Source organism: Arthrobacter sp. P1_B3 (assembly GCF_056406615.1).
Genome location: NZ_JBFTZV010000013.1, coordinates 1 through 57,671 on the forward strand (window position 1 = coordinate 1; position 57,671 = coordinate 57,671).

At 67.7% G+C, this 57,671-nt stretch carries 45 protein-coding genes, 1 tRNA gene and 2 rRNA genes (1 of these 48 running past the window's edge); 23 read left to right on the top strand and 25 right to left on the bottom strand.

Annotation, left to right across the window (positions count from 1 at the left end; translation table 11 throughout):
• From AC1D2F_RS14280 to AC1D2F_RS14300, 5 genes are all read left to right on the top strand, one after another.
• A 23S ribosomal RNA gene (locus tag AC1D2F_RS14280) occupies positions 1 to 144 on the top strand; the annotation flags it as partial.
• Between the two features lie 206 nt (positions 145 to 350).
• Positions 351 to 467: ribosomal RNA gene (rrf, locus tag AC1D2F_RS14285) — 5S ribosomal RNA — on the top strand.
• Positions 468 to 839: 372 nt separating this feature from the next.
• A complete protein-coding gene (locus AC1D2F_RS14290; protein ID WP_011776355.1) occupies positions 840 to 1,127 on the top strand; it encodes an HU family DNA-binding protein in 288 nt (95 codons plus the stop codon).
• A gap of 165 nt (positions 1,128 to 1,292) precedes the next feature.
• On the top strand, positions 1,293 to 3,467 hold the full coding sequence (locus tag AC1D2F_RS14295) for a bifunctional copper resistance protein CopD/cytochrome c oxidase assembly protein (RefSeq protein WP_476966998.1): 2,175 nt from the start codon (positions 1,293 to 1,295) through the stop codon (positions 3,465 to 3,467).
• The gene (locus tag AC1D2F_RS14300; RefSeq protein WP_476966999.1) at positions 3,464 to 5,422 is read left to right on the top strand and encodes an NHL domain-containing thioredoxin family protein; all 1,959 of its coding nucleotides are present in this window, start codon (positions 3,464 to 3,466) and stop codon (positions 5,420 to 5,422) included. Before AC1D2F_RS14295 ends, AC1D2F_RS14300 begins: the two co-directional genes overlap by 4 nt.
• 182 nt (positions 5,423 to 5,604) lie before the next feature.
• Here the strand turns inward: AC1D2F_RS14300 and AC1D2F_RS14305 are convergent, their stop codons facing one another.
• Complete coding sequence (locus tag AC1D2F_RS14305; protein WP_476967000.1) at positions 5,605 to 6,597, bottom strand: hypothetical protein; 993 nt, start codon at positions 6,595 to 6,597, stop codon at positions 5,605 to 5,607.
• Between the two features lie 115 nt (positions 6,598 to 6,712).
• A complete protein-coding gene (locus AC1D2F_RS14310; protein ID WP_364748743.1) occupies positions 6,713 to 8,446 on the bottom strand; it encodes a helicase HerA-like domain-containing protein in 1,734 nt (577 codons plus the stop codon).
• A 172-nt stretch (positions 8,447 to 8,618) separates the two neighbouring features.
• Here AC1D2F_RS14310 and AC1D2F_RS14315 point away from each other — a divergent pair, with 172 nt between their 5' ends.
• Complete coding sequence (locus tag AC1D2F_RS14315) at positions 8,619 to 9,419, top strand: glycoside hydrolase family 25 domain-containing protein (protein WP_229995049.1); 801 nt, start codon at positions 8,619 to 8,621, stop codon at positions 9,417 to 9,419.
• A 241-nt stretch (positions 9,420 to 9,660) separates the two neighbouring features.
• Positions 9,661 to 10,650, top strand: a complete 990-nt coding sequence (locus AC1D2F_RS14320) for an LLM class flavin-dependent oxidoreductase (RefSeq protein ID WP_364748740.1) — start codon at positions 9,661 to 9,663, stop codon at positions 10,648 to 10,650.
• Between the two features lie 44 nt (positions 10,651 to 10,694).
• Here the strand turns inward: AC1D2F_RS14320 and galK are convergent, their stop codons facing one another.
• From galK to AC1D2F_RS14360, 8 genes are all read right to left on the bottom strand, one after another.
• Positions 10,695 to 11,885: a galactokinase gene (galK, locus tag AC1D2F_RS14325; RefSeq protein WP_364748738.1), complete on the bottom strand. Its 1,191-nt coding sequence runs from the start codon at positions 11,883 to 11,885 to the stop codon at positions 10,695 to 10,697.
• The gene (galT, locus tag AC1D2F_RS14330; RefSeq protein ID WP_476967001.1) at positions 11,882 to 13,063 is read right to left on the bottom strand and encodes a galactose-1-phosphate uridylyltransferase; all 1,182 of its coding nucleotides are present in this window, start codon (positions 13,061 to 13,063) and stop codon (positions 11,882 to 11,884) included. The genes galK and galT overlap by 4 nt, the downstream gene beginning before the upstream one ends.
• Before the next feature lie 2 nt (positions 13,064 to 13,065).
• The gene (locus AC1D2F_RS14335; RefSeq protein WP_476967022.1) at positions 13,066 to 15,342 is read right to left on the bottom strand and encodes an alpha-galactosidase; all 2,277 of its coding nucleotides are present in this window, start codon (positions 15,340 to 15,342) and stop codon (positions 13,066 to 13,068) included.
• A 119-nt stretch (positions 15,343 to 15,461) separates the two neighbouring features.
• Positions 15,462 to 16,283, bottom strand: coding sequence for a DeoR/GlpR family DNA-binding transcription regulator (locus tag AC1D2F_RS14340; RefSeq protein ID WP_476967002.1), 822 nt, complete (start codon positions 16,281 to 16,283; stop codon positions 15,462 to 15,464).
• Positions 16,284 to 16,292: 9 nt separating this feature from the next.
• Positions 16,293 to 18,407, bottom strand: coding sequence for a beta-galactosidase (locus tag AC1D2F_RS14345; protein ID WP_476967003.1), 2,115 nt, complete (start codon positions 18,405 to 18,407; stop codon positions 16,293 to 16,295).
• A gap of 2 nt (positions 18,408 to 18,409) precedes the next feature.
• Complete coding sequence (locus AC1D2F_RS14350) at positions 18,410 to 19,378, bottom strand: carbohydrate ABC transporter permease (RefSeq protein ID WP_229995043.1); 969 nt, start codon at positions 19,376 to 19,378, stop codon at positions 18,410 to 18,412.
• Positions 19,375 to 20,325, bottom strand: a complete 951-nt coding sequence (locus AC1D2F_RS14355) for a carbohydrate ABC transporter permease (RefSeq protein WP_364748731.1) — start codon at positions 20,323 to 20,325, stop codon at positions 19,375 to 19,377. Before AC1D2F_RS14355 ends, AC1D2F_RS14350 begins: the two co-directional genes overlap by 4 nt.
• 78 nt (positions 20,326 to 20,403) lie before the next feature.
• A complete protein-coding gene (locus tag AC1D2F_RS14360; protein WP_476967004.1) occupies positions 20,404 to 21,720 on the bottom strand; it encodes an ABC transporter substrate-binding protein in 1,317 nt (438 codons plus the stop codon).
• A 292-nt stretch (positions 21,721 to 22,012) separates the two neighbouring features.
• On the opposite strand from AC1D2F_RS14360, the gene AC1D2F_RS14365 reads away from it, so the two are divergent.
• The 3 genes from AC1D2F_RS14365 (at position 22,013) to AC1D2F_RS14375 (ending at position 26,522) form a co-directional block, all read left to right on the top strand.
• On the top strand, positions 22,013 to 23,338 hold the full coding sequence (locus tag AC1D2F_RS14365; protein ID WP_229995040.1) for a right-handed parallel beta-helix repeat-containing protein: 1,326 nt from the start codon (positions 22,013 to 22,015) through the stop codon (positions 23,336 to 23,338).
• A gap of 147 nt (positions 23,339 to 23,485) precedes the next feature.
• A complete protein-coding gene (locus AC1D2F_RS14370) occupies positions 23,486 to 23,737 on the top strand; it encodes a LacI family DNA-binding transcriptional regulator (RefSeq protein ID WP_229995039.1) in 252 nt (83 codons plus the stop codon).
• Positions 23,738 to 23,894: 157 nt separating this feature from the next.
• Entirely contained in the window at positions 23,895 to 26,522 is a 2,628-nt protein-coding gene (locus tag AC1D2F_RS14375; protein ID WP_476967005.1) for a trehalase-like domain-containing protein, read from the top strand.
• A gap of 37 nt (positions 26,523 to 26,559) precedes the next feature.
• Here the strand turns inward: AC1D2F_RS14375 and AC1D2F_RS14380 are convergent, their stop codons facing one another.
• The 5 genes from AC1D2F_RS14380 to AC1D2F_RS14400 form a co-directional block, all read right to left on the bottom strand.
• On the bottom strand, positions 26,560 to 27,657 hold the full coding sequence (locus AC1D2F_RS14380) for a GmrSD restriction endonuclease domain-containing protein (protein ID WP_476967006.1): 1,098 nt from the start codon (positions 27,655 to 27,657) through the stop codon (positions 26,560 to 26,562).
• Between the two features lie 88 nt (positions 27,658 to 27,745).
• Positions 27,746 to 28,873 carry an FAD-dependent oxidoreductase gene (locus tag AC1D2F_RS14385; RefSeq protein WP_364748722.1) on the bottom strand — a complete coding sequence of 376 codons (1,128 nt, stop codon included), beginning with the start codon at positions 28,871 to 28,873 and terminating at the stop codon, positions 27,746 to 27,748.
• A 56-nt stretch (positions 28,874 to 28,929) separates the two neighbouring features.
• Positions 28,930 to 29,856: an AEC family transporter gene (locus AC1D2F_RS14390; protein ID WP_229993086.1), complete on the bottom strand. Its 927-nt coding sequence runs from the start codon at positions 29,854 to 29,856 to the stop codon at positions 28,930 to 28,932.
• A gap of 160 nt (positions 29,857 to 30,016) precedes the next feature.
• Positions 30,017 to 30,445: an aspartate 1-decarboxylase gene (gene panD, locus AC1D2F_RS14395; RefSeq protein WP_229993087.1), complete on the bottom strand. Its 429-nt coding sequence runs from the start codon at positions 30,443 to 30,445 to the stop codon at positions 30,017 to 30,019.
• An 89-nt stretch (positions 30,446 to 30,534) separates the two neighbouring features.
• Positions 30,535 to 31,485, bottom strand: a complete 951-nt coding sequence (locus AC1D2F_RS14400) for a LysR family transcriptional regulator (RefSeq protein WP_229993088.1) — start codon at positions 31,483 to 31,485, stop codon at positions 30,535 to 30,537.
• A 142-nt stretch (positions 31,486 to 31,627) separates the two neighbouring features.
• Between AC1D2F_RS14400 and AC1D2F_RS14405 the strand changes: the two genes are divergently transcribed.
• Positions 31,628 to 33,091 (top strand): amino acid permease, encoded by a 1,464-nt coding sequence (locus tag AC1D2F_RS14405; protein WP_229993089.1) that lies wholly within the window; start codon positions 31,628 to 31,630, stop codon positions 33,089 to 33,091.
• Between the two features lie 250 nt (positions 33,092 to 33,341).
• Positions 33,342 to 36,896 (top strand): bifunctional proline dehydrogenase/L-glutamate gamma-semialdehyde dehydrogenase, encoded by a 3,555-nt coding sequence (locus AC1D2F_RS14410; protein WP_476967007.1) that lies wholly within the window; start codon positions 33,342 to 33,344, stop codon positions 36,894 to 36,896.
• Positions 36,897 to 37,083: 187 nt separating this feature from the next.
• Here the strand turns inward: AC1D2F_RS14410 and AC1D2F_RS14415 are convergent, their stop codons facing one another.
• Both AC1D2F_RS14415 and AC1D2F_RS14420 read right to left on the bottom strand, forming a co-directional pair.
• Positions 37,084 to 37,425: a hypothetical protein gene (locus tag AC1D2F_RS14415; RefSeq protein WP_229993091.1), complete on the bottom strand. Its 342-nt coding sequence runs from the start codon at positions 37,423 to 37,425 to the stop codon at positions 37,084 to 37,086.
• 279 nt (positions 37,426 to 37,704) lie between these two features.
• The gene (locus AC1D2F_RS14420; protein ID WP_229993092.1) at positions 37,705 to 38,559 is read right to left on the bottom strand and encodes a LysR substrate-binding domain-containing protein; all 855 of its coding nucleotides are present in this window, start codon (positions 38,557 to 38,559) and stop codon (positions 37,705 to 37,707) included.
• Between the two features lie 141 nt (positions 38,560 to 38,700).
• Here AC1D2F_RS14420 and AC1D2F_RS14425 point away from each other — a divergent pair, with 141 nt between their 5' ends.
• Positions 38,701 to 40,074 (top strand): MFS transporter, encoded by a 1,374-nt coding sequence (locus tag AC1D2F_RS14425; protein WP_476967008.1) that lies wholly within the window; start codon positions 38,701 to 38,703, stop codon positions 40,072 to 40,074.
• Between the two features lie 115 nt (positions 40,075 to 40,189).
• Here AC1D2F_RS14425 and AC1D2F_RS14430 read toward each other — a convergent pair whose 3' ends face one another.
• The 3 genes from AC1D2F_RS14430 to AC1D2F_RS14440 all read right to left on the bottom strand — a co-directional run bounded on the left by AC1D2F_RS14430 (position 40,190) and on the right by AC1D2F_RS14440 (position 41,670).
• Positions 40,190 to 41,350: a N(5)-(carboxyethyl)ornithine synthase gene (locus AC1D2F_RS14430; protein WP_476967009.1), complete on the bottom strand. Its 1,161-nt coding sequence runs from the start codon at positions 41,348 to 41,350 to the stop codon at positions 40,190 to 40,192.
• Entirely contained in the window at positions 41,347 to 41,496 is a 150-nt protein-coding gene (locus AC1D2F_RS14435) for a hypothetical protein (protein ID WP_229993095.1), read from the bottom strand. The genes AC1D2F_RS14430 and AC1D2F_RS14435 overlap by 4 nt, the downstream gene beginning before the upstream one ends.
• A gap of 100 nt (positions 41,497 to 41,596) precedes the next feature.
• Positions 41,597 to 41,670: transfer RNA gene (locus AC1D2F_RS14440), tRNA-Gly, on the bottom strand.
• A gap of 325 nt (positions 41,671 to 41,995) precedes the next feature.
• On the opposite strand from AC1D2F_RS14440, the gene AC1D2F_RS14445 reads away from it, so the two are divergent.
• Entirely contained in the window at positions 41,996 to 42,916 is a 921-nt protein-coding gene (locus tag AC1D2F_RS14445; protein WP_476967010.1) for a PaaX family transcriptional regulator, read from the top strand.
• 5 nt (positions 42,917 to 42,921) lie between these two features.
• On the opposite strand, the gene AC1D2F_RS14450 is transcribed toward AC1D2F_RS14445, so the two are convergent.
• Entirely contained in the window at positions 42,922 to 43,323 is a 402-nt protein-coding gene (locus AC1D2F_RS14450; RefSeq protein WP_476967011.1) for a RidA family protein, read from the bottom strand.
• Positions 43,324 to 43,583: 260 nt separating this feature from the next.
• Between AC1D2F_RS14450 and AC1D2F_RS14455 the strand changes: the two genes are divergently transcribed.
• From AC1D2F_RS14455 to AC1D2F_RS14475, 5 genes are all read left to right on the top strand, one after another.
• Positions 43,584 to 44,456 carry a fumarylacetoacetate hydrolase family protein gene (locus AC1D2F_RS14455; protein ID WP_229993098.1) on the top strand — a complete coding sequence of 291 codons (873 nt, stop codon included), beginning with the start codon at positions 43,584 to 43,586 and terminating at the stop codon, positions 44,454 to 44,456.
• Between the two features lie 74 nt (positions 44,457 to 44,530).
• Positions 44,531 to 44,980, top strand: a complete 450-nt coding sequence (locus tag AC1D2F_RS14460; protein WP_229993099.1) for a cupin domain-containing protein — start codon at positions 44,531 to 44,533, stop codon at positions 44,978 to 44,980.
• The gene (locus tag AC1D2F_RS14465; RefSeq protein ID WP_229993100.1) at positions 44,977 to 45,849 is read left to right on the top strand and encodes an acyl-CoA thioesterase; all 873 of its coding nucleotides are present in this window, start codon (positions 44,977 to 44,979) and stop codon (positions 45,847 to 45,849) included. Before AC1D2F_RS14460 ends, AC1D2F_RS14465 begins: the two co-directional genes overlap by 4 nt.
• A gap of 129 nt (positions 45,850 to 45,978) precedes the next feature.
• Positions 45,979 to 47,628, top strand: a complete 1,650-nt coding sequence (locus AC1D2F_RS14470; protein ID WP_229993101.1) for an AMP-binding protein — start codon at positions 45,979 to 45,981, stop codon at positions 47,626 to 47,628.
• Positions 47,629 to 47,638: 10 nt separating this feature from the next.
• Positions 47,639 to 50,020 (top strand): bifunctional salicylyl-CoA 5-hydroxylase/oxidoreductase, encoded by a 2,382-nt coding sequence (locus AC1D2F_RS14475; protein ID WP_229993102.1) that lies wholly within the window; start codon positions 47,639 to 47,641, stop codon positions 50,018 to 50,020.
• A gap of 76 nt (positions 50,021 to 50,096) precedes the next feature.
• Here the strand turns inward: AC1D2F_RS14475 and AC1D2F_RS14480 are convergent, their stop codons facing one another.
• Positions 50,097 to 50,546 carry an acyl-CoA thioesterase gene (locus tag AC1D2F_RS14480; protein WP_229993103.1) on the bottom strand — a complete coding sequence of 150 codons (450 nt, stop codon included), beginning with the start codon at positions 50,544 to 50,546 and terminating at the stop codon, positions 50,097 to 50,099.
• Positions 50,547 to 50,642: 96 nt separating this feature from the next.
• Here AC1D2F_RS14480 and AC1D2F_RS14485 point away from each other — a divergent pair, with 96 nt between their 5' ends.
• The 4 genes from AC1D2F_RS14485 (at position 50,643) to dcd (ending at position 55,209) form a co-directional block, all read left to right on the top strand.
• Positions 50,643 to 52,448, top strand: coding sequence for a thiamine pyrophosphate-binding protein (locus tag AC1D2F_RS14485; RefSeq protein WP_229993104.1), 1,806 nt, complete (start codon positions 50,643 to 50,645; stop codon positions 52,446 to 52,448).
• Between the two features lie 142 nt (positions 52,449 to 52,590).
• Positions 52,591 to 53,901 (top strand): MFS transporter, encoded by a 1,311-nt coding sequence (locus tag AC1D2F_RS14490; RefSeq protein WP_229993105.1) that lies wholly within the window; start codon positions 52,591 to 52,593, stop codon positions 53,899 to 53,901.
• Positions 53,902 to 54,094: 193 nt separating this feature from the next.
• The gene (locus AC1D2F_RS14495; RefSeq protein WP_229993106.1) at positions 54,095 to 54,541 is read left to right on the top strand and encodes an SRPBCC family protein; all 447 of its coding nucleotides are present in this window, start codon (positions 54,095 to 54,097) and stop codon (positions 54,539 to 54,541) included.
• A 92-nt stretch (positions 54,542 to 54,633) separates the two neighbouring features.
• On the top strand, positions 54,634 to 55,209 hold the full coding sequence (gene dcd, locus AC1D2F_RS14500) for a dCTP deaminase (RefSeq protein WP_090579904.1): 576 nt from the start codon (positions 54,634 to 54,636) through the stop codon (positions 55,207 to 55,209).
• Between the two features lie 63 nt (positions 55,210 to 55,272).
• Here the strand turns inward: dcd and AC1D2F_RS14505 are convergent, their stop codons facing one another.
• The 3 genes in view from AC1D2F_RS14505 to AC1D2F_RS14515 are tightly spaced (at most 38 nt apart) and all read right to left on the bottom strand, a layout consistent with a single transcriptional unit that may run on beyond the window.
• Complete coding sequence (locus tag AC1D2F_RS14505; RefSeq protein ID WP_229993107.1) at positions 55,273 to 56,469, bottom strand: cation:proton antiporter; 1,197 nt, start codon at positions 56,467 to 56,469, stop codon at positions 55,273 to 55,275.
• A gap of 5 nt (positions 56,470 to 56,474) precedes the next feature.
• Positions 56,475 to 56,957: a cation:proton antiporter regulatory subunit gene (locus AC1D2F_RS14510; protein WP_229993108.1), complete on the bottom strand. Its 483-nt coding sequence runs from the start codon at positions 56,955 to 56,957 to the stop codon at positions 56,475 to 56,477.
• Between the two features lie 38 nt (positions 56,958 to 56,995).
• Positions 56,996 to 57,671, bottom strand: partial view of an MFS transporter gene (locus AC1D2F_RS14515; RefSeq protein WP_229993109.1) — the 3' end only. The gene runs 725 nt beyond the window's last position; the window shows 676 of its 1,401 coding nt (coding positions 726-1,401); the start codon falls outside the window, past its right edge — the gene reads right to left on this strand; it ends in the stop codon at positions 56,996 to 56,998.

A 57,671-nucleotide genomic window follows, 5' to 3' on the forward strand; every position in this document is an offset into this window, starting at 1 on the left:
AAGCTCGCTTCGAGATGAGATTTCCATACACCTTGTGTGTGAGAGGCCCCCAGCCAGACCACTGGGTTGATAGGCCGGATGTGGAAGCGAGGACTAACGACTCGTGAAGCTGACCGGTACTAATAGGCCGATAACTTACACCACACACCCATCCCGTGAACGGATTCAAAAGACGTTCACACCCCGGGAAGGGTACAAAGAAACAAGACTGCTTGCGTCCACTATGTGGTTCCCAAACAACAAACCCGTTGCTTGAGAACCGACAACAAAATAACAACACCACAGATGTTGTAACCACCAGATTTCCCACCCCCACGCCACCAGGCGCCGGCGGGTACGGGACACAGGGTTACGGCGGTCATAGCGTGGGGGAAACGCCCGGTCCCATCCCGAACCCGGAAGCTAAGACCCACAGCGCCGATGGTACTGCACCCGGGAGGGTGTGGGAGAGTAGGTCACCGCCGGAACACCATTCACGGTCGAGGACCCCCAACCACAGGTTGGGGGTCCTCCCGCATTTAACCCCACAACACAAAACCAGCTGCCGGACCACCGGGCCAGGCCGCCTGTGAGGCCGCCCCGGCCCTCTGTTCAGACGGCGGAAAGTCCGCCGGCGAGGACCGCAGTGGATCTGCCTGAATCGGCCCCGGCGAAGGGGCGTCCGCTCTCGGCGCAATTTGGCCGCGATCGGCGTCGATTCCAGTGATTTTCCCCAAAAAACGCCGAAAACACGCGGAATTTGCCACCTCTGAGGCGCCAAGCTGGTAAGTTTTCGAACAGTGGTTTGTACGCATGCCGTGTGCAGGCTCCAAAAATCATGACCGTCCAGGAGGACATAAATGGCTAAGAACCGTAGTGAACTTGTTGCAGAGGTCGCAGGCAAGGCCGGCACCAGCCAGGCAGCAGTCAACTCCGTGCTCGACGCACTGTTCGAGGTCTTCGAGACCTCTGTCGCCGCGGGCGAAAAGATCACCATCCCGGGCTGGCTCGCAGTGGAGCGCACCGACCGTGCAGCTCGCACCGGCCGCAACCCGCAGACTGGCGAGACCATCCAGATTGCCGCTGGCCACAGCGTCAAGCTGACCGCCGGCTCCAAGCTGAAGGCTGCAGTCGCCAAGAAGAAGTAGTCTTCTTCGCAGGCTTGAAAGGAGCGGCAACCCTCGGGTCGCCGCTCCTTTTGGGTTCCCGGCCGTCTCCCGCCCCATCAGCGCCCGGTCGCCTGGACCGACCCCCAAGGCCGAACCGTTGGGGGCCGATTCGCTGAGCAGGACGGCGTAGCGGACAATGGAGGTGTGCCTTCCGCAGCAAATCCCACGCCCACAACCGCAGCGCCCGTTCCCCCCGGGGACACACGCGGCCCTGGCCAAGGTCCTGGCGGCATTGCCCGGCCGTGGCTGATAGCCGGCCTCAGCGCGTTGTTCGTGGGCCTGTCCGTGGCACTCATCTTTTCCGGCGCGGCAGCCGCCCGCGAGGTCTCGGATCCGGGTGCGCTGGTGCGCTGGGGGCTGCCGGTGACCAAAGCGGTCCACAACGTCGCCGTGGCCACCGTGATCGGCGGCCTGATCTTCGCCGTCGCGATCCTCCCGCGGAACCGGAGCGGCTCCCGGACCAAGGAGCAGGACGGCCCGGAACATCCGGCCTTCACCCGGGCGCTGGCCGTGGCCGCCGCGGCCGGCGCCGTCTGGACGCTCTCCGCGATCTCCGTGCTGGTCCTGGGCTATGCGGACATTGCAGGGCAGGGCATCTCCGGGGATCCGGAATTCACCCGCTCCCTCGTGTACTTCATGACGGACATCGAAACGGGACGTGCCTGGCTGGCTGTCGTGATCATCGCGGCCGTCGTCACCACAGCCCTTTTCGGCGTGCGATCCCGAGGCGGCCTGGCACTGACCCTGCTCCTTTCGCTGATCGGGCTGGTCCCCGCCGCCCTGATCGGGCACTCCTCAAGCTCCAGCGACCACGAGGGCGCCATCAACTCGCTCGGCCTGCACCTGGTGGGCGTATCGGCCTGGGTGGGCGGCATCATCATGCTGGCGATCCTTTCCGGCGTCCTGACCGGCACCGGCGCCGGCGGGCGCACCTCAGGTGCGTCCGCGCGCACCGCAGACATCACCGAGCCGACCCTGCGCCGGTTCTCGTCCCTTGCGGGTTTTGCCTTCGTTCTGGTCTTCGCCTCAGGGGTGATCAACGCCAGCATCCGCCTCACCACCTGGGCAGACCTCTTCGGGTCGGCCTACGGGCAACTGATTCTCGCCAAGACGGCGGCAGTCCTTGTGCTGGGCGGCATCGGGCTCATGCACCGCCGCTGGGTTATCCCGCAGCTGGGCAACCGAGGCATGGGCAGGTCCGCGCGCCAAGTGCTGTGGCAGCTGGTTATCGTCGAACTGATCATCATGGGAGCGACGTCCGGGATCGCCGTGGCGCTGGGACGCTCTGCCCCGCCGCAGCCCACCACCTTCGCCCCCGACGCGTCGCCGGCCTTCATCCTCTCCGGCTACGAGCTCCCGCCGCAACTGACCCCGGAACGATGGCTCACCGAGTGGCGGCTCGACTGGCTCTGGGTCGCCGTCGCGGCCTTTGCCCTGGTGTCCTACGCCCTCGGAGTCCGGAAGGTGCTGCAACGGGGCGACTCGTGGCCCTGGTTCCGGACGGTCAACTGGGTGATCGGACTCGTGGTCCTCACCTACGTGACCTCGGGGCCGCCGTCGGTCTACGGCAGGGTGCTGTTTTCCGCGCACATGGTGGACCACATGGCCCTGACCATGGTGGCCCCCATCTTCCTGGTCCTAGGCGCCCCGGTGACGCTGGCGCTCCGGGCGCTCACCCCGCGGCGCGACAGTTCGCGCGGACCGCGCGAGTGGCTGATGATCTTCATCCACTCCAAGTTCTCGCAACTGGTGACCCATCCGCTGTTCGCGGCCGCCAACTTCGCCGGCTCCATCGTGCTCTTTTACTACTCGGACGCGTTCGGCTACGCGATGCGGGACCACGTGGGCCACGAGCTCATGAACCTGCACTTCGCCCTCACCGGCTACATCTTCGTGCTCACCATGATCGGCACCGATCCGCTGCCGCGCCGCGCACCGTACCCCATGCGGCTGCTGCTCCTGCTGGCCACCATGGGCTTCCACGCGTTCTTCGGCGTCGCCATCATGGGAGGCACGGGGCTGCTGGCCGCGGACTACTTCGGCAACCTGGGGCGGACGTGGGGCCCCTCGGCCCTGCTGGACCAGCAGATGGGTGGCGCTGTGGCCTGGGGCATCGGCGAAGTGCCCACCCTGCTGGTGGCGATTGGCGTCGCCGTCATGTGGTCCCGTTCCGACGCGCGCGAGTCCAAACGCACCGACCGGGCGGCGGACAGGAATAACGACGCCGATCTCGCTGCTTACAACGATATGTTTGCCAAGCTGGCCGAGCGCGACGCCAGGCTTGCCGAACGCAATTCAAAGCTGGAAGGACGCTCATGACCGAAACCGTACGCACCCATCTCCGGGTCCGGGCCTCCGAACTTGTCGGCCGCAACTGGCTGAACACCGGTGGCAAGTCCCTGGACCTCGAATCCCTGCGCGGCAAGATCGTGCTGCTGGACTTCTGGACGTTCTGCTGCATCAACTGCCTGCACGTCCTGGACGAACTCCGTCCGCTCGAGCAGCAGTACTCGGATGTCCTGGTGACCGTCGGCGTGCATTCGCCCAAGTTCGAGCACGAGGCCGATCCCGTGGCACTGGCGGCCGCCGTGGAGCGCTACGAGATCCGCCACCCGGTCCTCGACGACCCCGAATTGGACACGTGGAAGGCCTACACGGCCCGGGCGTGGCCCACCCTGGTGGTCATCGATCCCGAGGGCTACATCGTGGCGCACCTCTCCGGTGAAGGCCACGCGGACGGCCTCGCCGTGCTGATCCCCGAACTGATCGCCGAGCATGAGGCAAGGGGCACCCTGCACCGCGGCGACGGCCCCTATGTGGCGCCGGAACCGACGTCGGGCACGCTGCGCTTCCCGGGCAAGGCCCTGTTCCTGCCCGACGGCCGTGGCGTCGGAAGCGCCGGGGACGGCTCGTGGCTGGTGACCGACACCGGCCATCACCGGCTCGTGGAACTCTCCACCGATTTTGAGACGGTGCTGGCCACGTACGGCTCAGGTGAAAAGGGCCACGCCGACGGCAACGCAGCGACCGCCCGGTTCAATGAACCGCAGGGCCTGGTGCTGCTGCCCGAGGACGTCGCCGCGGACGCCGGCTACGACGTCGTGATTGCCGACTCCGTGAACCACCGGCTCCGCGGACTGTCCCTCTCGGACGGAACCGTCCGGACGCTGGCCGGCAACGGCGTGCAGCGGCTGCTGGAAACCGGCCCGGCCCGTGTGAACGAGGAAGGCGCCGCCTACGGTACCCGGCTCGAGGCGGATCCGCTTGGGGTGTCCCTGAGTTCGCCGTGGGATGTCGTCTGGTCCAGCAAACTCAACGCCGTGGTGGTGGCGATGGCTGGGGTGCACCAGATCTTCAGTTTCGAGCCGACCTCCGGCGCCGTAAAGATCATCGCCGGCAACGGCCTCGAAGGTCTCCTGGACGGCCCGGCCGCTGAAGCCTGGTTCGCCCAGTCCTCCGGTCTCGCCGAAGACGCCGACGGCAACATCTGGGTGGCTGACTCCGAGACCTCCGCTTTGCGCAAACTCGTGATTAGCGACGCCGGCAGCATCACCGTCGAGTCGGCCGTGGGCAAGGGCCTGTTCGACTTCGGCTTCCGCGACGGCCCCGCCGCAGAGGCGCGGCTGCAGCACCCGCTCGGCGTGACGGTGCTCCCTGACGGCTCGGTGGCCATCGCGGACACGTACAACGGCGCAGTGCGCCGCTACGACCCGGCAACGGGCACGGTGTCCACACTGGCGCGCGGACTGTCCGAGCCCTCGGACGTGATTGTGGACCACACCCAGGTCGCCGGATCTGAGCCGTTGCTGGTGGTGGTCGAGGCCAACAAGCACCAGCTGGTGTACGTGCCCATCCCGAAGGAAGCGCAGCAGGTGGACGAGGGCGCTGCGCAGACCCACCGGCCCAAGAGCCCCGTGGCGCCCGGGCCGCTCGAACTGGCGGTGCGCTTCACGGCGCCCACCGGGCAGAAGCTGGACGACCGGTGGGGCGATCCCACCCAGTTGAAGATATCGTCCACACCGCCCGAACTGCTGGTTTCCGGCGGCGGGACGTCCGTGGGGCTCCTCCGCACACTGGAGCTTTCCTCCGACGTTGCCGAAGGCGTCCTGCACATCACCGCCCGCGCGGCGGCGTGTGACGGACCCGAAGACGCCGACGGCGAGATCCCGGACCACGCGGCCTGCCACCTGTACCAGCAGGACTGGGGAATCCCCGTGCTCCTGCAGGCCGACGGCGACACCGAGCTGGTCCTGGACCTGCGCGGAATGGACTGACCCGCTGCACCGCTGCTCATCAAAAGGCTGCTGTCCGTGACCTCACGTCACGGACAGCAGCCTTTTGGCTTTCAATGGTGGCGGAGGTCCTGGCGGTTCTCTCGGATGGCCCAAAGTCTGCCCTGCGTGACGGGAAGAGACGCTGCGGCGGGGAATCCCCCGGTTCTAGTAGTTAACCGGGTCTAGTAGTTGAGCTGCGGCGTGAGCTTGACGGTGTCGCCGTCGATGTCCAGGCGGGTCGTGAAGCTGAAATCGTGTACCGAGTTGATGTCGGACACGGCGCCGGTGAACAGGTCCACCTGGCGGGCCTTGATCCGGGCCTTGCCGTCCAGGGGCGCCACCACCCAGCGGCCGCCGAACGGCTCGATGCTGACGGTCGGGTAGTCCGTAATGCTCCAGTCGATGGTTCCGTCCATCACGCGGTTGTTGGTGGCGTGGTAGAACGGGCAGTCGGGCTGCAGCATCTGCTGCTTGTCGGCCTCGTCGGCGCAGGAGTCCAGGAACTCCTTGACCTTGCCGCTCACGGCCTCCTTCAGGGCACCTGTGGCCTCGGTCAGCAGGTTCAGCGAGGCCGGGCGCGCGTCCCCGCCCGCCACGGTGGCCCGGCTGGCCGGGGCGGAGAAGTACTGGCCGTTCAGCGCGGCCTCGTACTCGCCGGGGTAGAAGACAGCGAAGGAGTTGCGGCCGTTGGGCATGTTCACCGGTACCCCGTTGAGGGTGGCCTCGCTGGAGTTGACCACAGTGACGTCCAGGACGGGCAGCGCGGAGGGGACGAAAGACCATTTGTGGAAGAACAGCCACTCGGTGCCGGAGCGCTCCAGCAGGAACTCGGCGTGCAACTGGCTGCCGTCGATCGTGTAGTCCATGGGCACCATGACCTGATTCGCGCCGCGTTCCTCAGCGCCACCAAGCTTGACGTCGGAGATGCGGGCGGCCGCGGTTTGCAGTGCGGTTCCGTCGAGCATCGCCGGGTTGCTTTGCGGCACGGAGGCGCGCAACAGGCCCAGCGCCTTTTCGCCATCGCCCTTTTGCAGGGCGCTGAGATATTCGCGGACCGGCTGCTGGGGCCCGGCAACGGAGTCGTTCACCAGGTTGATGGACACGATGGCCCCGGCCACGGCAAGCATCAGTCCGAGCAGCCACACTGCCGCGATTTTGACCAACGCCTGACTCATCTGCACGATTCTTACGTTACCTGCACCCCACAGGAATCCCTGTGTCAAGGTGCGCATCTGTGACGCGGAGCATGGCGGGCCAAGACCATTCGGTGGGATGCCCCCGTGGTCATCCCTAGCGCCGGCGGCGCTTCGAGGAAGTGCCGAAGACGCCGCGGAGCAGCTCCCTGCCGAGTTGGGTTCCCAGCGAGCGGGCCATGCTCTTGAGGCCTCCGCCGAGGGCCCCCGCGAGGTCGCCACCGATCCCACCGCCGGCGATGCCGCCGCCGTCCGTCGGCTGCGCCGGCCGTGGGGCCCGCCGTTCAGGCGCGTTCGCGTGTTCGGGCGTCCCCGGCGCCGGCGCTGGACGGCTGCTGGGACGGCCAAGGATTTCTTCCTCGATCCGTCGGGCTTCGGCATCGATGGCGTTGGCGTCCAAGCTGCCGCCCTGGTCCGCGCCGCCTTGGCCCGCGCCGCCCTGGTGCGCGGTCCCGGCGGCCGGTCCGGTGGGGGCAGCGCCCTTCCCGGCGATCTTCTCGTAGGCCGAGATGTTGTCGACCGCGGTGCCGTACTTGGGCAGGAGCGCGGAGGCGGCGACGGTGCTGGAGATCAGGGCGTCGGTGCTGGGCCCCATCACGGATTCCGGGGCGCGGAGCCGGGTCAGTGCCACGGGAGTTGGCGCGCCCTTCTCATTCAGGACGGTGATAACGGCCTCGCCGATGCCGGCGGTGGTGAGGGTCTCCTCTAGGTCGTAGTCGCTGGTCGGGAAGGTGGAGACGGTGGCCCGGAGGGCCTTGGCATCCTCCGGGGTATAGGCGCGGAGGGCGTGCTGTACCCGGTTTGCCAGCTGGCCGAGGACGTCGGCGGGGACATCCTTGGGGGTCTGCGTCACGAAGAAGATGCCGACGCCCTTGGACCGGATGAGCCGGACGGTGGTGGTGATGGCGTCGAGGAAGGCCTTGGAGGCGCCGTTGAACAGCAGATGCGCCTCATCCAGGAAGAACACCAGCTTGGGCTTGTCGAGGTCCCCGGCCTCCGGCAGGTCCTCGAAGAGGTCGGCGAGCAGCCACATCAGGAACGTCGAGAAGAGCATGGGCTTGGTCTGCAGCGTGGGTAGCTCCAGGCAGCTGACCACGCCGCGGCCGTCCGGCGCGGTACGCAGCAGTTCGGCGGTGTCGAACTCGGGTTCGCCGAAGAACGTCTCCATGCCCTGCGCCTCAAGCGTGATCAGTTCGCGCAGGATCACACCGGCGGTTGCCTTGGAGAGGCCGCCGAGTTCCTCAAGCTCGTCCTTGCCCTCGGCGGAGGTCAGGAACTGGATGACGGCCCGCAGGTCCTTGAGGTCGATCAGTTCCAGGTTGTTCTTGTCCGCGAAATGGAAGACGAGCTGCAGGCTGGATTCCTGGGTTTCGTTCAGGTCCATGACCCGGGAGAGCAGGATGGGGCCGAAGGAGGTAATGGTGGCGCGGACCGGGATGCCCTGGCCGTCGCCGCCGAGGGCCAGGAACTCCACCGGGAAGGTCTTGCCGGCCCACGCCTGGCCGATGCTCTCCGTGCGGGTCCGGAGTTTGTCGCTGCCCGTGGCCGCCGTGGCCAGCCCGGAGAGGTCGCCTTTGATGTCGGCAAGGAACACGGGCACGCCCGCCGTGGAGAGCTGTTCGGCCATCATGTGCAGCGTGACGGTCTTGCCGGTGCCTGTCGCCCCGGCCACGAGGCCGTGCCGGTTCATCATCGCGAGCGGCAGCCGGACGGGGGCGTCCTTGTGGAGTTCGCCATCGACGATCGCCGCACCGAGTTCGATCGTGGGGCCGTCCAGGGTGTAGCCCTTCTGGATCGTGGCGACTTTATCTGCAGTGGATTTGATGGCCATGCGGTTAGCTTAGCCGGGTCCGGGGTTCCCGGACCCGGCTAAGACTGGCCTATTCCGCGGGACGCGCACACCGACTGTGCCGCCCCATCGATGCCGTGCCGGCGGCCCATCGACGCCGTGACGGAATTACGCCACCGATTAGCGTTTCTGCGATTCTGCCTTAGACTGTGGCATGCCCAACTCGTTCCCGCGCATCGTACTGGCCTTTGTTGTGACCCTCGGCCTTGTCCTCTTGGGCGGAAGCCCCGCCTCGGCCGTCACGGCCAGCACCTCGGGACCCGGAATCGATGTGTCCTGGCCGCAGTGCGGCAGGACCCTGCCAAAGCAGCCCGCCTTCGCAATCGTCGGCGTCAACTACGGCCTGGCCAACAACACGAACCCGTGCCTGGCAAGCCAGCTGGCCTGGGCGAAGACCGCAAAGTCCCCCGCAGCGACAGCGCAGCCCAGAGTGGCCCTGTACGTGAACACCGCCAACCCCGGCCGGCAGGGGTCATGGTGGCCCACGTCGAACACCTACAACGGGGTGAAGGTCACCAACCCCTACGGCAACTGCGCCCTGGGGTCGTTCAAAGCCTGCTCCTACATGTACGGGTGGGCCAAGGCGTCCGACGACGCCAGGCGCCGCGGGGTCAGCAACCCGCAGTCCTACCTCTGGTGGCTGGATGTGGAAACGGAAAACACCTGGCAGGCAGACACGGCCGCCAACGTCGCCGTCCTGGAAGGCATGACCGCCTACTTCAAGAGGATCGGCGCGCGCGTGGGCCTCTACTCCACTGGCTACCAGTGGGGGAAGATCGCCGGATCCGTGAAGTTCACCAGCCCGCTGGCAGGACTGCCGAGCTGGCTCGCTGGAGCGGGATCGGCGGCCGGCGCCAAGCAGAACTGCGCCCTGCCCGGGCTCACCCCGCGCAGCCGCGTCTCGATGACGCAGTACATCTCCGGCGGCCTCGACTACAACTACTCCTGCAGCTGATCCCGCTGAACCGCTGAAGCAGACGCTGAAGTAGAAGCAGAAGCTGGCAAGAAGCAGTCGGCCCAGCTGGGGGTGGGCTGTCCGCGCGGTCCAGAATCATGTGCAGAAATATGTGCAGAAATATCCCGGGGGCCGCCGTCGTTGATGCCAGTGTGCCCGCGCCGGAAACCCGGCGCCGCCCAGGACCGCAGTTCCAAACTCCGGCCCGCACACTGCTCCGCTACGAAAGGCCGGCTTTTCCGTGACTGTTCCGCTTTCCATTCTTGACCTTGCAACCATCGGCCCGGGCCAGACGGCGGCGGAGAGCTTCGCCGGAAGCGTGGCCATGGCGCAGCTCGCCGAGGACCGGGGCTACCGGCGGATCTGGTACGCCGAGCACCACAACATGTCCGCGATCGCCTCTTCCGCCACGAGCGTGCTGATCGCCCACGTCGCGGCCCACACCTCCAGCATTCGGCTCGGCGCCGGGGGCGTGATGCTGCCCAACCACTCGCCGCTGACCATCGCGGAACAGTTCGGCACGCTCGAAACGCTGCACCCGGGAAGGATCGACCTCGGGCTGGGCCGGGCGCCCGGCAGCGACCAGAACACCATGCGCGCCCTGCGCCGCGATCCGATGTCGGCAGACAGCTTCCCGCAGGACGTCCTGGAGCTCCAGGGCTACCTGACCGGCCCCACCCGCATCCAGGGCGTGGAGGCCACCCCGGGCAAAGGCACCAACGTGCCGCTGTACATCCTGGGCTCGTCCCTGTTCGGCGCCAGGCTGGCCGCCCAGCTGGGCCTGCCCTACGCCTTCGCCTCGCACTTCGCGCCCAACGCGCTGCAGGACGCGGTGGCCGTCTACCGCCGCGAGTTCCGGCCCTCTGCGCAGCTCGACGCCCCGCATGTGATCGCCGGCGTCAATGTCGTTGCCGCGGATACGGCCGCGGAGGCGCAGGCGATGTTCCAGGCCACCAAGCGGGCCAGGGTCTCCCTGTTCTTCGGCAATGGCCGTGTGTTCAGCGACGACGAGGCGGACATGATCCTGGACTCGCCCCAGGGCCAGCACGTGGCGCAGATGATGAAGTACTCCGCTGTGGGCACTCCCGATGCCGTCCTGGCGTACCTCGAGGAGTTCACGGGGCACGCCGACGCGGACGAACTGATCGTGGCGCATCAGAGCACCGGCACCGAGGCCCGGCTCCGTTCCGTGGACCTTCTGGCCGACGCCGCCCAGCTCGTGCGGGCCTAAGAGCCTGCGCGCCCAACTGCCTGCGGGTCTCACGGCGGCCCGGGCTACAGTTCCCGGCGGGCGCCCTCGGACGCGGTGACGGGGAAGATGTGCGGGGCCGTGAACCCGGCACGGGCGAAGTCGCGTGCAATGCCCCCGGCCACGTCGCCGGCGTCGTCGCTCCGGACCAGGGCGAGGGCGGCCCCGCCGAAGCCGCCGCCGGTCATGCGCGCTCCGATGGCGCCCAATTCCTGCGCGCCGGCCACGGCGAGGTCGAGCTCGGGCGTGGAGATCTCGAAGTCGTCGCGCATGGACAGGTGCGACTCGTTGAGGAACGGCCCGATGGCGGCCGCGCCGGAGGTCCGCAGCGCCGCGACGGTGTCCAGCACCCGCTGGTTTTCCGTGATGATGTGGCGGACCCGGCGGTAGGTCTGTCCGTCGAGCTGTGCTGCGGCGCGGGGGAGATCATCCGGGCCCAGTGCCCGCAGGCTGCCGACGCCCAGGCGGCGGGCACCGTCCTCGCAGGACCGGCGGCGGCTGGCATAGCCGCCGTCGGCATGGGAATGGCTGGTGCGGGTGTCGATCACCAGGAGCCCTACGCCGGCACCGGCGAAGCCCAGGGCAACGGTCTCGGTCACCAGGCTCTGGCAGTCGAGCAGGATGCCATGATCCGGTTCGCCCAGGAGCGAGGCCGACTGGTCCATGATGCCGGTGGGTGCGCCGACCACCCTGTTCTCGGCCAGCTGGCCGATCCGGGCTAGTTCCTGCCTGTCCAGCCCCAACTCCCAGAGATCGTTCAGGGCCAGGGCCACGGCGCATTCGACGGCGGCGGAGGAGGACAGCCCGGCGCCGGCCGGAACATCCGAGGTCAGCGCCAGGTCCAGGCCGGACATCCGCGAGGCACCCCCGGAACCGGCGCCGTCGGGCGCGCCGGCAGCCGCCGCGCGGGACATCGCCCAGGCCACACCCAGGGGGTAGGCGGCCCAGCCGGTCAGGGCATCTGGGTCCAAGTCCTCGAGGCTCACCTCCATCATGCCGGGGAAAGAGCTGCTTGTGACCCTGAGCAAGCGGTCTGCACGGGCGCGGGCCGCTACCGTGGTGCGCTTGTCGATCGCGATCGGCAACGCGAAGCCGTCGTTGTAATCCGTGTGCTCGCCGATCAGGTTGACCCGCCCGGGCGCCGACCACAAGCCGTCCGGCACGCCGCCGAACTGGCTGGAAAAGTACTCGCTTCCCAGTTGAAGGACCTCATTCATGGCTGGGCGGCTTCCTGTTCTGTTGCTGGCAGTTCTGTGCGGAATGGCTCGAGCCCTGCCGTAGGCGGTGGTGGCGATGCCTTTTCCATGGCCTCGCGGAGCCGGGCGGCAGCCGTTTCCGGCGGGATGTCCGCGATGAATGCGCCCATCGCGGCCTCCGAGCCTGCCAGGTACTTGAGCTTGTCCTCCTCCCGGCGGGGCGAGGTCAGCTGCAGCATGAGCCGGATGTCGTCGCGGTGGGCGTGGACGGGAGCCTGGTGCCACGCCGAAATGTACGGAGTGGGCGTGTCGTAGAGGGCATCGACGCCGCGCAGGAGCCGGCCGTACAGCCGGGAGAACTCATCGCGTTCCTCGCCTGTGGTGGCGGCGAGGTCCGGGACGTGCCGGTGCGGGAGGATATGGACTTCCAGCGGCCAGCGCGCGGCAAACGGGACAAACGCCGTCCAGTGCTCGCCCTGGAGCAGCACCCGCTCGGATTTCTGCTCGAAACTGAGGATGTCCTGGAACAGCGAGCCGCCGTAGCTCTCGATCGTGCGGACCAGCTGGGCCGTACGGGGCGTGATATACGGGTAGGCGTAAATCTGTCCGTGCGGGTGGTGCAGCGTCACGCCGATCGCTTCGCCGCGGTTCTCGAACGGAAAAACCTGTTCGACGCCGGGCAGCGCGGACAGCGCGGCCGTCCGGTCCGCCCAGGCTTCCACTACGGTGCGCATCCGGGACAGGGGCAGCCCCGCCAGGGACCCGGTGTGTTCGGGGGAGAAGCACACCACTTCGCACCGGCCCACAGACTGCCGGCTGCGCCCCAGCCCCACCAGGGCGAGCTCGTCCAGGCCCTCCGGCGCGCCGGCTCCCGCCAGGTCCGGTCCGAAGGACGGGGACTTGTTTTCGAAGACGGCGACGTCATAGAGGCTCGGAATCTCCGAGGGATTCTCCGGCGACGCCGGGGCCAGCGGGTCCAGGTGCGAGGGCGGCAGGACCACCCGGTTCTGCCGGGCGGCCGCGATCGAAATCCACTCCCCGGTCAGGACGTCCTGGCGCATGGTGGCGGTAGGCGGACGGAGCGCCGGCTCGCGGAGATCGTCCCCCCGGTCCGGGGGCAGGACGGTATCGGCATCATCGAAGTAGATGATGTCCCGGCCGTCGGAGAGCTTATAGGAGCGCTTCGTAATCTGGCCCATGGTCAGGAGTTCCTTACGGGGTGGCCGCCGGTTGCGGCTGGAACGGCGGCTGGAACGGCGGCGGTGACGCGGCGGATAGCCAGCAGCAGCCCGTGCTCCGGGTTTAGGACAGGCATGGGGAGGCCGGACTCCGCCAGGAACCGTCCGGTCGCCTCGACGCCGCCCGCAAGCCACGCCGGAGACACCGTCTGCAGGAACGCTCGCCTGTCATCGGCCGCCGGGTAGACCGCCTCCACCCGGTACGCGGCATCCGGCAGCAGCCCTGGCAGGCAGACCCGCCCCGGGACTTCGGCGAACGACGTCGCCACGGACACCAGGGCGAAGAGGGCCTCCCCGCCGTCATTGGACACGACGCCGTGGAGCCGGAGGGCCGGATCAGGCTCGTCCGCCCGTACCATCCGCCCGCTGTGCAGCAGGGGCCGGTACTGCTTGAACAGCGCGATCGCCCCGGCAAGCTCGCTGCGCTCGGAATCGGCGAGGTGCCGGACATCCCATTCGAGGCCGAAGTGGCCAAACATCGCGGTGATCGCCCGGAAGGAGAGGTCGTGCGTTCGCGCGGTGGTGTGGCTCGTGGTGGGTCCGATGTGCGATCCGACGAGCTCCGGCGGCACCACCACACCGGTCCAGCGCTGGATGGTCTGCCGTTCCAGGGCATCGTTGCAGTCCGAGGCCCAGATCCGGTCGGTGCGTTCCAGGATTCCGAGGTCCACGCGGGCGCCCCCGGAGGAGCAACTTTCAATCTCGACGTCCGGGTGGGCCAGGCGCAGCTCGTCGAGGAGCCGGTAAACGGCCCGCGTCTGGGCGTGCACGGAGGGGCGCCCGGCGTGGCCCATTTCGGTCAGGTCCCGGTTCTGGTCCCATTTCAGGTAGCTGATCCGGTATTCGCTCAACAGGGCATCGAGCCTGTCGAAAATGTACTGCCAGGCCTCCGGATTGACGAGGTCGAGGACCTGCTGGTGCCGCCACCGTTCCGGCAGCCGGCCGGCCGGGCTGCCCCCGCCGCTAGCGCTGCCGCCGGCGGCAGGGCTGCCCCCGGCGGTCCGCGGTACCGGAGCGGCGATCCAGTCCGGGTGGGCGCGGGCCAGGTCGGAGTCTTCGTTGACCATTTCGGGTTCCACCCAGAGACCGAATTCCATGCCGTGGCCGGTCACCGCGTCGATCAGCGGGGCCAGGCCACCGGGCCAGAGGTCCTCGTCGACGTACCAGTCGCCGAGGCCGGCCTGGTCGTTGCGCCGGCCGCGGAACCAGCCGTCGTCGAGGACGTAGCGTTCCACGCCCAGCCGGGCGGCGGATTCGGCGAGATCAAGCAGCATCGGCATCCGGTGGTCGAAATACACCGCTTCCCAGACGTTGAGAACCACGGGACGGGCTTTGCCCGACCGCACGCCGGGGTGGTGCGGGCGGCTCCGGAACCAGGTGTAGAAAGCATCGCTGATGCCGTCCAGCCCCGCGGCGGAGTACGCCGCGAACAACCACGGGGTCTCGTAGCTGGCGCCCGCGGCCAGGCTGATCTCGCCGGCGCCGAGCAGTTCCGAGGCGCCCAGGACGGTCCGGCCGTCCGCTGCGGCGTCAACGAAGCTCTCGTGGTTGCCGCTCCAGCCCAGATGCACGGCCCAGACCTGCCCGTGGCGGTTGCCGAATCCGGGCGTGCCGGCTGCCAGCAGGAGGGAAGCGTCATGGCCGGTCCGGCCGTGCCGGCCCGAGCGGACCCACGTGCCTTGGTGCAGCGGCAGGCGCTGGGGGTGGGACTCCCGGCACCAGCGGCCGGTGAGGTCCAGGATCTCTGTGGCGGCGCGGCCCACCGGCAGCACGGCCGCGAGTTCGTCAAGGCTGTACGGGCCGGCGCCGTCGTTATCGAGCCGGTGCCGTAGCTGGAGCAGGCCGCCGTCGTTGATCCTGATCTCCGTGCGGACTCTGACGCCGGCCTCGGGGTCCGCCTGGGTGATGACGGCCGAGCACTCGTGCGCGCCGGTCAGCTCCCCGCCGGAACGCCCCCCGCCGGAACGCTCAACACTGACAACGCGCAGCCGGGTCGAGAACGCCTGGCCATTCCGGTGGCCGCGGAGGCCGGGCCGTCCGCGCCAGCCTGAGGACGCCTGCGGGATCAGCCCCAGCGTGACCGGAACGTCGAGGGCCGAGCGCGGGACGGCGTCGCCCAGCAGCGAAAGCTCGGGCAAGGCCGGGCCGAGGTCGGCGCCGAAGTGCAGCATCGCGGCCTCGCCCGTGCTGAAGTCGATGAGCAGGGACGTGCCGGAGCGACGCAGGTACAACGGCTCCAGATCCGACGGCAACAGGCCCGGGACGCCCAGTGGGGAGCGGGTCTCGGCGGCAAGGGTGAGGTCCGGGTTGTTCACGGCAGCTCCAGGCGTAGTGGTTTGGGGGTGGGCGGGCCTTGCCGTCAGCCTGCGGCTGCTGTGGGGCTCGTGGCTGTGCTGATGCGCCGGGCGTCGCCGGTACTGGCCAGGCGGAGCCTGCCGACGCGCTCGCCGAGGATGCGCCGGGCCTCGCTGCCGAGGAGGTCGTCGCTGATCAGTTCGTCAGCGTCCTCCAGGCTGGCGATGGTGCTGATGCCAAGGGTGCCCCACTTCGTGTGGTCGGCCAGCACCACCACCCGCCGGGCCGCGGTGACGAAGGCCCGGTCGGTTTCGGCTTCCAATACGTTGGGGGTGGTGAACCCGGCGTCGGCGTCGACGCCGTGGACGCCGAGGAACAGCACGTCCAGGTGCAGCTGCTTGAGCGAGGACGTGGCCAGCGGCCCGACGAGGGCATCGGAGGGTGTGCGCTCGCCGCCGGTCAGGATCACGGTGGACGGCGAGGAGCTCTGGTGGAAGACATCCGCGATCCGCACCGAGTTGGTGACCACCGTGATCCGCGGCCCGGCGGACAGCAGCTGGGCCAGCGCCCAGGTGGTGGTGCCCGCGCTGAGCCCCACCGCCATGCCCTCGCGCACCTGGGCGGCCGCCTCCTGGGCAATCGCCATCTTCTCGTCCTGGAGCTGGGTCACCTTCAGCTCGAAGCCTGGCTCGTGGGTGCCGGCCCCGCCGGGCAGCTTGGCCCCGCCGTGGATTTTCTCCACGGAGCCGGCCGCGTCGAGGGCCTCGATGTCCCGCCGCACGGTCATCAGCGAGACGCCGAGCATCTTGGCGAGGTCCGCGACACGGACGATCCGCTCACGTTGGACCTCCGCGAGGATGGCGGAATGGCGGGCTGCGGCTAGCATGTGGAGTCCTTACAGGCTTGAGTGGCTTGAGTGGCTGGCGGACGTGCCGACCAATTGGGCGGCACGGGAACGGACGACGGCGACACCTCCGGCCGCGAGGCCGAGCCCGCCGTCGAGCTCGGCTCCGGAGAGCAGGTCGACGCCTTCCAGCGGCAGCCTGACGTCGTGGGCCCCGTGGTTAATGCAGAACGTCCAGTCAGTGCCGTCCTTGCTGCGCCGGGCAACTTCCACATTGTCCGGGAGGTCCGGAATGAGCGGCTGCACCCTGGCATCGGCGCAGACGACGGCGAGCAGTTCGCCCAGGCCCTCCGGTGCGAGCGTCGTTGCGACATAGTAGGAGCGGCCGCTTCCGGCGCGGTTGCGGGTCACGGCGGGAGCGCCGGCTGCCGGTCCCTCTTCCACGGTCGCGAGGACCTCGGCGGTGGTCGCCCGCCCCAGTTCGTTCCAGCAGGTGCCCGCCCCGAAACCGCTGAGCCGGACGCTTTCGCCGCCGCGCAGCGGAAAGAATTCTTCCATCCGGACGCCCAGCAGTGCGCTGAACGCGCCGGGGTAGCTGCCGAGCCTGATGTGGTCATTTTCGTCCACGATACCGGAGAAATACGTCACCACGAGGTGGCCGCCGGCGCGCACGTACGCGTCCAGGTTCGCGGCCCCGGCATCGCTCACGAGGTACTGCATTGGTGCGACGACGAGCCGGTAGCCGGAGAGGTCGTCGGTGCTCTGGCGGAAGTCGGTGGGGATGCCGGCACGGTAGAAGGCATCATGCCAGCGGAGGGTTTCCGCGATGTTGGAGGCATCCACGCTCGGGTGCGAGTCCAGTTCCGAGGCCCAGCGGGCGTCGGTGTCGTGGAGGATCGCGACGTCCACCCGGCCGGATGCTCCCGTCACCACCGAGCCGCTGATTTCGGCGAGGCTGCGCAGCGCCTGGCCGAGCTGGACCACTTCACGCCAAACCTTGGTGTCCGTGCCGGCATGCGGCAACAGCCCGGAGTGGAACTTCTCGGCGCCCGCGCGCGAGGCCCTCCACTGGAAGAAGAGCGCGCCGTCGGCGCCGCGGGCAACGTGCTGCAGGGAATTGCGCAGCATCTCACCGGGCGCTTTGGCGATGTTGCGGGGCTGCCAGTTCACGGCAGAGGTGGAATGCTCCATGAGCAGCCACGGCTTGCCCTTGGCCCAGCCGCGGGTGAGGTCCGCGGTTGCCGCCAGTTCCTGGAAGTTTCGCAAGTCCTCGGCGATGAGGTAGTGGTCGTTGGAGACCACGTCCATCTCCTCGGACCAGCGCCAGTAGTCCACGGGCTGGTGCAGGCCCATGTTGAACCCCATGAAGTTGGTGGTCACGGGATGCCCTGAGTGTGAGCGAATGATCGCGGCCTCGGCCTTGTAGCATTCGAGCAGTTCATCGGAGGAGTAGCGGGCGAAGTCCAGCTGCTGGGTCGGGTTAACCCAGGTCCCGGAGGTGCGCGGCGGCAGGATCTGCTCCCAGGCCGAGTAGCGCTGGGACCAGAAGGCGGTGCCCCACGCGGCATTGAGGGCCTCGAGGCTGCCGTACCGGTGTTCGAGCCAGCGCCGGAAGCCGGCGGCGGCGCCGTCGGAGAAATCCGGCTGGTTGTGGCAGCCGTACTCGTTGTGGACGTGCCACATCACGACGGCGGGGTGGTCCTTGTACCGGACGGCGATCTGCTCGGTCAGGGCCGCGGCGGCCCGGCGGTATTCGGCGCTCGAGGCCGCGAACGCCTGCCGGGAACCGTAACTGTGCCGCACGCCGTCGGCCGTTACCGGCAGGGACTCGGGGTACTTGTGGCTGAACCAGGGCGGCGGCGATGCCGTGGCGTTCGCCAGGTCCACCCGGATGCCGTTCGCGTGCAGCAGGTCCAGGACCCGGTCCAGCCAGCCGAACTCGTAGACGCCCTCGGACGGCTCAAGCAGGGACCAGCTGAAGATGCCCACGCTGACGAGGTTGACGCCGGCCTCGCGCATCAGCCGGACGTCCTCGTCCCAGGTTTCCTCGGGCCACTGCTCCGGGTTGTAGTCGCCGCCGAAGGCCAGCATCGGGGAGCCCTCGGAGCCGAGGCGGGCGGTGATGTAGTCCATGTGGTTGTTGTTGTGGTTGAAGCTGTTGTCCACGTTTATCCTTTGCTGGAGCCGAGGGTCAGGCCCGCCACGAAGTGGCGCTGCAGGAGCAGGTAGATGATCAGGGCCGGAATGGCCGTGATCATGGCGCCGGCGGCGATCAGGTTGTAGTTGGAGAGGAACTGGCCCTGGAGGTTGTTGATCGCGGTGGTGACCGGAAGGCGGTCGCCGCTTTGGATGAAGAGCAGGGGCCAGAAGAAGTCGTTGTAAATGAAGATCACCTCGAGCGTGCCCATGGCGGCCAGGGCAGGGCGGCACAGCGGCAGGATGATGTCCCAGTACTGGCGCCAGACGCCGGCCCCGTCGACCAGGGCTGCCTCGGTCAGTTCGGGGGACAGGGCCTTCATGTAGTTCGAGAGGACGAACGTCACAAAGCCGATCTGGAAGGCGGTGTCTACGGCAATCACGCTGATGTACGTGTTGAGCAGGTTCCCGGAATCGCTGACGGCGTACGGCAGCTCGAAGTGCTTGAACATTTCAAAGAGCGGCGCCGCGAGCACCTGCGGGGGCAGCAAGTTTCCGGCGGTGAACATGATGAGCAGGGTGATGTTGAACTTCCAGCTCACCCGGCTGACGGCGAAGGCCATCATGGAGGCGAAGAAGAGGATCAGGAACACGGTCGGGACCGTGATGAGCACGGAGTTCCAGAACAGCTTCGCAAAGCCGCCCTGCGTCCAGGCCTGGATGAAGTTGTCGAAGTTGAAGGCCCCGCCGGTGCTGAAATACCCGTACTTGTCCGTGTCCGCCTTTGGCCGAAGGGCAGTGAAAATGGCCCAGCCCAGCGGTACCAGCCAGATAGCCGCCATGACGATGAGGAAGACGTGGGTGCCGTAGTGCCGCTTGCCCTGCTTGTTGTTGGCCGGCCGGCCCGGCCGGGGGCGGGCCCTGCCCGGACCGGAGCTGCTCTGCCGGGCGTCTGCCGGCGTGCCGGCCGCGGCGGCATCGGTTGGATGGGCGATGCTCATGCCTCTTTGTCCTTTCCGAACGCGCGGGACAGGTAGAACGTGATGGGGATCAGCGAGATGACGAGCAGGATGACCGCCAGGGCCGACCCGATGCCGATCACCTGCCCCTCGCCCACCAGGTTCTGGATGACCAGGGCGCTGATGAGTTCCAGGCCGTTTGTGCCGCGGTTGATCACGTAGACGATGTCGAAGGCCCGGAGGGACTCGATAACGGTGATGACGATGATGATGACGTTGACCGGACGCATGGCCGGGAAGATCACCCGGAAGAAGGTCTGGACCGCGTTGGCGCCGTCAATCTGGGCCGCCTCCCGCAGTGTCGGATCCACTCCCTTGAGCCCGGCCAAGTACAGGATCATGACGTAGCCGGCGTGCCGCCAGGTGGCGGCGAAGAGGGCAGCCCAGATGTTGACGCTGGAATCCCCGAACCAGTCGACGGCCTGGGGCGTGCCCGCCGTGCCGAGGACGAAGTTCAAGAGGCCGCTGTCACGGTTGTAGAACAGCTGCCAGATGATCCCGATCAGGGCGAGGGACAGCATCACCGGTGCGAAGAAGATGCTCTGGTAGATCCGCGTGCCGCGGATGTTCTGGTCCAGGAGGACAGCCAGCAGCAGCCCCAGCGGGGTGGCGACAAGTGCCAGGAACGCCAGCCACAGCACGTTGTGCTGCATGGCCGGCCAAAACGGCGGGTAATCCTGGGCGATGAACTGGTAGTTCTCGACGCCGGCGGGCTTGATGTCGGTCAGCTCCAGCCCGTTCCAGCGGGTGAAGGACAGCCCGACCGACATGAGCGTGGGGATCCAGACCAATACGAGCTGGATCAGCGTGGGGACGCCCACCATCAAGCCGAGCACCAGTTTGTCGCGGCCGGACAGCCGCCGAACCCGCCGCGCTGGGGCGGCGGCTGCCTTGCGCCCCCGCGCCGACGGATTGGTAGAGACACTCATGGAGATTCCTTGCCTTGGGAAATGCAGAGGGGAATGCTGTGGAAATTGCGCGTGCGAAACGCGCGGCCAGGCACGCCGCTACTGGGCGGCGTACAGGGACTTGGCCTGGGCTTCCAGGTTCTTCACATCGACGGTGCCGTCCTTGATGAAGGACTGCAGGGCCGGGATCATCACGTTGTTGGCCATGGCGGGCAGGGCATCACGGTCGAAGAACTGGCTGATGTTCTTGGCACCGCTGATGGCCTCGGCCAGTTTCTTGTTGAGCGGAGTGAACTTGGACGTATCAGCGCCCTTGGCGGTGGCGATGTTGGACGAGTCAACCGAGGCGTACACGTCCTGTCCCTCCGGGGTGCCGACGTAGGCCAGGAAGTCCCGCGCGGCCTGGTTCTGGCCGCCCTTCTTGGAGAGCAGGAGGCCGTCGATGGGTGCCTCGATGGCGTCCTGGCCTTCCATCGCGACCTCGGGGAAGGGGAAGAAGTCGATGTCGTCGGCGATTGCCTTGTCCGTGTACTGCTGGGTGAGGAAGGAGCCGAGCAGGTACATGCCGGATTTCTTGTCCGCGAGGGACTTCGCCGAGTCCTGCCAGGTCATGCCGAGGGCGTTCGGGTTCTGGTATGGCAGCAGGGCCTTCCAGGTGTCGAAGACATCGCTGACCTTCTTCTGGTCCCAGCTTTCCCGGTGCGCGGTGAGGTCCATGTGGAACTGGTAGCCGTTCAGGCGCATGTTCAGGTAGTCGAAGGTGCCCATGGCGGGCCAGCCGTCCTTGTCCGCAAATTCAATCGGGATCAGGCCGTCCGCCTTCATTTTGGCGGCGAGGGTCTTCAGCTCATCGAACGTCGTGGGGACGGTGTAGCCCTTTTCCGTCCAGAGGCTCTTCCGGTAGAAGAAGCCCCAGGGGTAGTTGTAGTTCGGGATCAGGTACATCTTGCCGTCGGCGCCCGTCGAGGCCTTTTTCAGGGCGTCGGAGTAGTTTCCGCCGACCTTTTCCCAGACGTCGTCGATCGGGGCGAGCAGTCCCTTGCCGGCGTAGTACTGCATGCGGTAGCCGGCGAACCACGTGAAGGAATCGTCCGGGCTGCCCTGGAGGTAGGTGTTGATTTTGTTCTGGAAGTCGTTGTGCGCCACCACGTTGGTGGTGATCGTGATGCCGGACTTCTTCTGGAAAGCGTCCGTCACCGCCTTGTAAGCGGCCTTGGGGACCTCGTCCGAGGAGCCGGATCCGAAGGTGGCCGTCGTGGCACCGCTGCTGGCAGGTGCGCTGCCGCCCGTGCAGGCTGTAAGCAGGGGAATGCCGGCCATCGCGACTGCTCCGGCGCCGAATGTCTTCAGCAGCGTCCTCCGGTCCCACCCGCCTTGGCTGGAGGCCCGGAGCAGTGCGTCTTCGTGCATGGTCATAATTTCTCCTTTGAAATAATGCGGGGTCGCGTGAAGCAGCTCACATAATTAGCTATCATATTCGCACAATAAAGAACGTCAAGTAGCAAAAAAGAACATTACGATGCCCGCGGCCGGCGCTGTGGGCGGCGCCGCTGCGGCATTGTCGCTGTATTTCTGCCAGGGGCAGCTTTGTCCGTTGACTTAGCACCGACCCGCTCTTAGCGTTAAGCCCCTCAGGGTGCCGACGTGGTCCGCCGGTTGGCGGTGGTGCCCGGATCCGCGGATACATGGCGAAAACCCAGGTGCACCCATGAAGATCAAGTCCACAGCCGCCGCCACGCTGCTCATCCTGCTGTTCCTGGGTGGATTGCTCGGCGGCGCATCCGCGCCGGCCGCGGCGGTCGGTGCCACGTATTACGTGGGCGCGGACGGCAATGACGCCAACGATGGGACATCGCCACAATCGGCCTGGGCGACCTTCGATATGGTCAACGCCACCATTCTGCGGCCCGGGGACTCAGTCAGCTTTCGCCGCGGAGATGTCTTTTCCGGGGGCCTTGTGGTCGGCAACAGCGGCACCAGCCGGCTCAGGATCACCCTGAATGCCTACGGAAGCGGCGATCTGCCTGTCGTTACCGGGGGGCTGGCGGGTACTTGCGTCAGGCTCGACGGCGACTACATCACCGTGGACGGCTTGCGGACGGAATCGTGCGGCTATGCGGGCTTCAGCATCTACGGCGACCACGGTTCCATACGGAATTCCGCCGCGGACAAGAACGCCGCGGGTATCAAGGTGAGCGAGGGCTCCGACTTTGGCAGCTACGCCAACAACACACTCGCTGACAACAGCATCATGAACGTCAACACCCAGGGGGAGCGGTGCGGCACCGCGACAGCCGTGAAGTGCACCGATGATTCGGGTGCCTTCGGCTTCCTGGTCAACGGGAGCGACAATGAGTTCTCCGGCAACACCATCACCGGTTCCACCGCGTTGTCCTACGACTTTGGCCACGACGGCAGCGCGTTCGAAATCTTCAACGGCAACCGGAACAGGATCCACCACAACGTGGCCGTGGATAACAACGTCTTCTCCGAACTGGGGCGCGGAAGGGGCGGAACTGCCGACGGCAACACCTTTAGCTACAACCTCGTCCGATCCACCTGCGGCCCCAATTGTTCCCAGGCCATGGGGCTGATTGCGCGCGGCAGGACGTCGTCCTTCGGCCCGACCAACGGCACCACGTTCGAATACAACACCGTATGGCTGGACGGCCCGGACTCCCAGGCCTTTGTCTGCCACGCGTCATGCCCGGCTTCCACCGTCATCCGGGGAAACATCCTGGTAGCCGCCCGCAACGCGCTGTGGATGGACAGCTCTGGCTGGACGGAGCAAGGGAACGTCCTCAACGGCCCCATCAACATCGTTCCCAGCGCCACCTCCACCACCGAACCGGCCGACTTTGTGAATGCACCCGCCGATCTCCACCTTTCGGGCGTGAGCCCGGCCATTGACCGGGCCGGGATCAGCCCGTTCCCCATGGATCTGGACGGGCGGTCGGCCAACCAAAAGACCGACTGCCAGGGCGGTGGCGCGGCCGATGCGGGAACCTACGAATACAGGCCAGCCAACTGCTGAAACGCGTGGCGGGGCGGCTGCTCCGATGCCGGCCGGGCCGGGGCTGCGCAGTGCCCATCCTTGACAAGCAGCAACTGAACCGGACGTCGCCCACGCGGCCGGCGTCAGCAAGGGTGCCGTGCCTACGCCCTCAACGGCCAGCCCGGGGTGAGCCCGGACACCCGGGAGCGCATCCTCAGGGTGGCCAAGGACCTCGGCTGGAAGCCGAGCCTCCGGGTGAAAGGACTGTCCTCAGCAAAGGCCTATGCGCTGGGCCTGGTGGTGGCCCGGGACCCTTCCCTGCTGGGAACCGACCCGTTCTTCCCGGCCTTCATCGCCGGGATCGAGACCGCGCTCGCCGAGCACGACTACACCCTGGTCCTGAGCGTCGCCACGGCTCCGGGCGCCGAGCACAGCTAGCTCCCAACGCACTGTTTTGTTCCCGGCGGCCAGCAGACGTTACATACCTGCAACCGCCGGGACACCCGGGCGAAACTGGGTCAGGAGGATACTGGAACTACGCCCTCCCGAGGACGATTCTCATGCAGCATTGGGGACTATTCGAAGGACTCCGCGCATGCCCACTCCGCTCAACCAGTCCTTGGCTGACTCTGCCCTCCTGACCAAGTCCCTCCCGCTGGGCCTGCTCCGGGCCTTCGTGCAGACTGACGCCGCCGACGACGGGCTGACGCCGCAACTGCTGGCTKAGCTCAAGATCCTGGCCCGCACCCCGGGGCTACTGGTGGCGTGCAACTATGGCGGAACCCTCTGCGCGGCGGAAGGGATCTCGACCGAGACCCTGCCGCTGGCCAGCGCCGCGATCGCCCTCCGCGCGCTCGCCGCCCTGCCCAATACGCACGCCGCCGTCATTTCCGGCCGGTCCCTCCGCGACCTCGCAGCAGTCTCACGCCTGCCCGCCGAGGTACATCTGGTGGGCTCGCACGGTGCCGAGTTCGACATGGGCTACGCCCACAGCCTCTCGCTGGCCACGGAGTCCGTGCTCCAGCAGGCCCACCAGGCACTCGCCGAAACGGTCGGCGCGTACCGGGGCATCAGCATCGAACGCAAACCCGTCGCGGTGTCCGTCCACACGCGGTCCGCGGCGCCGGACATCGTTGCCCTGGCCACCGGGAAGGCCTCGCACATCGCCCAGGACCTTGGGCTCCACTTCATCGTGGACGGCTCAGTGCTGGACCTTTCGGTCGTCGAACCGTCCAAGGCTGCGGCCATGGAGCACCTGCGCTCCGTGCTCGGCGTCAGTGCCGCCCTCTACGCCGGCGACGCGTCCAGCGATGAGCTGGCCATGGCAACGCTGCGCGGACCGGACATGGCGCTGCGCGTGGGGGAGGGGCCCAGCGTGGCGAACCACAGGCTCCGGGACACGGAGTCGTTTGCCCGGGTCCTGGCGATCCTGTTCGAACTGCGGCGGGCGTGGCTTTTCGGCGAGGACGCCGTGGGCCTGGAACGGCACTCCATGATCGGCAACGGCTCCTCCACCGCCCTGATCACGCCGGACGCGAAGATCTGCTGGATGAGCCACCCGCTGCCGGACTCGGGGTCGCTGTTTGCCCATCTCCTCGGCGGCGATGCGGCCGGCCACTTCTCCGTGGAACCGGTGAAGTCCTCCCAGGTCCTGGGCCAGCGCTACGTGGACAGCACCATGATCGTCGAAACCCGCTGGGCCGACGTCACCGTGACGGACTACCTGGAGCCGGCCCCGGAAGGCATCACCAGCCTGGTCCGGGTCCTCTCCGGCACCGGCACGGCGAGAATCGTCTTCGCGCCACGGCCGGACTACGCGAATGCGCCGTTCAGCATGGAGGCGCGCGGGCCGGAACTGCACGTCGTCGGCACCGCGGACCCCATCGCCCTTCGGGCGCCCGGGGTGGCCTTTTCCATCACCTCGGACGGCCGGCACGCCACCGCCACGGCCGACGTCGACCTGCGGGACGGGCCCGTGGTCCTCAACCTGCGCTGCGGCGACACGGAACTCCAGCCGGCGGTGCCCGAGGATGAGACCGGGCGGCGCGCCGCCGTCGCCCTTCATTCCCGGCGCTGGGTCCACGAGCTGCAACTGCCGGGCGTTAAGCCGTCGCTGGTCCGCCGGTCCGCGCTGGTGCTGCGGGCCCTGGTCCACGAACCCACCGGCGCCGTGCTGGCCGCGCCCACCACCTCGCTGCCGGAGGGTATCGGCGGCACGCGGAACTGGGACTACCGGTACTGCTGGCTGCGGGACGGGTCCATGACCGTCAACGCCCTCGTGGACCTGGGCTCCACCGCCGAGGCCGAGGGCTTCCTGGCCTGGCTGGGCCGGATCCTGGCCCACGCCCCGGGCCCGGAGTGGCTGCATCCGCTCTACTCGGTGACCGGGGCGCCGCTGTCCACCGAAGCCATCATCGAGAGCCTGCCCGGCTACGCGGGGTCCCGCCCGGTCCGGATCGGGAATGCTGCCGACCACCAGGTGCAGCTGGATGTGTTTGGCCCGATTGCCGAGCTGATTGATGCCCTCAGCGCCCGCCAGGGCGTGCTCTCAGATGACCACTGGGAACTGCTGGTCCAGATGGCCTCGGCCGTGCTGGCCCGCTGGCATGAGGCGGACCACGGCATCTGGGAGGCCAGACGGGCGCCGCGGCACCATGTCTACACGAAGGTGATGTGCTGGGTGGCGCTCGACCGGGCGCTGCGCACGGCCGCCCGGCATGGCCGGGAACCGCTGCCGGACTGGGAGCCCACAGCGGCGAGAATCCGGCAGGAAGTCCTGCGCGAAGGCTGGGACGAATCGGCGTCCTCCTACACCGTGGCCTACGACAGCCCGGACCTGGACGCGGCCGTGCTGCACATCGGCCTCTCCGGCCTGCTGGACGTCAACGACCCCCGCTTCCTGGCCACCGTCACGGCGGTGGAACGGGAACTGCGGGTGGGGCCTACCGTTTTCCGCTACCGGTATGACGACGGCCTGCCCGGTTTGGAGGGCGGCTTCCACATCTGCACCACGTGGCTGATCGAGGCCTACATCGCCGTCGGCCGGATCGAGGAGGCATGGGACCTCTTCGACCAGTTGGTGAACCTGTTCGGTCCCACGGGGCTGCTGCCGGAAGAATACGATCCCGGCACGGAGACCCATCTGGGCAACCATCCCCAGGCCTATTCGCACCTGGGCTTCATCCGCTGCGCCCGGCTCCTGCACGAGCACCAGAAGAACTGACCGCCACGGAAATGACCGGACGCAGGGCCGGCCGCCACTACTCGCAGCCGACGCCGTCCCCGTCGCCGTCCAGCTTGCCGCTGTACCCCGGCTGGCCGACGTGGATGGGCGCCGCGCCGGCGGCGCGGACCGCGGCGCAGTTCGCGTAGGTCACCGCCGCAGGTGCTGCGGGGGCGGGGGCCATCTGGACCTGCGCCGGGGCGGGCTGCTGTGCGGGCGGTGCCTGCGCGGCCTGCGCTGGAGCGGATGCCTGCTGGTTAGTGGGGGCCAGGGCGTCCGGGCAGTCGGAGAGGACCCGGGCCATGGCATCGTGCTCGGCTTGGGTCACCCAGAGCCCGTAGCCGGATTTCACTGAAATCTGGCGGGCGACGTAGTTGCAGCGGTAGGACTTGTTCGGCGGCAGCCAGGTGGCGGCGTCGCCGTCGCTCTTGCTTTGGTTGGCCGGGCCGTCCACCGCCAGCAGGTTCAGGGGGTCGTTGGCGAAGGATAGCCGCTGTGCCGGACTGAGCTGCTGCGCGCCCTTCTGCCAGGCGTCGCTGAGGGCCACGACATGGTCGATCTGGACCGCGGTGCTGGTGGCGTTGCCGCGCAGGAAGTTGATGGCGGCGGCCGTGTAGGGGTCGGCCAGAACGCCGGAGAGCACCACGCAGTCCCGCGTCCCGGGCCTGAGCGCGAGGGCGGTGAGGTCGCGGCGGAGCACGTCATTGCGGGTGTCGCAGCCGTTGTGGTCGACGTCGGACCAGGCCGGGCCGAACTGCTCGCGCGAATAGCCCGTCTTGGGTGCGCGGCCCTTGACGGGCAGCGTCGCCAGCACCTCGAGGGCTTTGCTCGCAAAGGCTGGCAGCTGGTGCGGGGCGCCGACGCCGGGAACACCGACACCGGGTGTGGTGTCCGGATCCAGCGGGGCGCTGTCCGTGCCCGCTGACGCAGTGGCTGGGGCAGCCGTCACGCCGGGGCGAACGCCGGCACCAGCGGCCGTGGGGACTGCCCCGGGACCGGCGCACGCTGAGGTCGCCACCAGCAGCAGGCCGGCCAGGCCCCGGGCCATCCAGTCGACGGGGCCCATCGTCCGGCTGCGGGCACTTGTTGATGGCGTGCTGTTGGACTGGGCGCTGCCTGATTTGGTGCTGAGCAATTCTTCCCCACTTCATGCTGGTGCCCCTGGTGCCTGTGGGGCGGCTTAAGACCGGTCCCAGCCTACCGGCGTTGCTCCGGGCGGGACGTCAGGGGCGGGGGCGGGAGGCCGAGAAGATGGCCGGCGCACCGCCGTCGCCGGTGGCGAGGTCGGCCAGGATCCTGCCCACGGCCGGCGTGAACTTGAACCCGTGGCCGGAGAAGCCGGCGCCGATGACAACCGGGCCGATCCGGTCCAGGACAAAGTTCTCATCCACTGTGGTTGTGTAGGTGCAGCTGATGTCGGTGAGGGAGTCGGGGTCGACGCCGGGCAGCCAGTCCCGGGCGTAGCGCTGCAGGGCTGCCCGCTGTTCGGGCTCCGGAGCGAACGTCCGCCGGTCCGGGTCCACCACCGGGCCCACACCGTGCCATCCGGCCTTGATGCCCTCGCCCGGCGTTGACATGCCATAGACGGGGGACCGCCAGTACGCGTACGCATCCCCGCGGCCGGGCATGTGGTTGAACCCCGGCCACACGGCGCCGTCGTCTGCGATGGCGAAGTGCGCGGGCTGTTCCTGGGTGACCGTCAGCCGGGGGAGGGGCAAAACGCCGGCCAGCAGCTTCGTGGTCCAGCCGCCGGCGGTGACAACGGCCTGCCTGGCGGAGAGCACCTCCGTGCGGCCGCCGGACTCCACGGTGAGCCGGACGCCGTCGTCGAGCACTTCCAGCTCCAGGACCTTCACATGATGGCGGATCTCGGCCCCGAGGCCGGCGGCGAGGCGCTGCAGCGCCGGCAACGCGGCGTCCGGGTTCAGCTGGCCGCCGTCCGCCATGTGCAGCACGCGCGTCTCGAACCGGATGCCCCGCCAGCGCTCGGCGGCTTCCTCGGCGGAGAGGAACTCCGCCCGGAGCCCGGCGGCAAGCAGCGCATTCCGGACCTCGGGCAGCCGCGGATCGGCGCCGTGGTTCACGACGCCGGTGCGCGCCAGCAGCCGCGCGCCGGAGTCCGTTTCCAGCTCGCGCCACAGCCGTGCCGCCTCGGCCAGCATGGCCACGTAGTCGCGATCCGCGTAGCCGGGGTTGAAGTTCCGGGTTGTGCCGTGGGAAGCCCCGTTGCGGTGGCCGGGCCCGAACTGCTCCAGCAGGGTCACGTCCCGGCCGCGCCGGGCCAGCGCCCACGCGGCGGCGGAGCCCATCGCTCCGCCGCCGATGACCACGGTGTCCAAAGTTGTCTTCAAGGGTTCCTCCTCCGGGGTGTGGTCCCGGCCCGCCCAGATAGGTCAGGCCAGACGGGTCAGGCCAGCAGCAGGGCCACGCCGATCATGGCCGGGACAGCTACCACCGTAGTGATCAACACGGTGTCCTTGGCTACTGTGACGCCGGTGCGGTAGCGGCTGGCCGCAACAAACACGTTTTGGGCAGTGGGCAGGGCTGCCGTGACGACGGCGGCGAACAGCGCCTGCTCCTGCATGCCGAGGACAAAGCGGGCAAACAGGTAGGCCACCAGCGGGTGGACAATGAGCTTGAAGCAGCTCGCCAGCAGCGTGTCCAGCCGGCGGCCGGCCGCCGCCTGCAGCGGCTTGGAGCCGTTCAGGCTCATGCCGAAGGCGATCAGCATGGCCGGGATGGCGGCCCCGCCGATCAGGTGGATGGGCTCCATGATCAGCGGCGGTACCTGCCAGCCGGTTCCGGCCACGACCAGACCCAGCCCGGACCCCACGATCATCGGGTTCCGCAGGATCATGAGCACGAACCCCAGCGGCGTGGTGCGGTGCGAGCTGGTGGTGGCATCCAATGCCATGAGGAACAGGGGCGTGAAGAAGGCCAGCTGGAAGATGAGCAGGGGTGCCACATAGCTGGCATCGCCGAGCACGAAGACGGCGATGGGAATGCCGAGGTTGGCCGAGTTGGCCAGGGACGCGCTCATGGAGGCGATGAGGGCTTCCGGCACGGGCCGCTTGAGCGCGAAACGCACAATGCCGAAGAACAGGACCGCCGTCGTCACGGCCCCCACCGCCGTCACGAGCAGCGGCGCGGCAAAGACGTCGTGGAGTTTCGCCTTGCTGAGGGTCTCGAAGAGCAGGGCGGGGCTCGCGACGAAGAACGTCAGGGCGCTGAGGACGGAGCGGGCGTTCTCGCCCAGGATGTTGCGCCGGCCTACGAACATGCCCACCAGGATGATGACCCAGACCACAAAGAACCCTGCCAATACCCCTAGCACGCGGTTCTCCGCAGCGTAGTGGGCGGGCAGCGGGTAAGGGTCACCGTTCCAGAGTAATCAGCTTTATTCCGCAGACCGTCCTATTACGCACGACGGCGTGCTGCCGCGCCTTGCGCACGCCTGCTGCGGCGTGCGGGAGGCGGGTGTGGGGCGGCTGCCGCTAGTTGAGCGCGGCGTTGTTCAGCGAGTGCGGCGGGCGCAGGAGGCCCGGCGTCATGCCCTCCGCAGGGTCGTTGCCGATCTGGACAATCTTGTTGTCCTGATCAACGTGGACCACCTTGGGGTTGTACGCCTTCGCCTCTTCCGTGGTCATCTGGGCGTAGGTAATGAGGATGACGATGTCGTTCTCGTGCATCAGGTGGGCGGCGGCGCCGTTGATGCCGATCACGCCGGAACCGCGCTCGCCGGCAATCGTGTAAGTCTCAAGCCGGGCGCCGTTCGTGACGTCGACAATCGCCACGAGCTCCCCGGGAAGAATGTCGGCCGCTTCCAGCAGATCCAGGTCCACGGTGACGGAACCGACATAGTGAAGGTCCGCGTGCGTGACCGTCGCGCGGTGGATCTTGGATTTGAATATTGTGCGATTCATAACGTCACCAGTCTAACGCGGGGCCACCGCACGCGCTGTGGCCCACCGCACACGTGCGGGCCTGTCCGCGCGGGCAGTCATGCTGGCAGTCACGCGGGCCGGTCCTCGTGGGCCGGATCGAGGGCGCCGGCAGCCGCCGCCGGCACGATTGATGCCGCCGTCACCGCCAGGATTTCGCGTGCTGCCAGCAGGGCGGGCCGCCTGGCACTCGATCGCCGCACCGAGGTGAACACTGTACGGTGCGGATTCCCGGGCAGGTCCAGGAGTTGCGCGCTGGTGCCGCGGCCGGTCCACACGAGATCGGGCATCAGGGCCACCGCATTTCCCGATTCGATCAGCCGGATCTGGGCCTGCAGGTCGGCGGTTTCAAAGCGGACGTCGGGCTCGAAGCCGGCGCTCCGGCAGGCTTGCTCGGCCCAGTGCCGGGAGGCCGCTCCGCGCGGTTCCATCACCCAGGGCAGTCCCGCGGTATCGGCCAGCGTCCTGATGGCGTCACGCCCGGTCGAAGCGGGCGGAACGGCGAGCCGGATGGCGTCGCGGGTCAGGGCCACGCGGTCCAGTTCGGCGTAGTGCGGGGCGGCATGGCCCGGGTACTGCTCCGCGATCACAAGGTCGAAGTCGCGGGCCCATGTCTCGTGAAGGGCGGTCTCCGGTTCCCGCTGGGTCATTTCCACCCGGACTTCCGGGTAGCTGGAGGACATCCTGGTCAGGGTGTCCGGCATGAGTGCCAGCGCGGCGGACTGGAAGACCGCAATCCGCACGGTACCTGTGACCGTGGTCAGCGACGCGGCCAGGTCCGCCTCCGCCTGCTCCAGGGTCTCCAGGAGCTGGGAGGTGTGGGCCACCAGGACTTCGGCCTGGGGCGTCAGCTGCACCCGGCGCCCGGTCTTGCGCAGGAGCTCCACTCCGGCCTCCTTCTCAAGGAGGGCCAGCTGCTGCGAGACTGACGACGGGCTGTACTGGAGCGCTTCGGCCACTTCGGCCAACGTGCCCCGGATCTTCAGTTCGCGCAACAGTCGCAAACGCCGGACGTCAAGCATCGCTATTCCTTTGTGAATTCTGATGGTTATTCGTTAAGAGAATTCACTTTATCTAATGCAATCAGCCTTGCATACTGTTGTCACTCGGTAACGCCCATCACAGGGTGGATTGATGGGCATCACACCTAAGCAGGAGGCCCTGATGGCTACACAGGATTCGGCACAGTCGATCATGCGGCGCAAGCCCATCGACGACATTGAAGAAGAAAACAAGCACAGCGGATTGCACAAGAGCCTGGGGCTCTGGCAGTTAACGGCCATCGGCGTCGGCGGCATTATCGGTGTCGGCATCTTCTCTTTGGCGGGCTTGGTGGCCCACGGCAGCGAGACCGAGCCCGGAGTCGGCCCGGCCGTGCTCATCTCATTCCTGATTGCCGGCCTGGCATCCGCCGCCGCGGCGCTGTCCTACGCCGAGTTCGCCGGCATGATCCCGCGGGCAGGCTCGGCCTACACGTACGGCTACGTTGCCCTCGGCGAGATAATCGGCTGGTTTATCGGCTGGGACCTGCTGCTGGAGTACATCGCCATCGTGGCCGTGGTGGCCATCGGCATCTCGGGCTACTTCGACGCGTTCCTCTCCGGCATCGGTATCCATATGCCCGCCTGGATGACCTCGACGCCGGATGAGGGCACGGGCGGCATCATCAACCTTCCCGCGATCCTCGTCTGCCTGCTGGTGACTTGGATCCTCTCCCGCGGCACCAAGACCTTTGGACGCTTCGAACTGATCGCCGTCGGCATCAAGGTGTTGCTGATCCTGTTCATCATCGGCCTGGGCGTCTTCTACGTAAACACCAACAACTACAACCCGTTCTTCCCCAGCGGCTTCGGTCCCGTGGTCGCCGGTTCCGCCACGGTGTTCTTCGCGGTGTTCGGCTACGACGCCATGAGTACCGCCGCGGAGGAGGCCACCGACGGCAAGAAGCACATGCCGAAGGCGATCATCCTCTCGCTGATCATCGCCATGCTGCTCTATGTCGCAGCCACCCTGGTGCTCACCGGCATGCAGAACTTCACGGAGATCGACCCCAAGGCCGGCTTCGCCTCCGCGTTCAACAGCGTCGGGCTGCCGGTGATCGCGACGATCATCTCCGTCTTCGCCGTCCTGTCCATCCTCACGGTGATGCTGACCTTCCTCCTCGGCGTCACCCGCGTCTGGTTCTCGATGAGCCGCGACGGCCTGCTGCCCGGCTGGTTCTCAAAGACGGACCAGCACGGCACACCGCAGCGCGTGACCTGGATTGCCGGTCTCGGGGCCGCAGTCCTGGCAGGCATCCTCCCGATCAAGGCCGTGGCAGACCTGACCAATATCGGCATCCTGGCCGCGTTCGTCGTCGTCTGCGTGTCGGTGATCGTGTTCCGCTACAAGAAACCCGACGCCCCGCGGACCTTCCGCCTGCCGCTGATGCCGCTGGTTCCGGCGTTCGGTGTGTTTGCCTCGCTGTTCCTGATGTTCCAGCTGCACTGGGAGACCTGGCTGCGGTTCGGCGTCTGGCTCGTGATCGGCCTGATCATCTACTTCAGCTACGGCCGCAAGAACTCGCTAATGAACCCGGACAGCCCGCGGCACGAGGAGATCGTGGAGATGCACCGCCCCCTGCCGTAACCACCCCACCTCCCCGTTGCGCTATCACTTATGGCTCCCATTCCCGGTGCTTCACACGTCTTAAGGCCCTGAAGTGATAGCGCAACGGGTTTTTAAGGTTTCGGGGTGGTTTCCGAACGTTCGGGCGGGAAAACAAAGCTTCGGTTTTTCTAACCGGTATTGCTCAGAAAACTTCGCTTTATCTTATGAAAATCCGGTCGCATACTGATTCATAAGAGGTCCACATTTTGAGAAAGAACGAGTTCCAGCCATGACCAACATCTCCACGGAGCCCGGCGCAATCACCGGAAACGCAGCAGGCAGCGCCGCAGGCAACGAAGCCACGCACGCCGCCGTTTCGGAAGGCTCTTCGGTCCTTGAGGCCGCAGCCCTCGCCGAGGACACCATCGCGCTGGTGCGCCACTGGCTCACCGAAGCCGCAAAGGTGCCCGTCGACGCCTCGGCCGAGCAGCTCGCCGGGGTCCTGAAGGACCCCAACGGCCTGGACTTCACGGTCGGCTTCGTCGACGGCGTCGTCCGTCCCGAAGACCTGCAGGTCGCCGCCCGCAACCTCGCCGCACTGGCCCCCAAGGTCCCGGCGTTCCTGCCCTGGTACATGCGCAGCGCGGTCCGCCTCGGCGGCACGATGGCCCCGGTCCTGCCCCAGGTCGTCATCCCGGTCGCCCGCCGGGTGCTGCGTGAAATGGTCGGCCACCTCATTGTCGACGCCACCGACGCCAAGCTGGGTCCGGCCATCGCCAAGATTCGCAAGGACGGCATCAAGCTCAACGTCAACCTCCTTGGCGAGGCAGTCCTCGGCGAGCACGAGGCCTCCCGCCGGCTCGAGGGCACGCACACCCTGCTGTCCCGGCCCGACGTCGACTACGTCTCGATCAAGGTCTCCTCCACAGTGGCGCCGCATTCCGCGTGGGCCTTCGACGAGGCCGTGGAGCACGTCGTGGAGAAGCTCACCCCGCTCTTCACCCGCGCCGCCTCCTACGCCGCCGCCGGGCAGAAGGCGAAGTTCATCAATCTGGACATGGAGGAATACAAGGACCTGGACATGACCATCGCGGTCTTCACCCGGATCCTGGACAAGCCCGAGTTCAAGAACCTTGAGGCCGGCATCGTGCTCCAGGCCTACCTCCCGGATGCCCTGTCCGCCATGATCCGCCTGCAGGACTGGGCCGCCGCCCGCCGCGCCGACGGCGGCGCCGCCATCAAGGTCCGCGTCGTCAAGGGCGCCAACCTGCCGATGGAGCAGGTCGAAGCCTCCCTGCATGACTGGCCGCTCGCCACCTGGAACACCAAGCAGGACTCGGACACCAACTACAAGCGGGTCATCAACTACTCGCTGCACCCGGACCGGATCCGCAACATCCGGATCGGCGTCGCCGGCCACAACCTCTTCGACATCGCCTTCGCCTGGCTCCTGGCCAAGCAGCGCGGCGTGGAGTCCGGCATCGAATTCGAGATGCTGCTCGGCATGGCCCAGGGCCAGGCCGAAGCCGTCAAGAAGGACGTCGGCTCCCTCCTGCTCTACACGCCCGTGGTCCATCCCGCCGAGTTCGACGTCGCGATCGCCTACCTGATCCGCCGCCTCGAAGAGGGCGCCAGCCAGGACAACTTCATGTCCGCCGTCTTCGAACTCAGCGAAAACGAGTCCCTCTTCGAGCGTGAGAAGCGGCGCTTCCTCGCCTCGCTCGCCAAGCTCGACGACGTGGTCCCGGCCCCGAACCGCCTGCAGAACCGCGCCCTCCCGGCCGCGCCGCTGCCGCACGACTCCTTCGAGAACACCGCGGACACTGATCCGTCGCTGCCCGTGAACCGCGACTGGGGCCGCGCCATCCTGGGCCGCGTGGCTACGTCGGCTCTGGGCAACGCCGCCGTCGAGGCCGCCACGATCAACGATGCCGCAACCCTGAACACGGTCATCGACACCGCCGTCGAGAAGGGCAAGGCCTGGGGCGCACTCTCCGGCGCCGAGCGCGCCGAAATCCTGCACCGCGCCGGCGACGTTCTCGAGGCCCGCCGCGCGGACCTCCTCGAGGTCATGGCATCCGAGACCGGCAAGACGATCGACCAGGGCGACCCCGAGGTCAGCGAGGCAGTGGACTTCGCGCACTACTACGCCGAGTCCGCCCGCAAACTCGACGACGTCGACGGCGCCACCTTCGTTCCGGCCAAGCTCACCGTCGTGACGCCGCCCTGGAATTTCCCGGTCGCCATCCCGGCCGGCTCCACCCTGGCCGCCCTCGCCGCCGGCTCCGCCGTCGTGATCAAGCCCGCCAAGCAGGCCCGCCGCAGCGGCGCGGTCATGATCGAGGCCCTCTGGGAGGCCGGCGTTCCCCGCGACGTCCTCACCATGGTCCAGCTGGGCGAGCGGGAACTGGGCCAGCAGCTGATTTCCCACCCGGCCGTGGACCGCGTCATCCTGACTGGCGGCTACGAGACCGCCGAGCTGTTCCGCTCCTTCCGCAAGGACCTGCCCCTGCTGGCCGAGACCAGCGGCAAGAACGCCATCATCGTCACCCCGAGCGCGGACCTGGACCTCGCGGCCAAGGACGTCGCGTACTCCGCGTTCGGCCACGCCGGCCAGAAGTGCTCCGCCGCCTCGCTGGTGATCCTCGTCGGCTCCGTGGCGAAATCGAAGCGTTTCCACAACCAGCTGATCGACGCCGTCACCTCCTTGAAGGTCGGCTACCCGGAGGATCCGGCGAGCCAGATGGGCCCGATCATCGAGCCCGCCAAGGGCAAGCTCCTGAACGCCCTCACCACCCTCGGCGAGGGCGAGACCTGGGCCGTTGAGCCGCGGAAGCTCGATGATACGGGCAAGCTCTGGAGCCCCGGCGTGCGCTCAGGCGTCCGCCGCGGATCCTACTTCCACCTCACCGAGTTCTTCGGCCCGGTCCTGGGCGTCATGACGGCAGAGACCCTCGAGGAGGCCATCGCGATCCAGAACCAGATCGAATACGGTCTCACCGCGGGCCTGCACTCGCTGAACACCGATGAGCTGGGGATCTGGCTGGACACCATCCAGGCCGGCAACCTCTACGTCAACCGCGGCATCACCGGCGCGATCGTCCAGCGCCAGCCCTTCGGCGGCTGGAAGAAATCCGCCGTCGGCGCCGGCACCAAGGCCGGCGGGCCGAACTACCTCGTCGGCCTCGGCGAATGGGTCAGCAAGCCCAGCACCGCCGCCGGCACGCCGGGCACTGCTCCCGCCCACTCCGGCGTCCGCCGGATCGAGGACGCGGCCAAGGGCTTCCTGACAGCCGACGAACTCGCACCGCTGCAGCGCGCGCTCGCCTCCGACGCCCGTGCCTGGGCCGAAGAGTTCGGCACCGCGAAGGACGTCTCGGGCCTGAGCGCGGAGCGCAACGTGTTCCGCTACCGTGCCCTGCCCGTCACCGTCCGCCTCTCGGAAGGCGAGCCGCTGGCAGGCCTGGTCCGGACCGTCGCCGCGGGCGTCCTGGCCGGGTCCGACCTGACGATCTCCACCGCCGTCGAACTGCCCGCCCAGCTGCGCGCGGTCCTGTCCGGGCTTGGCATCGCCGCCACTGTTGAGAACGACGCCGAATGGCTCGCTTCCGCCGGCACGCTCGCCGCGGCGGGCAAGCTTTCCGGCGCCCGGATCCGGCTGATCGGCGGGGACGCCAAGGCACTGTCCGAGGCCACGGGCGGCCGTCCGGACCTGGCGGTGTATGTCCACCCCGTCACGGAAGCCGGACGCGTGGAGCTGCTGCCGTTCCTGCACGAGCAGGCCATCAGCATCACGGCGCACCGATTCGGGACGCCCAACCACATCTCGGACGCCCTTATCTAGGCAGTTAGTCGTCTAGCCCGGGCGTGCTAAAACGCCATCGCCGCCGTGCAGGCACCGCCAGGTGCGGCACGGCGGCGACGGCGTTAAAGGGGGCCGCGCTGCGCAGTGTCAGTGGCGGCGGCAGCGGTGGTGGCATTGTAAGTGGCAGTGACGGCGCCGAGCGCCGGGGCGTTAGACGCCGTGCCGCTTAGCCGAAGTACCAGCCCGGCGGCGCCCACGAAGCCGGGACCGCGTGGGCGGAAAAGTCATCGCAGCCCGAGCAGAAGTAGGTGACCTCGCCGAGCTTGCTGACGGAGCCGTCCCTTCGGTGCGTGGCCGGGACGAAGGTCTCCAGGTAAATGAACTCGTCCGTGCCGCAGTGTTCGCAGAACGGACTGGCAACATAGTCGGAATCCGCCAGGGTGGCCGGGTGAATGTCCCGGTGGCCCAGGCTGGAGTGCAATGCTGTGCCCGGGTGGTGCATGGCCGCTGCGGGGTGCGCCGGCGCGGTTCCCGGACGGGCGGCCTTGGGCGCGTGGGGAGTGGACAATCGGGGGTGGTTAATGGCTGGCATCATTGGCGGCCTATCCCGAACGCTCCGGCGCCAGCCACACGGCATCAGCGACGGACAGCGTTCGTTTTTCGAATCGTTGTCGCGGGCCACTTCTTGACCTCGAACGGTTGATCGTAAGTAGTGACAGGATAGATGAAGTACCTGCACCGTTCAATGGTCAAGTAAGTACTGCTCCCGTCCGGGTAGTCCGTCCCGTAAGTACCGTGGAAGGATCCGCGCCGGGACGCGGCCCGCCAGGGCAGCAGGCCGGGCGCTTCAGGCCGGGCGCTTCAGGGTCCGGCCCACGATCGCCTGCGTGAGGGCATCGATCACCTCGGTATTGGCCAGCGGGTTGCGGATGAGCGTGAAATCGACGTCGCCCACGGGCGGCAGATCGAAGCGGCGGGTGATGATTTTCAAGTCCTCCGGCACCAGGGAGGAAGGCATGACCGCCACCCCAATGCCGGCCCGGACGGCGGCCAGCACGCCGCTGATCTGCCGCGTGGTGCAGGTGATCCGCCAGGTGCGGCCCGTGGCCTCAAGGGCGTCGATCGCCAGCTTCCGGCTCAGGCTGGGGGAGGGATAGGCGATCAGCGGAACAGGATCGGCCGGATCCAGCGCGGTCTGCTCCAGGCCGACCCAGGCGAAGGCGTCCTGCTGGACCACGGTCCCGTCTTTGGCCCCCGCCACCCACTTCACGAAGACGAGATCCAGCTGACCGGCGTTGAGGCGCTTGTAGAGCTGGTCGCTCTGGCCCACCGTCAGCTCGAGGTTGATCTGCGGGTAGATCTGCCGGAACTCCCGGAGGATGCGGGGCAGCCCGGTGATGGCGAGATCGTCGGCCGTGCCGAAGCGCAGGCGCCCGCGCATGGCGGATCCGGAGAAATAGCGGGCGGCGGAGTCGTGCGCGGAGAGGATGCTTCGGGCGAACCCGGCCATGGCATCGCCGTTGTCGGTCAAACGCACATCCCGGGTGTCCCGGGCAATCAGCACCCGCTTGGCGGCGGCCTCCAGCTTGCGGACGTGCTGGCTGACGGTGGGTTGGGCCAGGCCGAGGCGTTCCGCGGCCTTGGTAAAACTCAAGGTTTCGGCCACGGCCAGGAACGAGCGGAGCTGGGCGGGTTCGAACATCGGGGTCTCCCGGATCGGGTGCAGCAAACACCGCATTGCGTTTTGTAATGCGAGTTATGCCTGGAATAGGCTTCCATAATCTCTTGGGGCCAGCCTAGCGTTAAGTCCATCCCGCTCACCCGCTCATTTGAGGACTTTTCCGTGGCACCCCCTCCGCCGCTAGAGGCGAACGCAGCTTCCCTGCCGGACACCATCACCCAACCACTCGCCGTCGTCAACGAGCGCCTGCCCTGGCGGCACACATTCATTTCGCTGAAGGTCCGCAACTTCCGCATCTTCGCGATCGGGCACTTCGTCGCCGTGATTGCGCTCTGGATGCAGCGGATCGCCCAGGACTGGCTGGTGCTCCAGCTCTCCGGTTCCGTCACCGCCGTCGGCATCACCGTGGCCTTGCAGTTCCTGCCGTCCCTGTTCCTCGGCCCGTGGGCCGGCATGATGGCGGACCGGTTCGCGAAGCGGAAGATCCTCATGCTGTGCCAGTCGGTGGCAGCCGCGTTGGCCGCGGTCCTTGCCGTCCTGGCGCTCAGCCAGAGGATCGAGGTGGGGCACGTCTACGCGATCGCACTGGTGCTGGGCCTCGTGACGGTGCTGGACCAGCCGGCCCGTCAGGTGTTCGTCAACGAACTCGTGGGCCCCGGCTACCTGCGAAACGCGATCAGCGTGAACTCCACGATCTTCCAGCTCGGCGGCCTGATCGGTCCAGCGATCGCCGGGATCCTGCTGACCGCCGTGGGTGCGGGCTGGGCCTTTGCCGCCAACGCGGTGGCCTGCTGCTTCACGGTGGCCATGCTCCTGAGCCTGCGCAAGGACCAGCTGCATGTCAGCATGCCGGTCGCCAAGCGCCGGGGCATGCTGAGGGAAGGGCTGGACTATGCGCTCAGCAAGCCCACCATCTACTGGCCCTGGCTGATGGCCGGGTTCATCGCCGTGTTCGCGATGAGCCTGCCGGTGCTGCTGGCCGCGTTTGCCGACCACGTGTACGACGCCGGTGCCGGCGGCTACGGGCTGCTCAACACCCTCGTGGCGCTCGGTGCGCTGGCCGGTGCCATCACCTCGGCCCGGCGGCGAGCATTGCGGCTGCGCTCGGTGGTCCTGGGCGCCGGGATGTACGGGCTCATGCTGTGCCTGGCTTCCCTGGCGCCGTCGATGGTGTGGTTCGGCGCGGCCATGGTGCTGGCCGGGTTCTGGTGCCTGATGTTCCTGACCGCCGCCAACCAGCTGGTCCAGGTCAGCTCCAACCTGGCCATCCGCGGGCGGGTCATGAGCCTGTACATCATGGTGCTGATCGGCGGCCAGGCAATCGGCGGGCCAATGATGGGCTGGCTGGCCGAGCACGCTAACCCGCACACCGCTGTCCTGGTTTCCGGGGGCGTGCCGATGCTGGCCGCCGCGACTGTCGGCGTCGTGCTCGCCCGGYGCGGGCAGCTCATGCTCAAGGTGGACCTGAAGGACCGGCGCCGGCTGCTGCGGATCGTCCGGAACGATGGCGGGCGGCCGGCAGCCGCCACGCCCTAGCTTTTCCGCACCGGTTTCCACGCCGGTTTCCGCACCGAAAAAGGACAGCCGCTGCGTGGATCCACGCAGCGGCTGTCCTTTTTCGTCGCGGAAAACCGGGAGAGGTGCGGCAGTACTAAGGCGCCAGGGGGCGGTGGGGGAACTCCGGCTCCCGCTGCTGGAACTGCAGCACGTCCGGGTTGAGGACCACGCCGTCGCGGATTTCTATCGCGCGGCGGATGGTCTCGTTCTCCGCCCAGGCCCCGGGGCCGGCGACCACGGTCTCGAGGAACGGCAGCAACGCCTCGCTGATTTCCCAGCTGGAGGAATTCCACAGATAGGACGGGCTGTGGTCCACGGCGTAGTAGTCGATGTGGTGGCCCACCTGGAACATCGGCTCGGCGAAGGTGGTGGTTTTCGCCCAGCTGAAGCCCATGCCCTCGTCGCAGGACACGTCCACGATCAGGCTGCCGGGCCGGAAGGCGGCCAGGTCCTCGGTGCGCAGGTAGGTCAGCGGCGCGTTGGGGTCCTGCAGCGTGCAGTTGACCACGATGTCGCTGCCGGCGAGGAACGGCGCCAACGGCACGCGCCCGCGCTCGGTAATGACCTCGCTCAGGAAGGGTGCCTGGTCGTCGTGGTCGAACTGCGCGATCCGGACCGAGTGTATGGGCGAGCCAACCGCGGCGACCCCGCGGTTGGTCAGCACCTGAACATCGTGCACGCCGTGGGCATTCAGCGCCGTGACGGCGCCGCGGGCGGTGGCCCCGAAGCCGATCACGACGGCGCTCAGCCGGCGGCCGTAGTCTCCGGTGGAACCGGTCAGTGCCAGGGCGTGCAGCACGGAGCAGTAGCCGGCGAGTTCGTTGTTCTTGTGGAAGACATGCAGGCCGAAGCCGCCGTCGCTGGCCCAGTGGTTCATGGCCTCGAAGGCGATGAGCGTGAGCTTCTTGTCGATCGCCAGCTGGGTGATGGCCCGGTCCTGGACGCAGTGCGGCCAGCCCCAGAGGACCTGCCCGTCCCGGAGTTCGGCCAGGTCCTCGGGCTGCGGCTTGGGCAGCAGGACGACGTCGGCGTCCGCCAGCAGCTGCTGTCGCGGCGCGATGCGCCCCACGAGGGGCGCGAGCTCGGCGTCGGAAAGGCCGAAGCGCTCGCCGTAGCCTTCCTCGAGGATCAGCTGTTCCCGGATTTCCGGCGCGATGCGGTCCAGGTGCGAGGGGTGGATGGGGAGGCGTCGCTCATCCGGTTTGCGTGTGCTGGCGAGGATGCCGAGGGTGAGGTGGTTCGAGGAACCGGTCACTTCTTTTTGGGGCTCGCCGTCTTTGTGGCGGTCACCTTGTCCAGGGAGCTGGCCGGCGCAGAAGCGGCCCTCTTGTCAGCGCGCTTTTCCTTGATGGATTTGCCGGATTTCTTGGATGCTGCTTGACGGGGGGACTTGTCAGCCATGATTGCTCCTGTAGCGGAACCGAAGAGGTTCCTGACTTCTGACGATACAGGTAGCTACCTAATAGGAGCCCTGGGAGCGGCGCGGAGCGCGGGAGTGGATTGGAGCGGCTGACGGGAATCGAACCCGCGTATCAAGCTTGGGAAGCTAGCGCTCTACCATTGAGCTACAGCCGCAGTGGGGCCAGCCAGCGTGCTGGACTTTGCCCCAGTGAAACAACGAGATTTACCTTACCCCAGCCGCGGGCGTTCTCCGAACAGGTCACGCGGTCGAAATCGTGGGCAGCGCACTCCTCCGTTTGCCTCAGATGGTCGCTAACCGCTCCGCAGAGCGGCCATCTCCGTCAAACGGGCGGGGCCGGCCGGTCCCCAGCCCCGGACCAAGCGGGCAGCGGCTTCGCCGGACGCGGCACGGCACCGGTTCGCGGAGCGTCATGGCCGTCGGGGCGCGCAGACCTCTATAGCCTAGATCCATGACTGTTCTCCCGAGGGAAGGCCGACGGTGGTAGAAGACCCAGCGCCGCCGCTGGACGCCGACCCGGACGCCGAGCCTGCCGCCGGAAGCGCCGTTCCCCGGCTGACCCCGCGGCACCAGCAGCTAATCGTCACGATTTACGGCCTGTATGGGCGCTCAAACGGCGGCGCCCTGCCCGTCTCGGTGCTGATTTCCATGCTGGACGACCTTGGCGTCGAGTCGTCCGGGGTGCGCTCTTCCGTGTCTCGGCTCAAGCGCCGCGGTGTGCTGGAGAGTGTCAAACAGGGCAGCGTGGCCGCCTACCGGCTGGCCCCCAACCTGGAGGATGTCTTCCAGGAGGGCGACCGCCGCATTTTTTCGCCCCGGCGCGCGACGGCGGCCGACCGCTGGCTCCTCATCGCCTTCTCCGTCCCGGAATCGCAGCGCCACCTTCGCCACCAGCTGCGCAGCATGCTGACCCGGATGGGCTTCGGTTCCGTGACGCCCGGACTCTGGATTGCCCCGGGCAACACCTATGGGGACATCAGGCACCAGCTCGAGCGGACAGGGCTGATGGAATACGTGGAGTTCTTCAAGGCGGAGCACCTGACCGCCGAGGACGTCAAGGACAAAGTCTCCCGATGGTGGGACCTTCCGGCACTTGAATCGCTTTACGCGGAGTTCATCGAACGCTTCGCTCCGGTGCTGGAACGCTGGGAATCGGCGGGCGCGCCGGCGTCCGGGCCCGACGCCGACCGGGCGGCCTTCGCGGACTACGTCCAGCTCCTCACCCAGTGGCGCCGGCTGCCCTATCTGGATCCGGGCCTGCCCGAGGAGTTCCTGCCGCCGGGCTGGCACGGGCTGACCGCGGAGCGGATCTTCGCGGAACTGCACCGTCTCCTGAACGGCCCGGCCCGCCAGCATGCCGAGCGGCTGCTGGGGGCCACGGGCAGTTCCGCTACCGCGTAGTAGTCCTAGCCCTGGCCTGACACGACGGCGATGGCCTGGATCTCGATCAGCGCCTCGGCCTGCCAGAGCCGGGTGACGCCGACGCCGGCCATCGCGGGATAGTCGGTGCCCGCCATCTCGCGCCAGATCCGCCCGATTTCGCGGCCGTTCTTCTGATAGTCCTCGACGTCGGTCAGGTAGATGGTGACGTTGACCAGGTCCGAGGGCATGCCCCCGGCCACAGCCAGCGTGGTGAGGACGTTGGAGAAGCACTGACGGAACTGCTCCACGATGCCGCCGGGAACAATGGTGCCGTTGTTGTCCATGGCCGTCTGGCCGCCCAGGAACACGGTGTTGCCGGCCAGGATGCCGTGGGCGAAGCCGGAGGGCTTGGCCAGGGCTGCGGGGTTGATGACCTTGTGGTTCATGGTGGCTCCTCATTGAGTCGGCGGTATTGAGTCGGCGGTGATTTTGGTAAATGCGAGGGTAACTACGGGCCGGTCGGCGCCGGCCGTTGACCGGATCCGGAACCGGAACGGGTCTACCCAAACCGGTGAATCCGTGTTAACTTGAGCATATGTGACGACCGTAAAAATGTCGACATACCCTCGTTGGGGATGGCGCAGTGGACACGTCACCGGAATCGGCAAAGGGGCCGGTTCCGCCGTCGAACCGGAAGTGAAGAAACATGCGCCTTGCGACCGTTATTACGGCAGCCCGCGACGCCAGGGGCGGCCCTGCCACCCGCGCCGCCGTGCAGTCCGGGGACCGGTTTGTGCTGCTGGCCGCACAGGACCTCAGCGAACTGCTGGGAAGCGCCGGCTGGCGGGAGCAGGCAGCTGCAGCCGTTGCCGCCGCGGAAACCGCTGGCGGCCTCCCGGGTGAGTCCATCCCCGTAAGCGCCGCCCGGTTCGCCACCGTGCTGCCGCGCCCGGCCAAGGTCATCTGCTGTGGCCTGAACTACGCGGACCACATCGCGGAAATGGGCCGGGAGCTGCCGGAATACCCCACCCTGTTCGCCAAGTACGCGGACACCCTGATCGGCGACGGCGAGGTCATTGACGCCGCCGGGCACGGCGCCCGGCTGGACTGGGAGGCGGAGCTGGCAGTCGTCGTCGGCGCCCCGCTCAAGAATGCCTCGCCGGAGGAAGCCTCGGCCGCGATCGCCGGCTACACCGTGGCGAACGATATCTCCATGCGGGACTGGCAGAGCCGCACCCTGCAGTGGTTCCAGGGCAAGGCCTTTGACCGCACCACCCCGCTGGGTCCCGTACTTGTGACCCCGGACGAGTGCGACCCCGAGGCCGGCGTCCGGGTCCGTTGCCTGGTTAACGGCGAAGAGGTCCAGAACGGCAACACCAGGACACTCGTCTTCACCGCGGCCGCCCTGCTGTCCTATATCTCCACCTTCACCCGGCTGAGCCCCGGCGACGTCATCTTGACCGGCACCCCCGGCGGTGTCGGCATGGGCGCCGTCCCGCCCCGCTTCCTGCACGACGGCGACGTCGTCACCACCGAGGTCGAGGGCATCGGCACGCTCACCAACACGGTCCGTCTCTGACGCCACCGGCTCACACGCACCCCACACTACCCAGTGGCGGCAACCCAGGCTGCCGCCGACAGAGAGGAATCACCATGACCGAACAGATCGCAGATCAGCTGACAGCGCAGGTTGTCCCCGTCGTGACCCGCAGGGGTGCTGAGCACCGCGACACCGGCCAGTCCGGCGGGGCCGTCCGGATCTCCGGTGTCAGCCAGCAGCACACCCCTGCTACAAAGATTTGGTACGGCCAGGTCAGCAACGAACCCGGCTACCGCTCCTTCCCGCACCACCACGGCGAAGCCGAGACCGGCGGCTACGTGCTGCGCGGCCACGGCCGGATCTACTTCGGCGAGGACTACAAGGAGTTCATCGACATGACCGAGGGCGACTGGGTTTTCGTCCCGCCGTACATGCCGCACGTGGAAGCCAACATGAGCATCACCGAGGAACTCGTCTGGCTCACGGCCCGCACCCCGGAAAACATTGTGGTGAACCTCGAGGACGTCGACGACTCCGTGCTCGCCGGGTACCGCCGGGCATGACTCCGACGTCGGAGATCCTGCTGTCCGCCCTCGAGCTGACGCCGATCGAACCGGAGTTCCTCGACGAGGCCTACACCGCCACGACGCAGTACGTGCCGTGGCCCAAGGCCTACGGCGGAGACATGGTGGCCCAGGCCGCGGCTGCAGCGATGCGCTCGGTGGGGGATGACCGCTCGCTGCACTCGATGCACAGCTACTTCATGCGGCCGGCGGACATCGGCGCCGAAGTCCGCTACGAGGTGGAGCGGCTCCGCGACGGGCGGGGCTACTCCACCCGGCAGGTCCGCGCCTACCAGGGCGGCAAGACCGTCTACGTGGCCATGGCCTCCTTCCACGCGGAGGAATCCGGCGAGGAATTCGCCCGTGCCATGCCGGCCGGGATCCCGGATCCGGAGTCGCTGCCGTCCTCCGCCGACGTGCTTGACGGCGTCGAAGGCGACGCCGCGGCCTACTGGTCCGGCGGCCGCAGTTTCGACATGCGGCATGTGCCGGGCGCCGTCTACCTCAGCGTTGAGGGGGAGCAGGTGCCGCACCAGGCAGTCTGGGTCAAGGCCTTCGACCGGCTCCCGGATGACCCGGATCTGCAGCGCGCGGCGCTGGCCTACGTCTGCGACTACACCATCCTGGAACCGGTGCTCCGGGTGCACGGCTACGCATGGGGCGATCCGGGCCTGGTCACGGCCAGCCTGGACCACGCCATGTGGTTCCACCGCGAAGGCCGGGTGGACGACTGGCTGCTGTACGTCCAGGAAGCAGTCTCCGCCCAGGCCAGCCGCGGCCTGGCGCAGGGCCACTTCTACGACCGGCAGGGCCGGCTCCTGGCCACCGTGGTCCAGGAAGGCATGATCCGGATGTCGACTGCTCCGTAACTGCCCTTTTGGGCCGCCATGACGGCCGTTACGGAGCAATCGATGAGCCGTTCCACCTCTTAGCTGTGACCTCTTAGCTGTGACCTCTTATCAGTGACCTCTTATCAATGACGATACGAAAGGTTTGCCATGGAACTGACGCCCTCGGCGCACCAGGACACCTTCGCGCGTGACAATCTGCCGCCGGCAGAGCAGTGGCCCGCGCTGGAGTTCACCCTCCCGGAACTGCAGTACCCGCAACAGCTCAACGCCGCCGCCGCGCTGATTGACGACGCCGTCCGCAGCTTCGGTGCCGAGCGCCCGGCCCTGCTCACCCCGGACGGCAACGCCTGGAGTTACGGTGAGCTGCAGCGCCACGCCAACCAGGTGGCCCAGGTCCTGGTTGAGGATTTGGGGGTGGTCCCCGGGAACCGGGTGATGCTCCGCTCGCCGAACAACCCGTGGCTCGTCGCGGCCTGGCTTGGCGTGCTCAAGGCCGGCGCCGTGGTGGTCACGATCATGCCGGCACTGCGCGCCAACGAGATCCGGACCCTGCTGGAGCTGACCGCACCGGCCGCCGCCCTGTGCGACAGCCGGTTCCTGGACGACCTCGCCGAGGCAGCCGGAAACGACGTGCCGGTGCTGGCCATGGGGGGCAGCACCGGCACGGACCTCACCGCCCGCTGTGCTGCCAAGAGCGGCGAGTTCAGCGCCGTCCCGACCGCCGCGGACGACGTCGCCCTGCTCGGCCCGACGTCGGGCACCACCGGAACGCCGAAGATCACCATGCACTTCCACCGCGACATCCTCGCCAACGCTGACACTTTCGCCCGGCACATCCTTGCGCCGACGCCGGAGGACGTCTTCGCGGGGTCCCCGCCGCTGGCCTTCACCTTCGGGCTGGGCGGCCTGGTGGTCTTCCCGCTGCGCTTCGGGGCCGCCTCGCTGCTGACCGAACGAGCCACCCCGCTCGAACTGGCGCAGGCCGTGCACGCGGCCAAGGCCACCATCCTGTTCACCGCACCGACGGCCTACAAGGCGATCCTCAAGGAAGGCGCCGAGGGGCTGCTCGCCAGCCTCCGCACGGCAGTCTCAGCCGGTGAGCACCTGCCGGCCGAGACCTGGCGCGCGGTCCATGAACGCACCGGCCTGAAGCTGGTCAATGGCATCGGTGCCACCGAAATGCTGCACGTCTTCATCTCCGCGGCCGGGGAGGACATCCGCGCCGGCGCCACCGGCACGGCCGTCCCCGGCTACCGCGCCACGATTCTGGACGACGACGGTGGGGAACTCGGCCCGGACGCCGTCGGACGCCTCGCCGTGATCGGGCCCACCGGCTGCCGCTACCTCAACGATTCCCGCCAGCTGGACTACGTCGTCAATGGCTGGAACGTCACCGGCGACACCTTCCGCCGGGACGAGGACGGCTACTTCTACTACCAGGCCCGCTCCGACAACATGATCGTGTCCTCCGGCTACAACATCGGCGCCCCGGAGGTGGAAGCCGCGATTGACCAGCACCCGGACGTGATGGAAAACGCCGTCGTCGGCAGGCCCGACCCGGACCGGGGCAGCGTGGTCTGCGCCTTCATCGTGCTGCGCGATGGCGTCGAGGCCGATGACGCGAAGCGCAAGGAAATCCAGGACTTCGTCAAGCGGACCATCGCCCCGTACAAGTACCCGCGGCAGGTGAACTTCGTTGACGGACTGCCCCGCAACCCCAGCGGCAAACTCCAGCACTTCCGGCTGCGCGAGCAGCTGGCCGCTGACGCCGCCACCCCCGAACACCAGAACGCCTGAGAGGCACCACATGAAAATCGCAATCATCGGCGGCGGTCCGGGCGGACTGTACTTCGCCGCCCTCATGAAGCAGCTGGACCCGAACCACGAGGTCACCGTCTGGGAACGCAACGCCGCAAGCGACACGTTCGGCTTCGGCGTCGTCTTCAGCGACGAGACCCTCGGCGGAATCGGCAACGCGGACACCGTGATCGCCGAGTACATGTCCGAGCGCTTCGCCCGCTGGACCGACATCGACATCCACTTCAAGGGCGGTCAGCACACCGTCGGCGGGCAGGGCTTCGCCGCCATGAGCCGGAAAGAGCTGCTCGAGCTGCTGCAGCGCCGCTGCGCCGAACTCGACGTCGACCTGCGCTTCAGCACGCTGGCGCCCGACGTTGAGGAACTCAGCCGGGACTACGACCTGGTCCTCGCCGCGGACGGCCTGAACTCCGCCGTCCGTTCCCGCTTTGCAGAGGTGTTCCGGCCCAGCCTGGACGTCCGCAAGTCCAAGTACATGTGGCTGGGCACCGACCTCGTCTTTGAGGCGTTCAAGTTCTTCGTCAAGGACACCGAGCACGGCGTCATGCAGATCCACGGCTACCCGTACTCGGACGAGGGCAGCACCTTCATCGTCGAAATGCACGAGGACGTGTGGCGCAACGCCGGATTCGACGCCACCGAGCACCAGGTCTTCCGGCCCGGCGAAAGCGACGAGGCGGCCGTCGACGCGATCCGTGCCATCTTCGCCGAAGAGCTTGAGGGCCACGAAGTCCTGGTCAACAACTCCAAGTGGCTCAACTTCACCACGGTCCGCAACGAGTCCTGGCGGCACGGCAACATCGTGCTCCTCGGCGATGCCGCCCACACCGCGCACTTCTCCATCGGCTCCGGCACCAAACTGGCCATGGAGGACTCCCTCGCCCTGGCGGCCTGCCTGCACGAGCACGCCGAGCTTGAGGCCGCCCTGGCAGCCTACGAAACCGAGCGCCGGCCGGTGGTCGAATCCACCCAGCGGGCAGCCCAGGCCTCGCTGGAATGGTTCGAGAACATCGGAATGTACAAGGACCAGAACCCGGTGCAGTTCTGCTTCAACCTGCTCACCCGCAGCCGCCGGATCACCTACGACAACCTCAAGCTGCGCGATCCCGAGTTCGCGGCCCGCGTGGATGAGGAATTCGCCCGCACGCAGGGCATCGCGTCCAGTGCCCCTGCCATGTTCCAGCCGTACCGGATCGGCGGGCTGGAGCTGAAGAACCGGATCGTCGTCTCCCCGATGGACATGTACTCCGCCACCGACGGCGTCCCGGGCAACTTCCACCTGGTCCACCTCGGGGGCAAGGCCCTCGGCGGCGCCGGCCTGGTCATGACCGAGATGGTCTGCGTCTCCGAGACCGGCCGCATCACGCCGGGCTGCAGCGGCCTCTACAACGAGGCCCAGCAGGAGAGCTGGCGCACGATCGTCGAGTTCGTACACGAGCGCTCGACGGCGGCCATCGGCGTCCAGCTTGGCCATTCCGGCCGCAAAGGCTCCACCAAACTCATGTGGGAAGGCATCGACGAACCGCTTCCCGAGGGCGGCTGGGAGCCGGTGGGCCCCTCGGCTATCCCGTACGGCCCCGGCAGCCCGGCGCCGCGGGAAATCAGCCGCGCTGAAATGGACCGGGTCCGGGACGAGTTTGTCGCCGCCGCCGTCCGTGCGGCCGCCTCGGGCTTCGACCTGCTGGAGCTGCACTGCGCGCACGGCTACCTGCTCTCCTCGTTCCTCTCGCCGCTGGCCAACCGGCGCAGCGACGAATACGGCGGACCGCTGGAGAACCGGCTGCGCTACCCGCTGGAGGTATTCGACGCCGTCCGCGCCGCCTGGCCGGCGGACAAGCCGCTGACCGTGCGGCTTTCGGCGACGGACTGGGCCCCCGGCGGCAACGACGAGCACGACGCCGTCGCGATTGCCCGGGCGTTCGTGGAGCACGGCGCCGACGGCGTGGACGTCTCCTCCGGCCAGGTGGTCAAGGAGGAGAAACCAGCCTACGGCCGCAGCTACCAGACGCCGTTCGCGGACCGGATCCGGCAGGAAGTGGCGCACAAGGCAGGCGTCGCGGTGATCGCGGTGGGGGCGGTGTCCTCCTACGACGACGTCAACTCAATCCTGCTGGCAGGCCGCGCGGACCTCTGCGCCCTCGGCCGTACGCACCTGTTCGATCCGCAGTGGACCCTGCATGCGGCGATCGAGCAGGACTACCGGGGGCCCGGCGCCGCCTGGCCGCAGCAGTTCCGGGCCGGAAGCCGGAAGCCACCGGCGGCGCGCACCGACGCGGTCCGGCCCCGGCTGGCGCTCGTGCGGGAGCCGGAGGCCGCCGAACTGCCGACGCACCTGCGCTGGACGCCGGCCAAGGTGCCGGCGTCGGTCTAGCGCCGGTTGGAGGGCCGCTGCCCGGGCCCAATGCCCGGTGCCGCAAAGGCGCGGTGCCGGGCAGCGTCCGGACGGGTTAGTCCCGGCCGGAGGCCTCGCGGGCGGTGACCTTGGCCGTCAGCTCCGCCGGCCACGGGGTGGCGGCCGTGCCGCCCTGGGCCACATGGGCGGTGACGAAGGACCCGTGGGCGGCAAGGGCGCGGGGTTCGCCGCGGAACGGCTCGCCCCACACTTCAAAGCTGAACGTCATGGACGTGCGGCCGATTTTCTCCACCACTACGGTGGTGGTGACCTGCTGGCCGAAGTACAACTTCGCCCGGTAGTTGACCTCGTGGCGAACCCGCGGGGCCGTCGGGAAATACTCCGGCAGATCCAGGTCCCGGAACAACTTGGCCTCGCAGGCCTCAACAAAGCGGAGCACCGCCGAATTGTGCTGGTGCCCCGCGGCATCCGTATCCACCCATTCGATGGTCCGTTCCAGAGTCGCCGTCGTGGCCGTGCACGGAAGGGACTGGGTGGGGTTCATGGATGCCGCCTGGAAGTTCGAAGAGCAGTCAGCAGCAGTGCGGCACTCAACCAGTGCAGTACTCAACCGGTGCATTACTCAATGGAAGGTAAGTCCATGGTAGTAGCTTCACACATTTCCCCCGGCACCTTTGAAGCCTCCCGCGAGCCCGTCGAAGCGGCACGGGACACGGCCCGGGACACAGACGGGGCTCCGGCGCAGCAGGCAGCCGGGACGGTCGCCCAGCTGGTGGGCCGGACCCTGGCGGAGCTCGGCGTCGGGCATGTCTTCGGCGTCGTCGGCAGCGGCAACTTCGAGGTGACCAACGCCCTGCGCCTGGCCGGGGTGCCCTTCACCGCCGCCCGGCACGAGGGCGGCGCCGCCACAATGGCCGACGCCTACGCCCGGATGTCCGGCCGGGTGGGCGTCGTGAGCACACACCAGGGCTGCGGGCTGAGCAACGCCGTCACCGGGATCGGGGAAGCCGCCAAGAGCCGCACGCCGCTGATCGTGCTGACGGCCGACACCCAGGGATCCGCTGTCCGCTCCAACTTCAAGATCGACCAGGACGCCCTCGCCCGCAGCGTCGGAGCCGTGAGCGAGCGGATCCATTCCCCGGCCACCGCCGTCGCGGACACCCTCCGGGCCTTCCGCACCGCCCGGAACGAACGCCGCACCGTGGTGCTCAACCTGCCCCTCGACGTCCAGTCCGCCCCGGCGCCGGCAAGCGCACGGGCGGCAGCGCACCCGGCCGCCGTCGCCGAAGCCCAGCCGGTCCGCCCCGCCGCCCCCAGCGTCCGGCGCCTGGCACACCTGATCAACGCCGCGGAGCGCCCGGTCTTTGTGGCAGGCCGCGGGGCAAGGAATGCGCGGGAGGAACTGCTCAGCCTTGCCGCCCACGCCGGTGCCCTCGTGGCCACGTCCGCGGTGGCGAACGGGTTGTTCCACAACGAGGAGTTCGCCCTCGGGATCTCGGGCGGATTCTCCTCACCACTGAGCGCCGAGCTGATCCAGGGCGCCGACCTGATCGTCGGCTGGGGCTGCGCCCTGAACATGTGGACCATGCGGCACGGCCACCTGATCTCGGACGGGACCGCCGTGGCCCAGGTCGACGTCGAGGACTCCGCGCTTGGTGCCAACCGGCCCATCGGCCTGGGCGTGGTGGGGGATGCCGCGCTGACAGCGGCGGATGTCCTCACGGAGCTGCGGACGCTCCAGCCGGCCCCGGCGCAGCGGTACCGCACCGCGCGGAACGCGGCGGCCATCGCAGAACGCTCGCGCTGGAACGACGTCGAAACGCCGGACCTCTCCGGCGGCGGACGGATCGATCCGCGGGAGCTGAGCCGCGAACTGGACGCCATCCTGCCGGCGGAGCGGATCGTCTCGATCGACTCCGGCAACTTCATGGGCTATCCCAGCACCTATCTGAAGGTCCCGGACGAGTTCGGGTTCTGCTTCACGCAGGCCTTCCAGTCGATCGGTCTCGGGCTCTCCACCGCGATCGGGGCTGCGCTGGCCCGGCCGGACCGGCTGCCCGTGCTCGGTGCCGGGGACGGCGGCTTCCTGATGGGCATCAGCGAACTGGAGACCGCCGTCCGGCTGGAGCTGCCGCTCGTCTGCATCATCTACAACGATGCAGGCTACGGGGCGGAAGTCCACCACTTTGGCGCGGGAGCTGCGGACGGTAACGGTCCCGCCGTCGGCCCCGCCGTCGATCTGAGTACCGTGACCTTCCCGGACACGGACATCGCCGCGATCGCCCGGGGCTTCGGCGCGGACGCAGTGACGGTCCGCAGCGTGGCGGATCTCGAGGAGGTCCGCGCCTGGGTGCGCGAGAGGCCCGCCCGCCCGCTGGTCATCGATGCCAAGATCTCGTCCGACGGCGGCGCCTGGTGGCTCGCCGAGGCGTTCAAGGGCCACTGACGCCGGCCGGATAATACCTGACGATCGTTACGTAAACGATATATGCTGACTTGTTTACTGTCGGAATCAAAGCGTGACACAGTGGGCACAGCATGTGAGCCACCGCACAAATCCCCATGAAATCTCAACGAGAGGTAGATCCATGACGCAGTCAATGTCGACTGAGTTGCGCAACGAGGCCACGACCCGCTGGAAGGGCCACGCCGTCCTCATCCTGTGTTTCCTGGCCATCGTCTTTGATGGCTACGACCTGGTGGTCTACGGATCCACCGTCCCCACGATCCTGAAATTCCAGGAATGGGGCGTCACCCCCGCGCAGGCCGGCCTGATCGGCAGCCTCGCCCTGGTGGGCATGCTGGTCGGCACGCTCTCGGTCGGCATCCTGACAGACAAGCTGGGCCGCCGCCGCATCATGCTCGCCTGCATCGCGTGGTTCTCCATCTGCATGCTGCTCACGGCCTTCGCGCCGTCCGCCGAGGTGTTCGGCTTCCTGCGGTTCCTGACAGGCCTGGGCCTGGGGGGCATTGTGCCGACCTGCATTGCGCTGACGGTCGAATACGCCCGCAAGGAGCGCCGCCAGATCGCCAACGCGGTGATGTTCAGCGGGTACTCCGTGGGCGGCGTCGGCGCCTCGCTGCTTGCCATCAACCTCCTGCCGCACATCGACTTCCGCTGGATGTACGCCATCGGCGCCCTGCCTCTTCTCACCCTGCTCCCCGTCGCCTGGAAGGTCCTGCCCGAATCGGTGGCGTACCTGGCCCGCAAACAGCGCATCGAAGAAGCCAGGGCCACCGCGGACCGCTACGGCCTGGTCTACTCGGACATCGTCACCGCAGAGGACGTCAAGACCGGTGCCGAGGCGCCGAAGTCAGCCATGAAGACCCTGTTCACCCGCAAGTGGCTCCGCTCCACCGTCCTGTTTGCGCTCGCGAACTTCTGCGGGCTGCTGCTGGTCTACGGGCTGAACACCTGGCTTCCGCAGATCATGCGCCAGGCCGGCTTCCAGCTCGGGGATGCCCTGACGTTCCTGCTGGTCCTCAACGCCGGCGCGATAGTCGGCTCCATCAGCGCCTCCGTGCTGGCGGACAAGATCGGCATCCGCAAGGTGGTCACCGGCTCCTTCATCCTGGCCTTCGTGGCGATCCTCATGCTGAGCCTCCAGCTGCCGCTGGCGATGCTGCTCGTCATTGTCGCCTTCGCCGGCCTCGGCTCGGTGGGAACCCAGATCCTGGTGGGCGGCTACTGCGCCACCCACTACCCGCAGTCCCTGAGTGCCACCGCCCTGAGCTGGTCCCTGGGCATCGGACGCATCGGCGCCATCTGCGGGCCGCTGATCGGCGGGCTGATTGCCGGGATGGCCTTCGGCTGGCAGCTCAACTTCTACATGTTCGCAGCGTTCGCCGTGATCGGGGCCATTGTGGTGTTCTCGGTGCCGAAGCTAACCGAAAAGTAGTCCCTGTAGCAGCCCCTGCGAAGCAGTCACTGAGCGACACGCAGCCTGGATGCAGTCCGGGGGCGATAACTCTTCGATAAAGGCCCGTCCCGCAGCCGCGCGGGGCGGGCCTTGCTGTCTATCCTGAAATGGTTAGCTGCAGTTCGGGGGAAGCGGGCTACGCCCATTTGCCGTCCGCCGAGCAAGGATTTTCGTGGCATTCGCAGAGTACGACGTCATCATCCACCGTGACGCCCTGAGCGTGTACAACTTCCTCCTGGACCCGGTCCATCTGCCGCTGTGGCGGGAAGGGGTCAGGAGCGTGGAACTGCTCTCCGGCGCCGCCGGTGCCAAAGGTGCTGTGTACCGGCAGACGGTCGCAGGGCCCGGCGGACGTCCCGTGGCCGCGGACTTCGAAATCATCGCGGCCCGGACGGGCGCGGAGATCCAGTACCAGGTCCTCGTCGGCCCTGCCCGGCCGCACGGCGGCTACTACCTGAGCACGGAGGGTCCCAGTACCCGCGTCCGTTTCGCCCTGAACTACGAGCCCAAGGGATTCATGGTCCGGATGACCAGCCCGTTCCGCCGGCGGATGAAGGCCGAGGTGGGCCAGCTCGAACGGCTCAAGTCCCTCCTCGAAGATATGCCTGCCGCGGAATAGACGTCTGGGTGCAGACGCCCCGGGGATGTCACACTGGGCGGCTGCGTCCGTCCGTGCGGCCCGGCAGGGCGCCGTGCGGTATTTTTGAACCTGTGCTGATCTCTGACCGCGACATTCGAACCGAAATTGACTCCGAGCGGATTGTCCTCGAACCGTTCGACCCCGCCATGGTCCAGCCGTCCTCCGTGGACGTCAGGATCGACAAGTTCTTCCGGCTGTTCGATAACCACAAATACGCCCACATCGACCCGGCCGAAGAGCAGCCCGAGCTGACCCGCCTGGTGGAAGTGGAGTCCGGCGAGCCGTTTATCCTGCACCCGGGGGAGTTTGTCCTTGGCTCCACCTACGAGACCGTGACGCTGCCGGATGACATCGCGGCCCGCCTCGAGGGCAAGTCCTCCCTTGGCCGGCTCGGCCTGCTGACGCACTCGACGGCAGGCTTCATCGATCCCGGATTCTCCGGCCACGTCACGCTGGAACTGTCCAACATGGCCACGCTGCCCATCAAGCTGTGGCCGGGCATGAAGATCGGCCAGCTGTGCTTCTTCCGGCTGTCCTCCGCCGCGGAGCACCCCTACGGTTCGGGGGAATACGGCAACCGCTACCAGGGCCAGCGCGGTCCCACTGCCAGCCGCAGCCACCTGAATTTCCACCTCACCGACATCTAGCCCATTTCAGGCGCTGTAATCTGACGCCGACATCCAGCGCCGCGGCTCGTACCGGCGGCAGCATCACGCCGGGCCGGAGGTCCTGAACGCGGGTCCCCTCACCGGACGGCGCAGGACCCGGACCAGCGGCTCCACGAAGCGGGCGGCCAGCGGCCCCACGATCGCCATGATCAGGACGTAGGCGGTGGCGAGGGCTGCCAGATCCGAGGGCACCACGCCGGAGGCGACAGCCAGGCCGGCGATGACAATCGAGAACTCGCCTCGCGCGATCAGGGCGGCCCCCGCACGGTAACGGCCGGGAACGCCGATTCCGGCCCGTTTGGCGGCCCAGAACCCGGTGATCATCTTGGTGGCTGCCGTCACCACGGCCAGCAGCAGGGCCCAGCCAAGGACCGGCGGGATGGACCGGGGGTCTGTGTTGAGGCCAAAGACAACGAAGAAGATCGCCGCGAAGAGGTCACGGAGCGGTTCCAGGACACGGGTGGCGCTGTGGGCCGTGGCGCCGGAAATCGCGATACCGAGCATAAACGCTCCGACGGCCGCGGAAACCTGCATGGCGGCGGCGAGCCCCGCCACAAGAAGCGCCGCGCCCAGCAGGTTGAGCAGGAACACCTCGGAGTTCTCGCTGTGCACGGCCTTGGACACGTGGTGCCCGTGCCGCAGGGCCACCACCAGGACCAGGGTGACGACGGCCAGGGAGATGCCCACGGTCTGCAGGCCCATCAGCAAGCTGACGCCGGCCAGGGTGGCGGTCAGGACCGGCAGGTACACGGCCATGGCCAGGTCCTCGAAGACCAGGATGGACAGGACCACCGGGGTTTCCCGGTTGCCGATCCGGCCGAGATCGGTAATCACCTTGGCCGCGATCCCGGAGGAAGAAATGTAGGTGACGCCGCCCATCACCATCGCCCCCACGACGCCCCATCCCAGCATCACCGCGAGCCCTGCGCCGGGCAGGAAATTGAGCAGCAGATCGAGGATGCCGGCTTGCCAGGACCGCCGCAGCCCGGTGACGAGTTCGGTCGCCGTATATTCCAGTCCAAGCATAAGCAGGAGCAGGATCACGCCGATCTCGGCGGAAAGATGGGCGAACTCGTGCATGCCTTCGAGTTTGACGAGGCCGCCGGCCCCAAAGAACAGCCCGCCCACCAGATAGAGCGGGATGGGCGACATGCCGATCCGCCCGGCCAGTCTGGCCAGCAGGCCGAGACAGAAGACGACGGCCCCCAGCTCGATCAGGGTCAGGGCGAGCGGATCCATGCCGCTTATCCGTTGCGCAGGATGCCGGCCGCCGTGTCCAGGCCTTCTTGCGTTCCCACCGCAACGAGGAGGTCACCGGGGTGAAGGACGACGTCGGGTCCCGGGGAGGGCAGGACCTCGCCTTCGCGCATGATGGCCACGATCGAGACCCCGCTGCGGGTCCGGATGCACGCTTTGCCCATCGGCTGGTTCTGGAAGGGGGACTCGGCGCTGATCGAGAACTGGCGCGTGACGATGCCGGGAATTTCCCGGTGGGCTTCGGAGAGTTTCATTGCAAGGCGCTGGCCGCCCAGGAGGTTGCCCAGGGTGGCGGACTCGTCCGCGGTCAGCGGGACGGAGGCCTGGCAGGTGTCAGGATCGTCCCAGGTCGAGACGATGAGTTCTGTCTGGCCCTCCCGGTATTCGACCACGCCGATCCGGCGTCCGGAGGCAGTCATGAAGTCCTTGCGCCGGCCGAGGCCGGGGAGGTCCGTCTCATCCACGTTCATATGATCAGCCTAGTGCGCGAACCGGCTTTTCGGCCGCGTCACCCCTCGGGGACCACCGCGATTTCGGTCTGGTCGGGGGCCTTGACCGGGAGGAGCACGAGCAGGCCCGTGAGCAGCACCACCATGATGCCGAGGATGCCCCAGCGCTGGGCCTCGCCGGCTTCCACGAAGGGGGCGGCGACTGTGATGCACAGGGTGAATAGGGCGGGGGCGAGGAAACTCACGGCCCGGCCCGTGGTGGCGTAGAGGCCGAAGAGCTCGCCGGATTCGCCGTGCGGGGCGAGCCGGGCGAGGTAGGCGCGGGAGGACGACTGGGCCGGTCCCACGAAGAGGCACAGCAGCAGGCCGAAAATCCAGAATGTGGTGGTCCCGGCCCAGGCCATGCCAAAGAACTCGTAGCTCCCGTTGCCGAGGACCAGGATTGCCGTGCCCGCCACCAGCAGGCCGGCGAGGGACGCGATGATCACGGACTTCGGCCCGATCTTGTCATCCAGGAAGCCGCCGAGGATGGCGCCGATGGCCGCCACGACGTTTCCGAAGATCGCGAAGAAGATGACGTCCTTGAGTTCGAAGCCAAAGGTGCCGGCCGCGATGATCCCGCCAAAGGTGAAAACCGCGGCCAGCCCGTCCCGGAAGATGGCGCTCGCGAGGAGGAAGTAGATGGTGTGCGGGCTGGTCCGGTAGATCGCCTTGATACGCCGGACCAGCAGGCCG

What these genes read in the sequence shown, in the direction of transcription:
- AC1D2F_RS14305 (WP_476967000.1), bottom strand. Translation starts at nt 6,597, where the DNA reads ATGAGTCAGGCGTTGGTCAAAATCGCGGCAGTGTGGCTGCTCGGACTG.
- AC1D2F_RS14400 (WP_229993088.1), bottom strand. Translation starts at nt 31,485, where the DNA reads ATGCTTGACGTCCGGCGTTTGCGACTGTTGCGCGAACTGAAGATCCGG.
- AC1D2F_RS14360 (WP_476967004.1), bottom strand. Translation starts at nt 21,720, where the DNA reads ATGACCATGCACGAAGACGCACTGCTCCGGGCCTCCAGCCAAGGCGGG.
- AC1D2F_RS14355 (WP_364748731.1), bottom strand. Translation starts at nt 20,325, where the DNA reads ATGAGTGTCTCTACCAATCCGTCGGCGCGGGGGCGCAAGGCAGCCGCC.
- AC1D2F_RS14405 (WP_229993089.1), top strand. Translation starts at nt 31,628, where the DNA reads ATGGCTACACAGGATTCGGCACAGTCGATCATGCGGCGCAAGCCCATC.
- AC1D2F_RS14505 (WP_229993107.1), bottom strand. Translation starts at nt 56,469, where the DNA reads ATGGATCCGCTCGCCCTGACCCTGATCGAGCTGGGGGCCGTCGTCTTC.
- AC1D2F_RS14490 (WP_229993105.1), top strand. Translation starts at nt 52,591, where the DNA reads ATGACGCAGTCAATGTCGACTGAGTTGCGCAACGAGGCCACGACCCGC.
- AC1D2F_RS14410 (WP_476967007.1), top strand. Translation starts at nt 33,342, where the DNA reads ATGACCAACATCTCCACGGAGCCCGGCGCAATCACCGGAAACGCAGCA.
- AC1D2F_RS14460 (WP_229993099.1), top strand. Translation starts at nt 44,531, where the DNA reads ATGACCGAACAGATCGCAGATCAGCTGACAGCGCAGGTTGTCCCCGTC.
- AC1D2F_RS14340 (WP_476967002.1), bottom strand. Translation starts at nt 16,283, where the DNA reads ATGCTAGCCGCAGCCCGCCATTCCGCCATCCTCGCGGAGGTCCAACGT.
- AC1D2F_RS14465 (WP_229993100.1), top strand. Translation starts at nt 44,977, where the DNA reads ATGACTCCGACGTCGGAGATCCTGCTGTCCGCCCTCGAGCTGACGCCG.
- AC1D2F_RS14365 (WP_229995040.1), top strand. Translation starts at nt 22,013, where the DNA reads ATGAAGATCAAGTCCACAGCCGCCGCCACGCTGCTCATCCTGCTGTTC.
- galT (WP_476967001.1), bottom strand. Translation starts at nt 13,063, where the DNA reads ATGGGCCAGATTACGAAGCGCTCCTATAAGCTCTCCGACGGCCGGGAC.
- AC1D2F_RS14455 (WP_229993098.1), top strand. Translation starts at nt 43,584, where the DNA reads ATGCGCCTTGCGACCGTTATTACGGCAGCCCGCGACGCCAGGGGCGGC.
- AC1D2F_RS14300 (WP_476966999.1), top strand. Translation starts at nt 3,464, where the DNA reads ATGACCGAAACCGTACGCACCCATCTCCGGGTCCGGGCCTCCGAACTT.
- AC1D2F_RS14510 (WP_229993108.1), bottom strand. Translation starts at nt 56,957, where the DNA reads ATGAACGTGGATGAGACGGACCTCCCCGGCCTCGGCCGGCGCAAGGAC.
- AC1D2F_RS14290 (WP_011776355.1), top strand. Translation starts at nt 840, where the DNA reads ATGGCTAAGAACCGTAGTGAACTTGTTGCAGAGGTCGCAGGCAAGGCC.
- AC1D2F_RS14350 (WP_229995043.1), bottom strand. Translation starts at nt 19,378, where the DNA reads ATGAGCATCGCCCATCCAACCGATGCCGCCGCGGCCGGCACGCCGGCA.
- AC1D2F_RS14480 (WP_229993103.1), bottom strand. Translation starts at nt 50,546, where the DNA reads ATGAACCCCACCCAGTCCCTTCCGTGCACGGCCACGACGGCGACTCTG.
- AC1D2F_RS14485 (WP_229993104.1), top strand. Translation starts at nt 50,643, where the DNA reads ATGGTAGTAGCTTCACACATTTCCCCCGGCACCTTTGAAGCCTCCCGC.
- AC1D2F_RS14435 (WP_229993095.1), bottom strand. Translation starts at nt 41,496, where the DNA reads ATGGCTGACAAGTCCCCCCGTCAAGCAGCATCCAAGAAATCCGGCAAA.
- panD (WP_229993087.1), bottom strand. Translation starts at nt 30,445, where the DNA reads ATGAATCGCACAATATTCAAATCCAAGATCCACCGCGCGACGGTCACG.
- galK (WP_364748738.1), bottom strand. Translation starts at nt 11,885, where the DNA reads ATGAATGAGGTCCTTCAACTGGGAAGCGAGTACTTTTCCAGCCAGTTC.
- AC1D2F_RS14315 (WP_229995049.1), top strand. Translation starts at nt 8,619, where the DNA reads ATGCCCAACTCGTTCCCGCGCATCGTACTGGCCTTTGTTGTGACCCTC.
- AC1D2F_RS14475 (WP_229993102.1), top strand. Translation starts at nt 47,639, where the DNA reads ATGAAAATCGCAATCATCGGCGGCGGTCCGGGCGGACTGTACTTCGCC.
- AC1D2F_RS14310 (WP_364748743.1), bottom strand. Translation starts at nt 8,446, where the DNA reads ATGGCCATCAAATCCACTGCAGATAAAGTCGCCACGATCCAGAAGGGC.
- AC1D2F_RS14450 (WP_476967011.1), bottom strand. Translation starts at nt 43,323, where the DNA reads ATGAACCACAAGGTCATCAACCCCGCAGCCCTGGCCAAGCCCTCCGGC.
- AC1D2F_RS14470 (WP_229993101.1), top strand. Translation starts at nt 45,979, where the DNA reads ATGGAACTGACGCCCTCGGCGCACCAGGACACCTTCGCGCGTGACAAT.
- AC1D2F_RS14420 (WP_229993092.1), bottom strand. Translation starts at nt 38,559, where the DNA reads ATGTTCGAACCCGCCCAGCTCCGCTCGTTCCTGGCCGTGGCCGAAACC.